Source organism: Enterobacter sp. RHBSTW-01064, assembly GCF_014103035.1.
Classification (GTDB): domain Bacteria; phylum Pseudomonadota; class Gammaproteobacteria; order Enterobacterales; family Enterobacteriaceae; genus Enterobacter; species Enterobacter mori.
Genome location: NZ_JABXOU010000008.1, coordinates 115,344 through 171,665 on the forward strand (window position 1 = coordinate 115,344; position 56,322 = coordinate 171,665).

Genomic DNA, 56,322 nt, shown 5'->3' on the forward strand with positions numbered 1-56,322 from the left:
CTTATCGTGCACGTGGGGAATAACGTGCGGTTGGATGCGTTTGGGCTGAAGGCGAGACTCACGGGCGATCTGAAAGTGGCGCAGGACAGTCAAGGGCTGGGCCTCAACGGGCAAATCAATATTCCTGATGGGCGTTTCCACGCCTACGGTCAGGATCTGATTGTGCGTAAAGGCGAGCTGTTGTTCTCCGGTCCACCGGATCAGCCGGTGCTCAATATCGAAGCCATTCGTAACCCTGAAGCGACTGAAAACGATGTGATTGCTGGCGTGCGTGTCACCGGCTCTGCCGACGAACCCAAAGCGGAGATCTTCTCCGACCCGGCCATGTCGCAGCAAGAAGCACTTTCTTATCTCCTGCGTGGACAGGGACTGGATAGCGCACAAGGCGATGGTGCTGCGATGACATCAATGTTAGTGGGTCTGGGGGTTGCACAAAGTGGTCAGGTTGTGGGTAAAATCGGCGAGACGTTCGGCGTAAGCAATCTGGCGCTGGACACCCAGGGCGTGGGCGACTCCTCGCAGGTGGTGGTCAGCGGCTATGTACTGCCGGGTCTGCAGGTAAAATATGGTGTGGGGATCTTTGACTCACTGGCAACACTCACGCTACGCTATCGCCTGATGCCTAAGCTATATCTGGAAGCAGTGTCCGGCGTAGACCAGGCACTTGATCTGCTCTATCAGTTTGAGTTTTAGCAATGCGAATATTTGTGTACGGCAGTTTACGAACCAAGCAAGGCAACAGTCACTGGATGACCAATGCCCTGCTGCTGGGGAATTACAATATCGAGAACTACCAGTTGTACAGTCTGGGCCACTATCCAGGCGCGGTTCCGGGGGAAGGAACAGTACAGGGTGAAGTTTATCGTATTGACAATGCTACGCTTGCCGAACTTGATGCCTTGCGCACCAGGGGCGGTGAATACGCTCGCCAGTTGATCCAGACGCCATACGGAAGTGCGTGGATGTACGTTTATCAGCGTCCTGTTGATGGGCTAACGCGGATTGAAAGCGGTAACTGGTTAGACAGAGACCAGTACTGAAAAAAAAAGCAACGCCACCGAAAGGTGGCGTTGCTTTTTTTGTTCCTTCAACTCTCTTCTGTATCCCGGCGCCGGGTTAAAAACAGAGGAACGAACAGCATGATGTACGGGGCAATAAGCCATAACAAACACAGGGCGCGTGAACGGCCATAGTAGTTTATGCACCGCGTATTGCTTGAAATCACGGGCAGGAAAAACAGTAAAAACAGCAGAATCGCATAATCGCTTCGATAAGGGATCCATAAGTAAAACAAAAACCAGGCAAGCTGGAATGTCATGATGCAGAGATACTGCCATTTGCTGTCTTTGCCGTAACAGTCAAACGCCTTTATGTAGCCCATCTTTATGCTTTGAAGAAAGAAACTTAGCATGTATAACGCTCACGATCGCGACGGTCAGGAGTGTGCTCGTCAGCAACGCCCCTAAAAAATAGCTGTGGGTGATATCAGTAGCACCCGAGCTTAAAGTATGTAATTTACTATATCCTCTATCTACTGCAACAAAAAGCGTATATAGCCCGATGTTAATACAGAACTGAAGTAGGCAAGAAGTGACAATATTCGCTGGAATTCTTTTTAATAGAGTGAGTAATGCATAAATAATACTTGCTGATAGAGCGAAGTAAAACCCGTTAAATAAACTAGATAGTAAGGAACTGTTTATTTCGCTGAATATTAAATTATCGCTTCCATAGTACCATGACAGATATTCAACATACGTACCTCTGCCAAATATAAAGGAGGCAATGATAAGGACTAATAGGCTCACGGTATGGTTTTTCTTGCTCATAATTTTGCTCCCTTAGATAGCAGTTCCTTCATCGTTTTACTGGCTTCTAGCTGATCTTTGATTATGGCAAGGTCACGAGTATTATGGTTATATTTTGCAATAGCGGTTGGCGTACCTTTACCACCATTGTCCATAAAGAAGACAATATCCTTACGACCATAAAGAAGAACTTGTGGGATGGGATCACGCCCATAACTCACCGCCTGCGGCAGGGCGTGGATAGACTCTGTCGTGAGGAACCGAGGAATATTTTCATGCTCAATATTACCTAAAGGTGTTGTGGCAACAAGAGATCCAATAAAATCGGTCGTATACACTAACGCATCTGTATCTTTGGTCGTTACTTTTGAACCCGTAATATATTTTATCTGTTGCCAAAGGGTAATATCTTTAGGGATAACCTTAACGCCATCCATAAACATATCTTGCTTGCGCTTTAGCTGAATGACAGTACGGTGCACCTGTGTTAAAGAGGGGCTGATTTCCCCAACAGAAGGCATAAGACCATCGCGGGAATACAGCCGTTCAATGATAAAATAAATCCCAGTTGGGCGGGCAACATCAATGTTAATGGATGACATATGAATCCTGTAAGGAATGGGGATTAATGCTCATCGTGACAGTATGTTGTGAAGAGCCAGGCTATTCAACCACTCCCACCATAAATGATAGGGTGTCTTTTCTGTTTTTAATATCCAAATCAAAAAGAATGGGATTTTTCTTAAATAATACGTTTGTGCCGATTTTAACCAAAGAAATAAAAAAGCCCCGACATGCGGGGCTTTATCGACAGGCAGTAAGAATTACTTCTTAGCCGCGCGCTCGAAAGAGGCGATGATTTCTGCTTTCGCCGCTTCAGCGTTGTCCCAGCCGTCAACCTTAACCCACTTGCCTTTTTCGAGGTCTTTGTAGTGCTCGAAGAAGTGAGTGATCTGCGCTTTCAGCAGCTCTGGCAGGTCGTTCACATCTTTGATGTGATCGTACTCTTTGCTCAGCTTGGTGTGCGGTACCGCAACCAGCTTCGCATCTTCACCGGATTCGTCGGTCATTTTCAGCACGCCAACTGGACGGCAGCGAATGACGGAGCCTGGCTCCAGTGGGTATGGCGTTGGGACCAGCACGTCAACCGGGTCACCGTCCAGAGACAGGGTGTGGTTGATGTAACCGTAGTTGCACGGATAGAACATCGCGGTAGACATGAAACGGTCTACGAACAGGGCGCCGCTCTCTTTGTCCACTTCGTATTTGATCGGATCTGCGTTAGCCGGGATTTCGATAACTACGTAGATGTCTTCTGGCAGTTCTTTACCCGCTGGGACGTTGAGTAAGCTCATGTCGGTGTCCTTTAAAATGGATGGTAAACAAGTGGCAGGTATTATAGCCAACTCGCGCTGAATGTCTCCGCCTGTTTTCGCCATCTTCCCTCGTTGACCCCACTTTTCAGACCGTTTCCATGACAGGAAAATCCATAAACTCAGCCGCATTTTTAATGGTGAAATGAAAGCGATTACAAACTTGTGATTAACGTTTTATTCACTTTTCTGAAGTGTGATGTAACGCAATTCGTTACATATTTCATTGGCTATAGTCATTTCGCAGAACATCTTTTAACCAACAATAACTCACCCTACGAGGACGTTCATATGTGGAAGCGCTTACTTCTTGTCACAGCAGTTTCGGCAGCCATGTCGTCTATGGCGATGGCCGCACCTTTAACCGTAGGTTTTTCGCAAGTCGGCTCTGAATCCGGCTGGCGAGCGGCAGAAACCAACGTCGCGAAAAGCGAGGCCCAGAAACGCGGGATCACGCTGAAAATCGCCGATGGTCAGCAAAAACAAGAGAACCAGATCAAAGCCGTACGCTCCTTTATCGCCCAGGGCGTAGATGCCATCTTTATTGCGCCCGTCGTGGCGACCGGCTGGGAGCCCGTGCTGAAGGAAGCGAAAGACGCGGAGATCCCGGTCTTCCTGCTCGATCGTTCCATTGATGTAAAAGACAAATCTCTCTATATGACCACCGTGACGGCCAATAACGTGCTTGAAGGACAGTTAATTGGTGACTGGCTGGTGAAACAGGTCGACGGCAAGCCTTGTAACGTCGTTGAACTGCAGGGCACCGTCGGTGCGAGCGTGGCCATCGACCGTAAGAAAGGCTTTGCTGAAGCCATCGCTAAAGCGCCAAACATTAAAATTATCCGCTCTCAGTCCGGTGACTTTACCCGCAGTAAGGGCAAAGAGGTCATGGAGAGCTTTATCAAGGCTGAAAACAACGGCAAGAACATCTGCATGGTTTACGCCCACAACGATGACATGGTGATCGGTGCGATTCAGGCGATTAAAGAAGCGGGTCTGAAACCGGGCAAAGATATCCTCACCGGCTCTATCGACGGCGTGCCGGACATCTACAAAGCGATGATCGACGGTGAAGCCAACGCCAGCGTGGAGCTGACGCCGAACATGGCGGGCCCGGCCTTCGACGCGCTGGAGAAATTCAAGAAAGACGGCACGATGCCTGAGAAGGTGACGGTCACCAAGTCCACGCTCTACCTGCCGGATACGGCGAAAGAAGAGTTAGAGAAGAAGAAAAATATGGGCTACTGATCCAGTGAAATTGCCGGGTGGCGCTGCGCTTACCCGGCCTACCGGAACGTGCCGGGGACGTAAATATGAATACTGAACAACACCAGGAAATCCTCCGCACAGAGGGCTTGAGTAAATTCTTCCCCGGCGTGAAGGCGCTGGATAACGTCGATTTCAGCCTGCGTCGCGGCGAGATTATGGCGCTGCTGGGCGAGAACGGCGCGGGGAAATCGACGCTGATAAAAGCGCTGACCGGCGTGTATCACGCCGATCGCGGCACCATCTGGCTGGAAGGTAACGCCATTTCGCCAAAAAATACCGCCCATGCCCAACAGTTGGGGATTGGGACTGTGTATCAGGAAGTCAACCTGCTGCCGAACATGTCGGTGGCGGATAACCTGTTTATTGGCCGTGAGCCACGCCGTTTTGGCCTGCTGCGCCGCAAAGAGATGGAAGCGCGGGCGACAAAACTGATGGAATCATACGGCTTTTCCCTCGACGTCCGTGAGCCGCTGAACCGCTTTTCCGTGGCGATGCAGCAGATCGTCGCCATCTGCCGGGCTATCGATCTCTCGGCAAAGGTGCTGATCCTCGATGAACCCACCGCCAGCCTGGATACCCAGGAAGTCGAAATGCTCTTCACCCTGATGCGCCAGCTGCGCGATCAGGGCGTGAGCCTGATCTTCGTTACGCACTTCCTCGATCAGGTGTATGAAGTGAGCGATCGCATCACGGTGCTGCGCAACGGCTGCTTTGTCGGCTGCCGCGAAACCCGCGAGCTACCGCAGATTGAGCTGGTGAAAATGATGCTGGGCCGAGAGCTGGAAACCAACGCCCTTCAGCGTGCAGGGCGCACGCTGCTGAGCGAAAAACCGGTCGCCGCGTTCAGCGATTACGGCAAAAAAGGGGTGATCTCGCCGTTTAACCTTGAGGTTCGCCCCGGTGAGATTGTTGGCCTGGCGGGCCTGCTAGGCTCAGGCCGAACCGAAACCGCCGAGGTGATCTTCGGGATCAAACCTGCCGACAGCGGCAGGGCGCTGATCAAGGGCAAACCGCAAACCCTACGATCGCCGCATCAGGCGTCCTGTCTGGGCGTCGGCTTCTGCCCGGAAGACCGGAAAACGGACGGTATTATTGCCGCCGCCTCGGTGCGGGAAAACATCATTCTGGCGCTACAGGCGCAGCGCGGGTGGCTGCGTCCCATTCCGCGTAAAGAACAAAACGCCATTGCCGAGCGCTTTATCCGTCAGCTCGGGATTCGCACCCCGAGCGCGGAACAGCCCATTGAATTTCTCTCCGGCGGTAACCAGCAGAAGGTTCTCCTCTCGCGCTGGCTGCTGACCAAACCGCAGTTCCTGATCCTCGACGAGCCGACGCGCGGCATTGATGTAGGCGCGCACGCCGAAATTATCCGGCTTATCGAAACGCTGTGCGCGGACGGTCTGGCGCTGCTGGTCATTTCGTCCGAGCTTGAGGAGCTGGTGGGTTATGCCGATCGCGTCATTATCATGCGCGATCGCAAGCAGGTGGCAGAGATCCCGCTGGATAAGCTGTCCGTTCCGGCAATCATGAATGCCATCGCGGCGTAAGGAGCTAATCGTGATGCCCCGTTCACTTTCGCAAACCGGTGAGTCAAAGCGCCGCTTCAGCTGGCCGACCGGCACGCCGCAAATCGCGGCGCTGCTGGTGGTACTGCTGGTGGATAGCCTGGTCGCGCCGCATTTCTTCCAGATTATCGTGCAGGATGGCCGCCTGTTTGGCAGCCCGATAGACATCCTGAACCGTGCCGCGCCCGTGGCGCTGCTGGCGATTGGTATGACGCTGGTGATCGCCACCGGCGGGATTGACCTCTCCGTCGGCGCGGTCATGGCGATTGCTGGCGCCACCGCCGCCTCAATGACCGTGGCCGGGCACAGCCTGCCGGTGGTGCTGCTGGCCGCACTGGGCTCCGGGGTATTAGCCGGGCTCTGGAACGGCATTCTGGTGGCGGTTCTCAAAATTCAGCCCTTTGTTGCCACCCTGATCCTGATGGTGGCCGGGCGCGGCGTGGCGCAGCTGATTACCTCCGGGCAGATCGTTACCTTTAACTCCCCGAGCCTAGCGTGGCTCGGTAGCGGCAACCTTCTGTTCTTCCCGACGCCGGTGATTATTGCCCTCGTGACGCTGGTTATCTTTTGGCTCTTTACCCGCAAAACGGCGCTCGGGATGTTTATTGAAGCGGTGGGGATCAACATCCGCGCCGCGCGCAACGCCGGGGTCAACACCCGCTTGATGGTGATGCTGACCTACGTGCTGAGCGGCGTCTGCGCCGCCATTGCCGGGGTCATCGTCGCGGCGGATATTCGCGGGGCCGATGCCAACAACGCCGGGTTATGGCTGGAGCTGGACGCGATCCTCGCGGTGGTGATCGGCGGCGGGTCGCTGATGGGCGGGCGCTTTAACCTGCTGCTCTCGGTGGTGGGGGCGCTGATCATTCAGGGCATGAACACTGGCATCCTGCTCTCGGGATTCCAGCCGGAACTCAACCAGGTGGTGAAAGCGGTGGTCGTGCTCTGCGTACTGATCGTCCAGTCACCGCGCTTTGTCAGCATCATTAAGGGGATCCGTGGCCATGATAAAACGTAATTTGCCGTTGATGATCACGCTGGGCGTGTTTGTGCTGGGGTATCTCTACTGTCTGACGCAGTTCCCCGGTTTTGCCTCGACGCGCGTGATCTGCAATATCCTGACCGATAACGCCTTTTTAGGCATCATCGCCGTCGGGATGACCTTTGTGATCCTCTCCGGCGGGATCGATCTCTCCGTCGGGTCGGTGATCGCGTTTACGGGCGTGTTCCTCGCGAAAGCCATTGGGTTCTGGGGCATCTCTCCGCTGGTGGCATTCCCGCTGGTGCTGGCGATGGGCTGTGCGTTTGGTGCCTTTATGGGGTTGCTGATCGACGCGCTGAAAATTCCTGCCTTTATCATCACACTCGCCGGGATGTTCTTCCTGCGCGGCGTGAGCTATCTGGTGTCGGAGGAGTCGATCCCGATTAACCACCCCATCTACGACACGCTCTCCAGCCTGGCGTGGAAAATCCCCGGTGGCGGCCGCCTGAGCGCGATGGGGCTGCTGATGCTGGGCGTGGTGGTGATTGGCATCTTCCTCGCCCACCGCACCCGGTTTGGCAATCAGGTCTACGCCATTGGCGGTAACGCCACGTCGGCCAACCTGATGGGGATCTCCACCCGCAGCACCACCATCCGTATCTATATGCTGTCGACCGGGCTGGCGACGCTGGCGGGTATCGTCTTCTCTGTGTATACCCAGGCCGGTTACGCGCTGGCGGGCGTCGGCGTTGAGCTGGATGCGATTGCTTCTGTGGTTATCGGCGGCACGCTGCTTAGCGGCGGGGTGGGCACGGTGCTGGGCACGCTGTTCGGCGTGGCGATACAGGGGCTGATTCAGACCTACATCAACTTCGACGGCACGCTCAGCTCGTGGTGGACCAAGATCGCCATCGGCATTCTGCTGTTTATTTTTATTGCCCTGCAGCGCGGTCTGACGGTGCTCTGGGAGAACCGTCAAAGCTCGCCTGTTACCCGCGTAAACACATCGGTAACAGAGCCATAACACGCTGAAATTGCTTAAAGTCTAAACATTTTCCGGTAGCGGCCGATACTCTTCTTTTACGCCAAGAAATATCTCGCTACCGGAAATAACATCATGCTGAAAACGCTATCGATTCGTACCGGCTTGCTCTCTTTACTGGCCGTTATGACCCTGCTGCTGCTGATTGTCAGCGGCATTGGTATTTATGCCCTCACACAGAGTTCTTCTTCACTCCAGCGCATCAACCACCTTCAGGGTGAGCAAATGGTGCAGCTTAATTCTGGCTATACGCTGATCCTGCGCGCGCGCAATGAGGCGGGCCAGGCCGTCCGAATGATGGAAATTGGTCTGCTGGACGATGCATCCAAATCGGTAAAAAACATCAATCAGGAAATTGCCCAGGCGCAGAAAACGCTGAAAGCCGTGATCGACGGCGGGGTGGCTGACGAGCAGGGGCAAAAGCTGCTGGATAACGTGGCGGCGAGTCTGGCGGCGTATACCCGGCAGGGCATCAACCCGATGCTGAAAGCCCTGAGCGACCAGAGTGCGGACGGTTATTACGACCTGATTGAAAACGCGCTGATTTCGGTGGCAAACAAGTTTGATAATGATATGCAGGCTTTCCAGGCGTGGAGCGAAGCGCGTGGCAAAGCGGAAGTCAGTGCCGTGCAGTCGAGCAAAACCCGCGTACTGATCCTGATCGTTGTCGCCGCGCTGCTGACGGCAGGTATTATCGTCCTCGCCTGGCTGGTGCTGCGCCATATGCTGCTGAAGCCACTCTCGGCATCGATTGCTCAGCTTGAACATGTCGCGGCAGGCGATTTAACCCATACCCTGGGTCCGACGGCCAGCCAGGAATTTAACCGGCTCAACGCGGCCATTGAAGTGATGCGTCAGTCGCTGATGGGATCGGTTCTGCGGGTGCGCGATGCCAGTTCGCAAATAGATACCGGCAGTCGGGAGCTGACGGCGGGGAACATGAACCTTGCCCAGCGCACGGAATCTACCGCCACCTCACTTGAGCAAACGGCGGCCAGCATGGAAGAGATCACCGCCACGGTGAAACTCAACGCCGACAACGCCGAGCAGGCGCACCAGCTGGCGAAGTCCGTTTCCGACACGGCCGATCACGGCAGCGAAATGGTCTGCTACGTGATTGAAAAAATGCGCGATATCTCCTGCAGCTCGGCGCGGATCGCCGACATCCTGAGCGTGATCGACGGCATTGCCTTCCAGACCAATATTCTGGCGCTGAACGCCTCCGTTGAAGCCGCGCGCGCGGGCGAACAGGGACGGGGTTTTGCCGTCGTTGCGGGCGAAGTGCGAAACCTGGCCAGCCGCAGTGCCGACGCGGCGAAAGAGATCCGATCGCTTATCAGCGATTCACAAACTCATGTGAATGAGGGGAGCGAACTGGCACAGCAGGCCGGTGAAACGATGGATGAGATCGCAACAGAAGTGCTGCGAATGACCAAGCTGATGCGTGAAATTGCGACCGCGTCTCAGGAACAGAGTCGCGGCATTGAGCAGGTGAACATCGCGGTGAACCAGATGGACGAAACGGCGCAGCAAAATGCGGCGCTGGTACAGCAGTCATCCGCCGCGACACGCTCGCTGGAAGAGCAGTCGCGCGAACTGATGGAAGCCATGTCCTCGTTTAAGCTGACGGCCCAGACTGCTGCATAATCATATTCATCCCTGGTACGTGCTGTGCCAGGGTTTTATTTGTCGATGAATTTAACGCATTAATATTATCGTGAATATTCCCCATTAATATTTCCAGCGCGCTGGTTAACGCTAACGCTTTTTCTGTGGGTTCAAGATATAAACCTTTACGGTAAAACAGTGGCTCATCAAAAAGTTGATTAAAACGCTTTAGCGCCAGGCTTACCGCCGGGCGGGACATGTCCAGGCGCACAGAGGCTTTCGCCATGCTGCCGCAGCGAACAATTTCAATAAAGACAGGAATAAGATTTAAATCAATGCCGGTATTGGCACGAGAATAGTTTTTCATCACGAATAGGCTCCAGGAAATAATTGTCAAACTGTTATGGAAATAATGCAGGAGCAGGGATGAAGATTAAAGCGTCTTTTTTATAAACACTTATACGGTAAAATATATAAATGACTGGGAAGCCGGGCGGCTTCCCAGGAGAAAGGGGTTACGCGTCCGGATACTCACGGATGAAACGTTCAACGTCTTCAACCATGTGGTTGTTGCCGACGAAGAACGAACGGCGCTGGTGCAGGCTTTCCGGCACGATATCCAGAATACGCTCTTTACCGTCGCTCGCCTTGCCGCCCGCCTGTTCGGCGAGGAATGCCATCGGGTTGCATTCGTACAGCAGACGCAGCTTCCCGTCCGGGTGGCTTGCGGTGCTTGGGTAGAGGTAGATGCCGCCTTTCAGCAGGTTGCGGTGGAAGTCAGCGACCAGAGAACCGATATAGCGGGAGGTGTACGGGCGCTGGGTGGCTTTATCTTCTTCCTGGCAGAATTTGATGTACTTCTTCACGCCGCTCGGGAATCGGATGTAGTTGCCTTCGTTGATGGAGTAAGTGTTGCCCTTCTCCGGGAAGCGCATACGTTCCTGGCTCAGGCAGAACACGCCCAGCGACGGATCGTAAGTAAAGGCGTGAACGCCGCAGCCGGTGGTGTACACCAGCATGGTGGACGAACCATACACCACATAGCCCGCAGCAACCTGATTGCTGCCCGGCTGGAGGAAATCTTCTTCGGTGACCGGCGTGCCAACAGGCGTGACGCGGCGGTAGATGGAGAAAATGGTACCGACAGAAACGTTAACGTCGATGTTGGAGGAGCCGTCGAGCGGATCCATCAGGACAACGTATTTCGCGTGTTCGCATCCTTCGAAAACAACAATTTCATCTTCTTCTTCGGAGGCGATACCCGCAACGATGTCGCGCGCGCGCAGTGCAGCTTTCAGTTTTTCATTTGCGAACAGATCGAGTTTCTGTTGAACCTCGCCCTGAACGTTCTCGGCACCGCTGGCACCCAGGATATCGACCAGACCGGCCTTGTTGATATCGCGGTGGATGATCTTAGCGCCCAGCTTTATTGCCGACAGCAAAGCAGTGAGTTCACCGGTAGCATGAGAGAACTCGTGCTGCTTTTCGACAATAAATTCACCTAACGTTTTCATAACACTTTCCCTGCATCTTATGTGAGTAGAGCGATTGTATGTTCACCAAAACGACTAAAGCCCAACAATCTTAACAAATATTCAAATAGTAGCGCACTGGTGAATCGCGCCAGCAAATACGGATTTACCTGAAATGCGTTTCACACCCGCTAACATGTGAGTAAAATGTGCGCCACATTGAAGAAGGATAGTGACGTATGCGCATTCATATATTGGGGATTTGTGGCACTTTCATGGGCGGACTGGCAATGCTGGCGCGCTCACTGGGCCATGAAGTAACAGGTTCGGACGCCAATGTGTATCCGCCGATGAGCACGCTTCTGGAGAAGCAGGGCATCTCGCTGATTCAGGGCTACGAGGCCAGCCAGCTGGATCCTGAACCGGATCTGGTGATCATTGGCAACGCCATGACCCGTGGTAACCCATGTGTTGAAGCGGTGCTGGAACGCAATATTCCGTTTATGTCTGGCCCACAGTGGCTGCATGATTTTGTGCTGCGCGACCGCTGGGTTGTTGCCGTTGCCGGTACCCACGGCAAAACCACCACCGCCGGAATGGCGACCTGGATCCTCGAAGCCTGCGGCTATAAGCCTGGCTTTGTCATTGGCGGCGTTCCGGGCAACTTCGACGTTTCTGCACGTCTGGGTGACAGCCCGTTCTTTGTGATCGAAGCCGACGAATACGACTGTGCATTCTTCGACAAGCGTTCCAAGTTTGTGCATTACTGCCCGCGCACGCTGATCCTCAACAACCTTGAGTTCGATCACGCGGATATCTTTGACGACCTGAAAGCGATCCAGAAACAGTTCCACCACCTGGTGCGCATTGTTCCGGGTCAGGGCCGCATCATCCTGCCGGAGAACGACATCAACCTGAAGCAAACCCTGGCAATGGGCTGCTGGAGCGAGCAGGAGCTGGTGGGCGAACAGGGTCACTGGCAGGCGAAGAAACTCAACGCCGATGCCTCCGAGTGGGAAGTGCTGCTCGACGGTGAAAAAGTGGGTGAGGTGAAGTGGGGCCTGGTGGGCGAGCACAACATGCACAACGGCCTGATGGCCATTGCTGCGGCGCGTCACGTGGGCGTGCTGCCTGCGGATGCAGCCAATGCGCTGGGCTCGTTCATTAACGCCCGTCGCCGTCTGGAACTGCGCGGCGAAGCGAATGGCGTGACGGTGTATGACGATTTCGCGCATCACCCAACGGCGATTCTGGCGACGCTTGCCGCGTTACGCGGTAAGGTTGGCGGCACCGCGCGCATTCTGGCCGTGCTGGAACCGCGCTCGAACACCATGAAAATGGGCATCTGCAAAGATGACCTCGCGCCGTCGTTAGGGCGTGCCGATGAAGTCTTCCTCTTACAGCCGCAGCATATTCCGTGGCAGGTAGCCGAAGTGGCCGACGCCTGCATTCAGCCTGCGCACTGGAGTGCGGATGTGGATGTCTTAGCGGATATGGTCGTGAAAGCCGCACAGCCTGGCGATCACATTCTGGTGATGAGCAACGGCGGTTTTGGTGGGATCCATCAGAAGCTGCTGGACGGTCTGGCGAAGAAAGCGGAAGCGGTCGTAGAGTAAAAAAAAGCCCGGTGGTGCTTGCGCTTACCGGGCCTACATTCTTTTCTCCCTCGCCCCTCCGGGGAGAGGGCCGGGGTGAGGGGAACAGATTACTCGTCGTTCTCAGACAGCTCGCGCAGATACTGGAAAATCAGGCGCGCAGACTTCGGCGGTTTATTCCCTTCTTTCTCTTTCTTCGCGTTGCGGATCAAAGAACGCAGCTGCTGGCGGTCGGCATCCGGCCACAGGTTCAGCACTTCCGGTACGGCGTCATCACCCTGTTCAATCAGACGATCGCGGATCTGCTCAAGCTTATGGAAAAACGCAACCTGCTGGTTGTGGCGGTTTTTCAGCTTGTCCAGTGCCTGGCGGATCGGATCGACGTCGCGCTGACGCAGCATTTTCCCGATAAGCTGAAGCTGGCGACGACGGCCTTCTTTTTTGATTTTCTGTGCCAGTTCAATGGCATCACGCAGATCCTGGTCGAGCGGGATCTTATCCAGCGCGTTTTTACCCAGTTCTACCAATTCTGCGCCAAGCTGTTTTAACTCTTCGGCGTCACGTTTAATTTCACTTTTACTGACCCAGATGATCTCATCATCTTCGTCTTCGATGTCATCACCGGGAACGTCGTCGAGCCAGTCTTCGGGCTGCTTAGTCATGTCAGGCTCCTTAAAAAAAGAGGCTAATGTTACCAGTTAAGACGCGCACTGAAAAACGGTTCTCTGTTAGACTTCAGATAACTCTCTCTTACAGTATGGCATTTGCGATGAAAGTAACCTCACAAGTTGAAGCGCAGCGTAAGATTCTGGAAGAAGCCGTCTCCACCGCGCTGATGCTTGCTTCAGAAAAATCAGATGGCGCCGAAGTGGCGGTCAGCAAAACCACCGGCATCAGCGTGAGCACCCGCTATGGCGAAGTGGAGAATGTCGAATTCAACAGCGATGGCGCGCTTGGGATCACGGTGTATCACCAGAATCGCAAAGGCAGCGCGTCATCCACCGATCTCAGTCCGGATGCCATTGCCCGAACGGTGCAGGCGGCGCTGGATATCGCCCGTTATACCTCTCCTGATCCTTACGCAAGCGTGGCGGATAAAGAGCTGCTGGCGTTTGATGCGCCGGATCTCGATCTTTTCCACCCGGCGGAAGTGACCCCGGACGAAGCCATCGAACTGGCCGCGCGCGCCGAGCAGGCTTCCCTGCAGGCCGATAAGCGCATCACCAATACCGAAGGCGGCAGCTTCAATAGCCATTACGGCATCAAAGTCTTTGGCAACAGCCACGGCATGCTGCAGGGCTACTGCTCTACCCGCCACTCGCTCTCCAGCTGCGTGATTGCCGAAGAGAACGGCGACATGGAGCGTGACTACGCCTACACCATTGGCCGCGCGCTGGGGGATTTACAGTCTCCGGAGTGGGTGGGTAAAGAGTGTGCCGAACGCACGCTGTCTCGCCTGTCGCCGCGCAAACTCTCCACCATGAAGGCCCCGGTCATCTTTGCTAATGAAGTGGCAACCGGCCTGTTTGGCCATCTGGTGGGCGCGATTGCGGGCGGCTCGGTGTACCGTAAATCGACCTTCCTGCTCGACTCGCTGGGCAAGCAGATCCTGCCGGAATGGCTGACCATTGAAGAGCATCCGCACCTGCTGAAAGGGCTGGCCTCCACGCCGTTCGACAGCGAAGGCGTGCGCACCGAACGTCGCGATATTATCAAAGACGGTATTCTGACCCAGTGGCTGCTGACCAATTACTCCGCGCGCAAGCTGGGGCTGAAAAGCACCGGACACGCTGGCGGCATCCACAACTGGCGTATTGCCGGCCAGGGCCTCAACTTTGAGCAGATGCTGAAAGAGATGGGCACTGGCCTGGTCGTCACGGAACTGATGGGCCAGGGCGTAAGCGGCATCACCGGCGACTACTCGCGCGGCGCGGCGGGCTTCTGGGTCGAAAACGGCGAAATTCAGTATCCGGTGAGCGAAATCACCATCGCGGGTAACCTGAAGGATATGTGGCGCAACATCGTTACGGTCGGTAACGATATTGAAACACGTAGCAATATACAGTGTGGTTCAGTTCTTCTGCCCGAAATGAAAATTGCGGGTCAATAAAGATAGCGTTTTGTTAATAATAAAAAAGGAAGTGAGCAATGCGTAAACATCTGTTAGCGATCGTCGCGGCTTCAACGCTGGTTCTTGGTTCGTCTGCGTTTGCCGCCGATCTTGAAGACAACATGGACATCCTCAGTGAAAACCTGAAGGTAGTGCAGAAAACGGACAATGCGGCGGACATGAAAGACGCCTTGACCAAAATGCGTGAAGCGGCGCTGGATGCGCAAAAAGCAACCCCGCCGAAGCTGGAAAGCAAAGCGGCAGACAGTGCAGAGATGAAAGACTATCGCCACGGCTTTGACGTGCTGGTCGGCCAGATCGACGGTGCGCTGAAGCTGGCTAACGAAGGCAAGGTGAAGGAAGCCCAGGCGGCGGCCGACCAGTTTGTGGCGACGCGCAACACCTATCATAAAAAGTATCGTTAATTGGGTGCCTGAGCTGTACGTCCTTCCTCCGTATGCGGAGGCGCATTACGCGCCCCCGCATCTTTGCTCCCTACTTGCCGGAGCGACACTCCATCCGCGCGGTCACTTCAAGCGAGCCGTTTCGAAAACGGATCTCGCACAGTGTTTTCCTCGTCACCAGCGTTAAGATGATTATCGTCAAAGAAATAATCATCAAAACCCCGATACTTGGGTTTCTGCGTTTCATGGATGCCTCCTTGCTGTAAAGCGGGCGAGGTAGCAAACATCACGTGGCTAGACGTGTCGTTTACAGCCCCGTCCTGATTTAAATTCAGGTAGGGGCTTTCCACTTTCCGTCCCATGCCTGAGACGGTCAGTCTCAAGCACCCGTCGCCACTCTAGCGAATCCCCATAAGAAAACCTTATCCACGTCACATTTCTACGAGCCCGCTCGTAATCTTTTCCACTTCGCTGACCTGTTCATTGCCGCTGAATAGCGTGATATTCATCACGTAAATACAGCGATTTATCCAGATTCACCGCATTTATGTGGCACAGATCACTGCTGCTGCTCGCCTTTCCACTTCGAAGTGGAAAACAACTCGCTACAAACAATTCCCCTGCAACGTTAGTTTTATTCCAGAGCCATTAACGGGGTAAGACCAGTGATTAACGGAGCGGTAATGAACGACGTTGGGGAACAGGCGGAGCAAACAGAACAGCTCGCGAACACCATGCTGCAGCAGGTTTATGCCCTGCTGGCCCGAAACAACATCATCCCCAATGCGGTACAGGAGCAGATGCTCACTTCCCACGTGCGCGCAATGGCACACCGGTCCGTGACCGGCGAGCCGCTGCCGGAGGTAGAAGCGGAGCTGTTCGACGAAATTTCACCAGATTCAATGCAACTTGCCCGTGAAGTGGTAGCGCAGTTTGGCAACCTTCCTGATGAAGAAGCCTGGCTGCTCTCCGTTCACTTCGAAGTCGCGAAAGACAACCTTTAAGGAGCAACTCATGGAACAGATTACAGTCGTGATTGGCGATCGCCTGGGCAAAGGTCAGAAAGTGGCAGCCGGTGTGGAAAAAGCAGGTGGACGTGCGGTTGTCGTACCGGGCATGGCCGCGGACATGAAGCTTGGCGACATGATGAAAGCGGAAAACGCCACCTTCGGTATCTCCTTCTGCGGCAGCGGCGGCGCGGGTGCCATCACGGCGCAAACCAAATATGGCTACAAAGCGAAATACGGCATGCGTTCCGTGGAAGAGGGCGTGACCGCCATCAACGAAGGCTGCAACGTGCTGGGCTTTGGCTTTATGGATAAAGAAGAGCTGGGCGAGCGTCTGGTGCAGGCGTGGCAGAAGAAATACGGCGCATAAGCATGAAAGAACAGTTCACAACCACGGTGAGAGTGAAGGGAAAAGGCGACGCCAAAGCGCGCGCCTTTGCCGACGCGCTCAACCACGTACAGGCCGCGGTGATGAAAGCCTCACCGCATATCTTACTGCGTATTGAGCCACAGGATGTGCAGGTCGTTCAGGCGCAAGAAGCGGTGCGTAAAGAAGCGTTTCTGTTCTTCTTTCTGCGCCGGGAAAGACGCACCTACAGCGTGGAGCTGGATGTGACCGTCAACGTGACCGCTATCAATCTTGACCAGGTGGATTTCGTCACGCAACGCTGATTATTCATAAAAGGGCAGACTGATGTTCTTAATTATATTAATAAAATCGCTCATCATTGGCGGCCTGGTTGGCGTCGGTGTGGGGGCCGGGGCTGCACGCATGTTTCATGCGCCTACCACACAGGGTATGGGCGCGTTTCGTACGTTGGGGGAACTGAACTCCTGTGAAGGGGATCCGGCGTCCCACTTCTCCTTTGGGTTAGGTTTCTTCTTTAACGCCTGGGCCTCTTCCGTGGCCGCAGGTGCCTTCACACAGGACGTTGACCACCGCATCATCCCGAACTGGGGTGCTGCTGCACTGATGATTAAAAACCGTAACGTCGGCGAAACGCTGCACGATCCCCGCAAAATGGCGATTGCCTGCGGTGTGATCGGCATGATCGTCGTGACCTTCCTGAACCTGACCGCCTCCTCCGTGCCGGCAGCGCTTCAGGTCACCGCCGTGAAGGTGCTGGTACCAGCGGCAAACCTGCTGGTGAACACCGTCATGCCAGTGATCTTCTGGCTGGCAGCCATTGACGCGGGTAAAAAATCGGGCTTCTGGGCGACCATTTTCGGCGGCGCGGCGCAGCTGATCATGGGCAACGCCGTACCGGGCCTGGTGCTGGGTATCCTGATCGGTAAAGGCGTGGAAGAGAGCGGCTGGAACCACGTCACCAAAGTGATGATGGCGGCGATCGTCCTGCTCTTCGTGCTGAGCGGCTTCTTCCGCGGCTTCGACATGAAGATGATCGAATCCTTCCATCTGACCGTGCCGAACTGGCTCGACATGATCCACAACTCGCTCAGCGGTAAATAACAGGAGCCTCTACATGGAACAGAATAAAGGTTTTTGGTATGCCGACTGGTCGTTCCCGATCTTCGTTGGCCTGCTCTCCTCCGGCGTGTTTGCCGGGACGCACATGTACTACCTCTACGGCATCGGCGCGTTTAACGAAGTGGCCTTCGTGGCGATGCTGAAAGCGGGGATGGATACCGGCGTCTACGGCGCGGTGGCGGCGTTCGGCGCGAGCTTCCTGTTCGCCCGTATTATCGAAGGCTCGCTGGTCGGTATTCTTGATATCGGCGGGGCGATCCAGACCGGCGTAGGCCTCGGCGTGCCGGCGCTGCTGCTGGGCGCGGGCATCATGTTCCCGGTGACCAACTTCATTGCCGCGCTGATTACCGGCCTGGTGATTGGCCTGGCGATTGGCTACGTCATCATCCTGGCGCGTAAGTTCACCATCAACCAGAGCAACTCCACCTACGGTGCAGACGTGATGATGGGCGCGGGTAACGCCTCCGGCCGCTTCCTCGGGCCGTTGATTATCCTCAGCGCCATGACCGCCTCCATTCCTATCGGCGTCGGTTCCCTGCTGGGTGCGCTGGTGTTCTACATCTGGCAGAAGCCGATCACCGGTGGCGCGATCCTCGGCGCGATGCTGTTGGGCTGGCTGTTCCCGGTCGCCCTTTAATACCCGCGGGCGCTCAGGCGCCCGCCTTATCAGGAGATCCTCATGTTTGATTTACTCCTGCGCCGTGCGCGCCTTGCCGACGATACCCTGACCGATATCGCCATTCAGGACGGGAAGATCGCGGCGCTGGGCGACATTGACGCCCCCGCGCATAAAACGGTTGAGCTGAACGGCGACGTATTCGTCAGCGCAGGCTGGATTGACTCCCACGTTCACTGCTACCCGAACTCCCCGATTTACCACGACGAACCGGACAGCGTCGGCATTGCCACCGGCGTCACCACCGTGGTGGACGCGGGCAGTACCGGTGCCGACGACGTGGACGATTTCTACGACATCACCCGCAAAGCCTCTACCGAGGTCTTTGCCCTGCTGAACATCTCCCGCGTGGGGCTGATTGCCCAGAACGAACTGGCCAATATGGCCAACATCGACGCCGACGCGGTGAAGCAGGCGGTGAAGCGCCACCCTGATTTTATCGTCGGTCTGAAGGCGCGCATGAGCAGCAGCGTGGTCGGTGAAAACGGCATTACGCCGCTGGAGCGCGCCAAGGCCATTCAGAAAGAGAACGGCGACCTGCCGCTGATGGTGCACATCGGCAACAACCCGCCGAACCTCGACGAAATTGCTGAGCTGCTGAGCTCCGGCGATATCATCACCCACTGCTATAACGGCAAACCCAACCGCATTCTGACGCCCTCCGGCGAGCTGCGCGCCTCCATCACCTCCGCCCTGAAGCGCGGCGTGCGTCTGGACGTGGGGCATGGCACGGCGAGCTTCAGCTTTGAGGTGGCGAAACGCGCCATCGCGATGGGCATTCTGCCGCACACCATCAGCTCGGATATCTACTGCCGCAACCGCATCAACGGCCCGGTGGGCTCGCTGGCAAGCGTAATGTCGAAATTCCTCGCCATCGGCATGTCGCTGCCGCAGGTGATTGACTGCGTGACCGCGAACGCCGCCGACGGCCTGCGCCTGGCGCGCAAAGGCCGCATTCAGCCGGGCCTCGACGCCGACCTGACGCTGTTTACGCTTAAGCGCCAGCCGACGGTGCTGACGGATGCTGAAAACGACAGCCTGCAGGCTGAACACATTCTGGTGCCGCTTGCCGCGATCCGCGCGGGCAAGGGCTACATGACCGAACAAGGGAGCACGGAACATGCCTTCGATTTATGAGAAGTACAACTTAAAGCAGGTGATCAACACCTCTGGCCGCATGACGGCGCTGGGCGTCTCCACGCCGCGCCCGGAAGTGGTGCAGGCGGCAATGGACGGCATGAATGAGTACTTCGAGATGAAGGATCTGGTTAATAAAACCGGTGAATACATCGCGAAGCTGCTGGACGTGGAAGGCGCGACGGTGGTCTCCTGCGCGTCGGCGGGCATTGCCCAGTCCGTGGCGGCGGTGCTGGTGAAAGACAGCGACTGGCTGCTGGAAAACCTGCACGTGACCCCGATTGAGAACAACGAAATCGTCCTGCCGAAAGGCCACAACGTGAACTTTGGCGCGCCGGTGGGCACCATGGTGGCGCTGGGCGGCGGCAGGCTGGTGGAGGCGGGCTACGCCAACGAATGCTCCGCCGATCAGCTGGCGGCGGCGATCACCCCGCGCACCGCGGCGATCCTCTACATCAAATCTCACCACTGCGTGCAGAAAAGCATGCTCAGCGTCGAGCAGGCGGCGGTCGTGGCGCGCAAGCACGATCTGCCGCTGATCGTCGATGCAGCGGCAGAAGAAGATCTTCACGCCTACTACCGCTCCGGCGCCGATCTGGTGATCTACAGCGGCGCGAAGGCGATTGAAGGCCCAACCAGCGGGCTGGTGATCGGTAAAACCCAGTATGTTGAGTGGGTAAAACGCCAGACGGCGGGCATTGGCCGCGCGATGAAGGTGGGCAAAGAGGGCATTCTCGGCCTGACCTGCGCCATCGAACACTACCTGACGGCGACCAAAGAGAGCGGCGCTGAGATGGTGGCGAAGATGACGCCGTTTATTGACGCGCTCAACACCCTGAGTGGCGTCACCGCACGCGTGGTCTGGGACAGCGCCGGTCGCGATATCGCCCGCACCGAGATTAAGTTCGATGAAGCCACAACGGGCGTCGGCACGGGCGATCTGGTGGCGAAGCTCAAGCAGGGCGAATACGCCATTTACTTCCGTGGCTACAAGGCCAACGAAGGGATTATCGAAGCGGACGTGCGCAGCGTGAATGCTGACCAGCTGAACATCGTCTACCGCCGCATTAGCGAAGTATTAGGACAGGAGAAAAAAGCATGAAACTGACCCCCAACTTTTACCGTGACCGTGTCTGCCTGAACGTGCTGGCAGGATCGAAAGCCAACGCCAGCGCCATTTACGAGGCGGCGGAAGGTCATGTGCTGGTGGGCGTGCTCTCCAAAAATTACCCGGACGTGGACAGCGCCGTCGCCGATATGCGTGAATACGCCGCGCTGATTGATAACGCGCTCTCCGTCGGCCTGGGCGCGGGGGATCCGAACCAGTCGGCGATGGTGAGTGAAATCTCCCGCCAGGTGCAGCCGCAGCACGTCAACCAGGTATTCACCGGCGTGGCCGCCAGCCGCGCGCTGCTGGGGCAGAATGAGTCCGTGGTCAACGGTCTGGTCTCCCCGACCGGCACCGTCGGGATGGTCAAAATCTCCACCGGACCGCTGAGCAGCGCGGCCCCGGACGGTATCGTACCGGTTGAAACCGCGATTGCCCTGCTGAAAGATTTCGGCGGCAGCTCCATCAAATACTTCCCGATGGGCGGCCTGAAGTGCCGTGACGAGTATAAAGCGGTGGCGGAAGCCTGCGCCCGTCACGACTTCTGGCTGGAGCCGACCGGAGGTATCGATCTGGAAAACTATGAGGAGATCCTGCAGATCGCCCTCGACGCGGGCGTGAGCAAAATCATCCCGCATATCTACAGCTCGATTATCGACAAAGCCAGCGGTGATACGCGTCCGGAGGATGTGCGTACGCTGCTGGAGATGACGAAGAAGCTGGTGAAGTAAAACCTGCCCCTCATCCCGGCCCTCTCCCCTTTGGGGAGAGGGTTAGGGTGAGGGGAAACACACCGCACAAACCCAAAGGAGCCACCATGCACACCCGTAACCTGCTTGTCGCTTCACTCTCAATGCTCGCCACCACCGCTATCGCCCAGACGCAATACGCCTGGGTGGGCACCTACAACCCCAACGGAGAAGGGCTGTACCGCTTTACCGTTGATCCGCAAAGCGGCGCGCTGGCGAATAAAACGCTGGTCAGCACGCTGCCGAACGCTGCGCAGCTTACCGTCTCGCACGACGGCAAAACGCTCTACCTGGCAAGTGAAGTGGAGCAGGGCGTGGTGCAGGCGCTGCGGGTGGGGGATAACGGTGAACTGAGCAAGCTGAATCAGGTGGCATCCGGCGGTGCGGGGCCGGTGTATCTTTCCCTGACGCCGAACGGTCGTCATCTACTGGTGGCGAACTACGTCAGCGGATCGATTGCCGTTTTGCCGGTCAAGGCAGACGGCAGCCTGGGTGACGCCACGGATCAATATCAGGATCAAGGCGAACCGGGCGCGGCGAAGCCGGAAGCGGCTGCGGAGGGCAGCTTTGCCATCAGCGATCACAACGGTCCGCATGCGCACATGATCGCCGCCGATCCGAGCGGCAAGTACGTATTTTCCACCGATCTGGGGCTGGATCGTCTCTACCAGTACCGCTTTGACGATCGAAGCGGCAAGCTGACGCCGAACGATCCGCCGTTTATCAGCGCCTCCTCAAAAGGCGCCGGGCCGCGCCACTTTGTCTTTACGCCAAAAGGGGATGCCCTGTGGCTGATTAACGAAGAGGCGTCTACGCTCACCCATTATACCGTGAGCGCCAACGGCACCTTAAAAGAGGGCAAAACGCTTTCAGCCCTGCCGGAAGGTTACAAAGGCACCAGCTTTGCTGCCGGGCTGGCATTAAGCGCCGACGGCAAACAGCTGTATGTGGCTAACCGTTTGCATAACAGCATCGGGCACTTTACCGTAACAGCGGAGGGCACGCTGACGCATCAGGACGACGTGTGGACGCGGGGCGACTATCCGCGCACCCTGACGCTCGATAAACAGGGACGCTGGCTGTACGTCATGAACCAGCGCAGCGACAACATTACCCGTTTCCGCGTGGCGCAGGACGGCAGACTCAGCTTCGAACCGGACTATACCCCGGTCGGCAGTCCATCCCAGATGGTCATTTCACCTTAAGCCGTAAGAGGACAAACCCGTGCGATTTCCGAACCAACGTTTAGCGCAACTTTTCGATCTGTTGCAAAACGAGACGCTGCCGCAGGACGAGCTGGCGCAGCGGCTGTCGGTTTCCACGCGAACCGTCCGTGCCGATATCACCGCCCTGAACGCGCTGCTGGCAAGCCACGGCGCGCAGTTTGTTCTGAGCCGTGGCAATGGCTATCAGCTCAAAATTGACGACGCTGAACGTTATCTGCAATTGCAGGCATCCCACCCGCGCGCGCTGCGTATTCCGCGGACCGGACCCGAGCGCGTGCACTATCTGGTGGTACGTTTTCTCACCTCAGCGTTTTCCCTCAAGCTGGAAGATCTGGCCGATGAGTGGTTTGTCAGCCGCGCCACGCTGCAAAGCGACATGGTGGAAGTGCGCGAGTGGTTCCACCGCTACAACCTGACCCTGGAAACGCGTCCGCGCCACGGCATGAAGCTGTTTGGCAGCGAGATGTCCACCCGCGCGTGCCTGACCGACCTGCTCTGGGAGCTGGCGCAGCAGGACAGTCTCAACCCGCTGGTGACCGAAGTTGCTCTCAACGCGGGTGTGCCGGAGCAGATGGTGGCCGTACTGCATGATGCGCTGACGCGACATCACATCCGCCTGACCGACGAAGGCGAGCTGTTCCTGCGTCTGTACTGTGCGGTGTCGGTACGTCGCATCAGCGAGGGCTTTCCGCTGCCGGAATTCCACGCTGAAGACGTAGAAGAGAACGTGCGCGAGGCGGCGAAAGATATCGCGGTCTCTATCCAGCAGCTGGCGGGCAAAGCGCTTTCGCCTTCGGAGGAGAGCTGGCTGTGCGTGCACATTGCGGCGCGGCAGATCCAGGAGATTGCCCCGAGCGCGATTAACGCAGACGACGATGAAGCGCTGGTCAACTACATCCTGCGCTACATCAACACTCACTATAACTACAACCTGCTCAGCGACGAACAGCTTCACGCTGACCTGCTCACGCACATCAAAACCATGATCACCCGCGTGCGGTATCAAATTATGATCCCCAACCCGCTGCTGGATAACATCAAGCAGCACTACCCGATGGCGTGGGATATGACCCTCGCAGCGGTATCGAATTGGGGCAAATACACGCCGTATGTGATCAGCGAAAACGAGATTGGCTTCCTGGTGCTACATATCGGCGTCGGGCTGGAGCGTCACTACAACATTGGCTACCAGCGCCAGCCGCGCGTGCTGCTGGTGTGCGACGCTGGTAATGCTATGGTCCGCATGATTGAGGCGGTGCTGCAGCGTAAATACCCGCAAATTGAGGTTACGCGCACGCTCACCCTGCGCGAGTACGAGCTGGCGGAAACGATTGGCGAAGATTTTGTGATCGCCACCGCCCGCGTCAGCGAAAAGTCGAAACCGGTGGTGACGATCGCCCCGTTCCCGACCGACTATCAGTTAGAGCAGATCGGCAAGCTGGTGCTGGTGGACCGTACCCGCCCGTGGATGCTGGATAAATACTTCGATGCGGCCCATTTCCGCATTATCGACACGCCCGTTGACCAGCAAACGCTGTTCCGGGAACTGTGCGCGCAGCTTGAAGGCGAGGGATTTGTCGGCGCGGAGTTCCTGGACTCCGTCGTCGAGCGTGAAGCCATCGTCAGCACCATGCTCGGCGACGGCATTGCGCTGCCGCACTCACTCGGCCTGCTGGCGCAGAAAACGGTAGTCTATACCGTGCTCGCCCCGCACGGCGTCCCGTGGGGCGACGAAACTGCGCACGTCATCTTCCTGCTCGCCATCAGCAAAAGCGAGTACGAAGAGGCGATGGCGATTTACGATATCTTTGTCACTTTCCTGCGTGAACGGGCGATGGCACGGCTCTGTAGCTGCGGAGATTTTGCCGAGTTTAAGGCGGTGGCAATGGAGAGTTTGAGCCGGTTTTGAGAGGCGTTATCCAGAATTCGATGTAATGCGAATGTAATGCTAAACTGCATTACACATTCGATTTTACCGGAGGCATAATGGCCACGCTGAACGTCCGTCTGGATGACAAACTCAAAAACGAGGCTTATGCCGTGCTGGAAAAACTCAATATCACCCCAACGGAAGCGGTGCGATTACTGTTTCAGTACGTAGCTGAAACAGGGCGCATGCCCGTGAAAACGGTCACGATTAGCGACAGCGAAGATGCGCTGATACAGACGGTCCGGGAGCGGCTGGCTAATCCGCAAAAGGGAATTAAGGTTAGTCTGGATGACTTATGAACTGGCGTTTGATCCCAGGGCGTTAAAGGAGTGGAGCAAACTGGGGGAGACTGTAAAAGACCATTTTAAGAAGAAACTTGCCGACGTGCTGGCGAAACCCAGGATTGAATCAGCCCGCTTACAGGGCCTGCCTGATTGCTACAAAATCAAACTTAAAGCGTCAGGCTATCGCCTTGTCTATCAGGTTCAGGACGAAGTGGTGCTGGTTGTTGTCATTGCCATTGGGAAGAGAGAGAAATCAGCCGTTTATCATGATGCAAACAAACGGCTTTAGCGATCAACGCAGATGATGCACAACCTGGTTGCTGCTGCCGCGCCAGATCAGTGCCGGGTCTTTTAAATCCTGCATGAACTTGCCGTCAACCAGGACGTTAATCAGATCCACCACTTCCATTTGCTCTGCGTTTAGTTCTTCCAGCTTATAGCCTGTCCAGACCCAGATATCTTTTCCCGTACACTCTGCCCGAATGCGCTTCACCAGCTTCAGGATATCCGGCACGTTTTGCGGGTGCAGGGGGTCGCCGCCGGAGAGCGAAATCCCCTGGCGTTTGATGCGGGTGTCGTTGAGGTCGTTGATGATGCGGTCTTCCATTTCAGCGGTAAACGGCATGCCGGAATTTAAGCGCCAGGTGCTTTTGTTATAGCAGCCGGGGCATTCGTGGACGCAGCCTGAAACAAACAGGGTGCAGCGGGTGCCGGGGCCGTTGACGATGTCGACGGGGTAGTATTGATGATAATTCATAGCGTTAACCTGATGCCCTCACCCCGGCCCTCTCCCGCAGGGAGAGGGAGAAAACCGGTGGCCGGAATAACAATGTGCTCGATCGGTTCCCTCTCCCTTGAGGGAGAGGGGTAGGGTGAGGGGGAGAACCCTGCGCAAAACTTACCCGATCTGCCCATTCCCCAGATGTTTCACCCTGCGCTTCACCTCTTCCTGCTTGCCGGCGTTAAACGGACGCGCATCCGGGCTGCCGAGATAGCCACACACGCGGCGGGTGACGGAGACGCGAGCCGCATCGTGGTTGCCGCATTTCGGGCAGGTAAAGCCTTTGCTCGTACACTCGAACTCACCGGTAAAGCCGCACTCGTAGCACTCGTCGATGGGCGTGTTGGTGCCGTAATACGGCACGTGCTGGTAGCTGTAATCCCACACGTCTTCCAGCGCCTTCAGGTTGTGCTGAATGTTCGGGTACTCGCCGTAGCAGATGAAGCCGCCGCTGGCGATCGGTGGATAGGCCGCTTCGAAGTCGATCTTGTCGTACGGGTTCACTTTTTTCTCCACGTCGAGGTGGAAGCTGTTGGTGTAGTACCCTTTATCCGTCACCCCTTCCACAATGCCGAACTCGGCAGTGTCCAGACGGCAGAAGCGGTCGCACAGGTTCTCGCTCGGCGTGCTGTAGAGGCTAAACCCGTAACCGGTTTCCTCTTTCCACTGGTCTACCGCGTCGCGCAGGCGCTGAACGATGGCGATGCCTTTTTCGCGCAGGGCGTCGCTGTCGTACATATGCGTGTCGCCAAACAGCGCGTTGATGGTTTCATGAATGCCGATATAGCCCAGAGAAATCGACGCGCGACCGTTTTTGAAGATCTCCGACACGTCATCGTCCGCCTTCAGGCGCACGCCGCAGGCCCCTTCCATATAGAGGATCGGCGCCACGCGGGCCTTGACTCCTTCAAGGCGCGCGATGCGGGTCATCAGCGCCTTACGCGCCAGCTGCAGGCGTTCATCCAGCAGCGTCCAGAATTCAGCTTCATTACCTTTCGCCTCCAGCGCGATGCGCGGCAGGTTCAGGCTGATGACGCCCAGGTTGTTACGTCCGTCGTGGATCTGCTCGCCGTTTTCATCTTCGTACACGCCGAGGAAGCTGCGGCAGCCCATAGGCGTTTTAAACGAACCGGTCACTTTGACGACCTGATCGTAGTTCAGGATGTCCGGGTACATGCGCTTGCTCGCGCACTCCAGCGCCAGCTGTTTGATGTCGTAGTTCGGATCGCCAAACTTGTGGTTCAGGCCGTCGCGGATGGCGAACACCAGTTTCGGGAACACGGCGGTTTTACGGTTTTTGCCGAGGCCGGAAATGCGGTTACGCAGAATGGACTGCTGAATCAGGCGTGATTCCCAGCTGGTGCCCAGGCCAAAACCGAAAGTCACAAACGGCGTCTGGCCGTTGGCGGTGTGCAGCGTGTTCACTTCATATTCCAGCGACTGGAAGGCGTCGTAGCACTCTTTCTCGGTGCGGGAGTGCGCGTAGCCGTCAGCGTCCGGGATCTGCCACTCTTCGGCCGTTTTACGATGCTTGTTGAAGCTTGCCGTCACGAACGGGGCCAGCACTTCATCAATGCGGTTAATGGTGGTGCCGCCATAAATGTGGCTGGCGACCTGAGCGATAATCTGTGCCGTGACCGCGGTGGCCGTGGAGATCGACTTAGGCGGTTCAATCTCGGCGTTACCCATTTTAAAACCGTGGGTCAGCATGCCCTTCAGGTCGATCAGCATGCAGTTGAACATCGGGAAGAACGGCGAGTAGTCGAGATCGTGGTAGTGGATCTCTCCGCGCTCGTGCGCCGACACCACGTCGCGCGGCAGCAGATGCTGACGGGCATAGTGTTTGGCGACGATACCGGCCAGCAGGTCGCGCTGGGTCGGGATCACTTTACTGTCTTTATTGGCGTTTTCGTTGAGCAGGGCGGAGTTGGTCTGCTCGACCAGGCCACGTATCTCCTGGTTCAGGCGGCCGCGCTTCTCGCGCTGCACGTCACGATCGTGACGGTACTCAATGTAGGCGCGCGCCAGCTGCTTGTAAGGCCCCGCCATCAGCTGGTTCTCAACCGCGGTTTGGATCTCGTTGATATCGACCTGGCGGCGTTCATTCATCTGGCTGCTAACGACTTCTGCGACGGTGGCGCAGTAATCTGCGTCATCGACTCCCGCTGCTTTAGCTGCACGCAGAATGGCTTCCTGGATGCGCTCTGATTTAAACGGCACTTTACAGCCATCACGTTTCATCACATGCGGTGTCATGATCACTCCATTTTTGAAAACAGGTTATCCACAGAGGTGGAGAAGTATTCACCGGGCGTATTTCCCGCCGGGCCAAAGACTTCCCGCGTTCCCAGCTCGTGTTATCCACAATTCCGGCCAGCGTAAGCGCCGTCTTGTTGTTGGAATAGTAGACGATAAATACAAGATGTTGGGTCGGCGTGCATTTTAAGTTCTACATATAGTGATTTGCATCAAACATGTTTGCGTTTTATTTGATGCAGAACAAAGTAAAAAGACGAGAGTACAAACGGCGGGCGCTTCAGCGATTGTAAAGGCGTGCGAGAAAAATCTGATTAATTATTCAACAAAAACAGTAAAATAAGCCGGGTGCTGGGCGGCACCCGACAAGGAACGTTACTGCTGCAGCCACCAGACCGCTTCAAACGGACGGAGCGACGTCGTTTGCGGTGTAGGGTAGTTACTCATCAGCACCTGCGGCTGACCGCTGAGAACGTCCTTTTCCCATTTCTGAGGCGTATGACTCAGGTTTGCCACCACCACCAGCGTCTGTCCCTGCCACTGACGGCGGTAACACCAAAGGGAAGGATGTTCCGGCAGGAGATCTTCATAATCCCCCCACGTCAGCACCGGCAGAGTTTTGCGCAGGCAAATCAGCGACTGGTAGGTGTAAAACACCGAATCCGGGTCGTCGAGCGCCGCGCGGGCGTTCACGGTTTCGTAGTTGTCGCAGACGCCAATCCACGGCTCGCCCTCGCTAAAACCCGCATTGTGCGACGCGTCCCACTGCATCGGCGTGCGCCCGTTATCGCGTGACTTACTCGCCAGAATCGCCAGGAGCTCGTCCGGTTCGCGGCCGTTGGCCCGCAGTTCCGCGAACATGTTCAGGCTTTCCACGTCGCGGTAATCGGTGATGCGGCTGAAGTGCGGGTTGGTCATCCCCAGCTCTTCGCCCTGATAGATATACGGCGTACCCTGCATGCCGTGCAGCACCATGCCGAGCATCTTCGCGGCAGCCACGCGGTGTTCCCCTTCATCACCAAAGCGCGACACGATGCGCGGCTGGTCGTGGTTACACCAGAACAGCGCGTTCCAGGCTTTGTTGTGCATCCCCTGCTGCCAGTGGCGGAAGAGGGTTTTCAGCGCCACGAAGTCCGGCTTCGCCTTCGTCCACTTTTCACCGCCGGGATAGTCCACCTTCAGGTGGTGGAAGTTAAAGGTCATCGACAGCTCGCTGCCGTCGAGCGACGCGTACTGCTGGCAGTTCTCCAGCGAGGTCGAGGACATCTCGCCTACCGTCATCAGGTTGCGCGGGGTGAAGACGTCGCGGCTCATCTCCTGCAGATATTCGTGAATGCGCGGCCCGTCGGTATAGAAGCGGCGGCCGTCTCCGATGTTGTCGTCCGGGAAATCCTGATCTTTTGAAATCAGGTTAATCACATCCAGACGCAAGCCGTCCACGCCGCGATCGGCCCAGAACTCGCACACTTTTTTCAGCTCGGCGCGCACCTCCGGGTTCTCCCAGTTGAGGTCCGCCTGCTCCGGCGCAAACAGGTGCAGATAGTACTGCTCGCTCTCGGCGTGCCAGCGCCAGGCGTTGCCGCCAAACTTGGAGCGCCAGTTGTTGGGAAGCTGCTCCGGCGTGCCGTCGCGCCAGATGTAGAACTGGCGGTACGGGCTCGCTTTGTTCAGCGACTCGCGGAACCAGGCGTGCTGCGTGGAGGTGTGGTTAAACACCATATCCAGTACGATGCGAATGCCGCGCGCGTGCGCCTCGGCAACCAGCTCGTCGAAGTCATCCAGGGTGCCGTAGGCCGGGTCAATGGCGATGTAATTCGCCACGTCGTAGCCGTTATCCACCTGCGGGGAGATATAAAACGGCGTCAGCCAGATGGCGTCGATGCCGAGGGTTTTCAGGTAGTCCAGACGCTGCGTTACGCCGCGTAAATCACCAGTGCCGCTGCCGGTGGTGTCCTGGAAGCTCTTGGGATAGATCTGATAGATGACGCCGTTCTGCCACCAGTGAGGAAGAGTATTCATAGTGCGTTCCTGCAAATGCGAAGGGGCGCAACTGCGCCCCGAAAGAAGACGTTAAACAATCTGCAGCGTGCCCTGACGGAACTTACGCTGGTAAACCACGGTGGTGAGCGCCATTGGGACGATAATTGCTACCGCCATCGCCAGCGCAAATACCTGCCAGAACGCGGGCTGGATGGAAAGGATGCCCGGCAGGCCGCCGACGCCAATCCCGTTTGCCATCACCCCATTCAGGCCGCACAGCAAGCCTGCCAGACCGGAACCGATCATCGCGCAGAGCATCGGGAAGCGGTATTTCAGGTTGATACCGTACATTGCCGGTTCGGTGACGCCGAGGTAGGCGGAGATGGCTGCCGGAACGGAGATCTCACGCTCGTTGTGCTTGCGGCTGACGATGATGATGCCGGTCACCGCAGAGGCCTGCGCAATGTTAGACAGGGCGATAATCGGCCAGACTGGCGTGCCGCCAAGGCTTTGGATCATCTGCATATCAATCGCCAGCGTGGTCTGGTGCACGCCGGTGATCACCAGCGGGGCGTACAGGAAGCCAAACAGCGCGGCACCAATCGGCGCGAAGCTGCCGGTCATCAGGTGACGGACCGCGAAGGCCACGCCGTCGCCAATCATGCGGCCAAACGGACCGATAAAGGCGTGCGCCAGGAACACGGCAATAATCAGCGAGCAGACCGGCACCACCACCAGATAGAGGTAATCCGGCACGATGCGCTTCAGGCGCGTTTCAATAAAGCCCAGCGCCAGACCGGCCAGCAGTGCCGGGATCACCTGCGCCTGGTAGCCCACCTTAGCGATGGTAAACAGCCCGAAGTTCCACACCTCCGGCACCTGCTGCCCAAGTAAGTAAGCGTTCATTAACTGTGGAGAGACCAGCGTGACGCCCAGCACGATACCCAGAATCGGTGTGCCGCCCATTTTGCGTACCGCGGACCAGCAGATCCCCACCGGGAGATAGAAGAAGATCGCTTCGCCAATCAGCCACAGGAAGTCATAGATGCTCTGCAGCGCTGGGTACATCTGCGCCAGCGTTTTGCCGTCGCTCATCGGCACATCGCCGATGACGTTACGGAAGCCTAAGATTAAGCCCCCGCTGATCAGCGCCGGCAGCAGCGGGAAGAAGATCTCCGCGAAGTGGGAGATCAGCTGCTCGTGCCACTTCATATTCTGGCGCGCGGCCTTCTTCGCCTGCTCTTTATCAGCAGAAGAGTGCCCGGTTGTCGCCAGCAAAGCCTGATAGTAATCGCCCACTTCGGTACCAATAACGACCTGGAACTGACCGGCGTTGGTGAAGCAGCCTTTGACCATGGAAAGTTCTTCAATGGCCTTCGGGTTGGCTTTGGCCGGATCGTTCAGCACGAAGCGCAGGCGGGTAATACAATGACTGACGGTTGCGATGTTTTCGCGTCCGCCGACCAGGACGATCAGCCGATCGATATCTGCTTGTTTGACTTTACTCATCATGAAACCTCATGACAGATGGTGAGGGGGGGAATGACCTGAGCGCAAGCCTACTCCTTCAGCGTGACGGCGAAAATGGGAACGTTCCCGAAATCAGGCGAAGATCACAATAATCCGTTGAGAGGGGGTTAAGAGAGGTGGGCAGGAATGACGATCTGACGCGGCTCAGCGCGCCCGTTGATCTGCTCTATCAGCTGCGCGGCGGCCTGCCTGCCGGACTCGGCGTAGCCCGGATCGACGGTGATAATTTCCGGGTGCAGGAACTTCATCAGCGGCGTGCTGCCGACGCTCGCCACCTGGAGGTTATCGATGCGCTGCTCCTGCAGATATTTGCTGGCACCCAGCGCCAGGGTATCCGTGGCGCACACCAGCGCGGTGGTCTGCGGCGTCAGGACGCTGGCGACCTGCTCGTAGCCCTGCTTCATGCCCAGCCCTGGCAGGGAGGCCACGGCGGAGAGGTTGTGCTTTTTGCAAAAGGCCAGATACGCTTCGTGGCGGCGCTTGCCGGTGGTGACGTCCGCGTGCGGCACGCCCAGGTAGCTGATGTGGCGATGGCCTTGCTCGTACAGGCGCTGCATCAGGGTAATAATGGCGCCTTCATCGTCATAGCAGACGGACGCGAAACCGTGGGCATCGCGCGCCAGCAGCACCAGTGAGGGCTGCCAGGGTTTGAGCATCTCTTCTTTGATGCCGGTAAAACCAAACAGCACCACGCCATCAATATTGCGCCGCTGAAGCATACCCAAATGCTCTTCAACCAGTTGCACAGAGAACTGGCTCTCCATCATGATCGGGTCATAGCCCTGCTCGTAGAAGGCGGGCAGCATGGTCTGCACGGCGAGGTTTTCTGACAGGGAATCCAGACGCGAAACAATAATGGCGACCACCTTGTCACTCTGCCCGCGCATGGCGCGCGCGGAACGGGAAGGGGAAAAGCCGTGCTGGTTCATGACCGCCTCAACGCGCTCGCGCGTGCGTTCGCTGACGCCGCTTTCGTTGTTCAGCACGCGTGAGACGGTTGATTTCCCCACGCCGCTTAAACGCGCGATGTCTTTAATCGTAAGGCGGTTCTGCATGCTGTATTCCCTGTAACAACGACAAAATGATCAATTGAGCCTAATGCTATAGCGCGATTTCGCTATGGGCAAAGTCTGGTTTACGTTCGGTTTATTTGCGTGGGGTTATAATACCGCCCGATTAGCCACAAACGGTATGGTTAAATCCTTATACTGCGCGGCGACACCCTGATTTTTACTTACCGGAGGCCACATGGATCCCGATCCCACACCTCTCCTGAACGGGAGAAAACGTTCTTTCCGGTAAGCCAGCCTTGTTGCTGTCTCACCGGCGTGAGGCAGTAGCGTCTTAAACGTTCCTGCTTGAAAAATTAAGTGCCTCTCAGGTAAGGCTTTGCCACGCCTGAAGGAAATGCTGCGTCCGCGCTTGCGGATGCGGAGGAATGCCTATGTTTAAAAATATCACCCGGCAGCTGCAGGCCCTGCTGAGCCGCCACCTGCCACACCGTCTTGTTCAGCGCGACCCGCTGCCAGACGCCAAAAATATGGCGGGGGCGGCGATCCCCGCGTCCCTGACCGAACGCTGCCTGCACGCGGCGGCAATGGATGAAAACGAAGTCTGGCGCGCCTTTGGCGGTCACCCGGAAGGGCTGAATGCCGCAGAAGTGGAAAAAATCCGCGCCGTGCACGGCGATAACCAGATCCCGGCGCAAAAGCCCTCCCCATGGTGGGTACACCTGTGGCTCTGCTACCGCAACCCGTTCAACCTGCTGCTGACCGTGCTGGGCATCATCTCCTACGCCACTGAAGACCTGTTTGCCGCAGGCGTCATTGCCCTGATGGTGGGCATCTCCACGCTGCTGAACTTCATTCAGGAAGCCCGCTCCACCAAAGCGGCGGATGCCCTCAAGGCGATGGTCAGCAACACCGCGACCGTCTCGCGCGTGATTAACGATCTCGGCGAAAATGCCTGGGTGGAGCTGCCTATTGACCAGCTGGTGCCGGGCGATCTGGTGAAGCTGGCGGCGGGGGATATGATCCCGGCGGATTTACGCATCATCCAGGCGCGCGATCTGTTTGTGGCGCAGGCCTCGCTGACCGGGGAATCCCTGCCCGTTGAAAAGGTGGCGCGCAGCCGCGACCCGCAGCAGATGAACCCGCTCGAGTGCGACACCCTGTGCTTTATGGGCACCACGGTGGTCAGCGGCACCGCGCAGGCGATTGTCACCGCTACCGGGGGCAACACCTGGTTCGGACAGCTTGCCGGACGCGTCAGCGAGCAGGAGAGCGAGCCAAACGCCTTCCAGAAAGGCATTGGCCGCGTCAGCATGCTGCTGATCCGCTTTATGATGGTGATGACGCCGATCGTCCTGCTGATCAACGGCTACACCAAGGGCGACTGGTGGGAAGCGGCGCTGTTCGCGCTCTCCGTGGCCGTCGGCCTGACGCCGGAAATGCTGCCGATGATTGTCACCTCCACGCTGGCGCGCGGGGCGGTGAAGCTCTCTAAACAGAAGGTGATCGTCAAACACCTCGACGCCATCCAGAACTTTGGCGCGATGGACATCCTCTGTACCGATAAAACCGGCACCCTGACGCAGGACAAAATCGTGCTGGAGAACCATACGGATGTCGCCGGTAAAACCAGCGAGCGCGTGCTGCACAGCGCGTGGCTGAACAGCCACTACCAGACCGGGCTGAAAAACCTGCTCGACGTCGCGGTGCTGGAAGGGGTAGACGAAGAATCCGCCCGCACGCTCTCCCGCCGCTGGCAGAAGGTGGATGAGATCCCGTTCGACTTCGAGCGCCGTCGCATGTCGGTGGTGGTGAGCGAGCAGCAGGACGTCCACCAGCTGATCTGTAAAGGCGCGCTGCAGGAGATCCTCAACGTGTCGACGCAGGTTCGCCATAACGGCGACATCGTGCCGCTGGACGACACCATGCTGCGCCGCATCAAACGCGTCACCGATAACCTGAACCGTCAGGGGCTGCGCGTGGTAGCCGTCGCCAGCAAGTTCCTGCCCGCGCGTGAAGGGGACTATCAGCGTATCGACGAATCCGATCTGATCCTCGAAGGTTACATCGCCTTCCTCGATCCGCCGAAAGAGACCACCGCACCGGCGCTGAAGGCGCTGAAGGCGAGCGGTATTACCGTCAAAATTCTCACCGGAGACAGCGAGCTGGTGGCGGCCAAAGTGTGCCATGAGGTGGGGCTGGACGCGGGCGACGTGGTGGTGGGGAGCGATATTGAACATCTCTCCGACGATGAGCTGGCGAAGCTTGCCCAGCGCACCACGCTGTTTGCCCGCCTGACCCCGATGCACAAAGAGCGCATCGTCACGCTGCTGCGTCGCGAAGGACACGTGGTGGGCTTTATGGGCGACGGCATCAACGACGCGCCCGCGCTGCGTGCGGCGGATATTGGTATCTCCGTCGACGGCGCGGTGGACATCGCCCGCGAGGCGGCGGATATCATCCTGCTGGAAAAGAGCCTGATGGTGCTGGAGGAGGGCGTAATCGAAGGCCGCCGCACCTTCGCCAACATGCTCAAGTACATCAAAATGACCGCCAGCTCCAACTTCGGTAACGTCTTCAGCGTGCTGGTGGCGAGCGCGTTTCTGCCGTTCCTGCCGATGCTGCCGCTGCACCTGCTGATCCAGAACCTGATGTACGATGTCTCTCAGGTGGCGATCCCGTTTGATAACGTGGACGACGAGCAGATCCAGAAGCCGCAGCGCTGGAACCCCGCCGATCTGGGCCGCTTTATGCTGTTCTTTGGGCCGATCAGCTCCATCTTCGACATTCTGACCTTCTGCCTGATGTGGTTTGTGTTCCACGCCAACACGCCGGAACACCAGACGCTGTTCCAGTCCGGCTGGTTCGTGGTGGGACTGCTGTCGCAGACGCTGATTGTGCACATGATCCGCACGCGTCGTATCCCGTTCATTCAGAGCCGCGCGGCGTGGCCGCTGATTGTGATGACGGGCATTGTGATGGCGCTCGGCATCGCGCTGCCGTTCTCACCGCTGGCGAGCTACCTTCAGCTGCAGGCGCTGCCGCTGAGCTACTTCCCGTGGCTGGTGGCGATCCTCGCCGGTTATATGGTGCTGACCCAGATGGTGAAAGGGTTCTATGCGCGTCGGTATGGGTGGCAGTAACGGCAAGCCCGGTGGCGCTGCGCTTACCGGGCCTACGATCCGAACGTAGGCCGGGTAAGGCGAAGCCGCCACCCGGCAACTGGCTTTTCTCTCAAATTCAACAACCTGTGATCTCCGTCAGCGCATTCGCTTGACGACAAATTGAGCGCATGTTAACAGAATGTTTTGCCTTTCTACCCTAAATAATTCGAGTTGCATGAAGGCGGCAAAGGAGTGAATCCCCGGGAGCTTACATAAGTAAGTGACCGGGGTGAACGAGTGCAGCCAACGCACAGGCAACTTGAAGTATGACGGGTATATTTGGCCCGTCAGATAAGGAACATTCATGTTACGGTACAGTCTCTTAACCGCCGGGCTGATGCTCGGCACCTCTGCCTTCGCCTCTCCGGGAGGCGATCTCCCTTTAATGCCCTGGCCTGCTAAGGTCGAACGCCCGACGACACAGGGCGCGCTGGTGCTTAACGATAAAATTTCCGTTAGCGTCAGCGGCGACGATCTCGGTGACGCCGTCAGCCGCCTGCGCCAGCGCATTGCCCTGCAAACCGGCTGGACGCTGCAGCCGCAGGCTGAAAAGCCAGACAAACCGACCATCCGCATTGCCATCGCTAAAAAGGTGAAGCCGCAGCCGCTGCCGGACAGCGATGAAACCTATACGCTCACGGTGGACGCCAACGGCGTAACTATCTCCGCCAATACCCGCTTTGGTGCCATGCGCGCCATGGAAACCCTGCTCCAGCTGATGCAGAACGGAGCGGAAAACACCTCGCTGCCGTGGGTCACCATTGAAGATTCACCGCGCTTCCCGTGGCGCGGGCTGCTGCTGGACTCGGCGCGTCACTTTATTCCGCTGCCGGATATCAAACGCCAGATCGACGGCATGGCCGCCGCCAAGCTTAACGTGCTGCACTGGCACTTAACCGACGATCAGGGCTGGCGCTTCAGCTCGAAGCGTTACCCTAAACTGACGCAGCTTGCCAGCGACGGGCTGTTCTACACGCCAGAGCAGATGCGCGAGGTGGTGCGTTACGCCACCGAACGCGGCATTCGCGTAGTGCCGGAAATCGACATGCCGGGCCACGCCTCGGCGATTGCCGTGGCCTATCCGGAGCTGATGAGCGCCCCGCGGCCTTATGAAATGGAGCGCCACTGGGGCGTCCTGAAGCCGGTGCTGGATCCGACAAAAGACGCAACCTACACCTTCGCCGACGCGATGGTCAGCGAACTGGCGGCGATCTTCCCCGATCCGTACCTGCATATCGGCGGCGATGAGGTGGACGACAGCCAGTGGAAAGATAATGCGGCGATCCAAAAATTCATGCGCGATAACAAGCTCTCGGACAGCCACGCGCTGCAGGCGTATTTCAACCGCAAGCTGGAGACGATCCTCGAGAAACACCACCGGCAGATGGTCGGGTGGGACGAGATCTACCATCCCGACCTGCCGAAAAGCATTCTGATCCAGTCCTGGCAGGGGCAGGATGCGCTGGGGCAGGTGGCGCAAAACGGCTACAAGGGCATTCTGTCGACGGGCTTCTATCTCGACCAACCGCAATCTACCGCTTACCACTACCGGAATGAAATCGTGCCGCAGGGCTTAAACGGCGTGGATGTGATTGCAGACACCGACAGCGTCCAGAGCTGGGCCTTCACCATGCCGCGCCTGAAGGGCAAGCCGGTTGAGGGGAGCTTCACGCTGGTGAAAGGGGATGCCGGCTGGCGTGGATTTATTGATTTTGCCGGGAAATCTCGCCGCGCGGTGCAGGATATTGAATGGCGTGACGACAATCAGGTCACGTTTACCGTCGACACCTGGATGGGCGAAACGCGCCCGGTGGTCTCCGTTGATAACGATAAGCTGAGCGGCTATTTCCTGGTGGGGAACACCCGCTACCCGATTAGCGGCAAGCGTCTGGACGAGGTGCCGAAAGGCATTCCGCCGGTCGTGCCGGATGTAGCGAATCAGACCAACCTGCTTGGCGGCGAAGCGGCGCTGTGGGCGGAAAACGTGGTGGCACCGGTGCTGGATATCCGCCTGTGGCCGCGCGCCTTTGCGGTGGCAGAGCGGCTGTGGTCAGCGAAGGACGTCAACGACGTCGACAACATGTACACCCGCCTGCAGGCGATGGACAGCTGGTCGACGGTGTCGGTCGGTCTGCAGCAGCATACCCAGCAGCAGGTGCAGTTCACGCGGTTGGCAAACAATGCCGATACCCTGCCGCTGCAGATCCTCGCGCAGGCGGTAGAACCCGCGCAGTATTACACCCGTCAGCACCTGAAGTTCCAGGCCGGAAACTACCATCAGTTCGAGCCGCTCAACCGCTTCGCGGATGCGCTTAACGCCGAAAGCGCCACGGTGCGCCAGATGAACAAATGGGCCGATCGTCTGGTGAGCGATGCGGAAGACACGGAAAGCGCCGACGCGCTGCGCCACGTCTTTAACCGCTGGCAGAGCAACACCAGCGACGCGCTGGCGCTAAGCGAAAACAGCTATCAGCTGAAGGCGATGAAGCCGGTGATTCAGGAGGTGGATAAGCTGGCCTCGATTGGCCTGAGGCTGACGGATCTTGTGGCGCGTCAGGGCACGCTGGATGATAAAGAGATCGCGTCGATTCAGAGCGAGCTGGATAACGCGGCGAAGGTGCAGGACGAGGTGGTGATTGCGGCGGTGTATCCGCTGGAGACGTTGCTCAGAGCGACGCGGAATCAGTAGTAAAAACGCCCGGTGGCGCTACGCTTACCGGGCCTACGTGACGTGTAGGCCCGGCAAACGCAGTGCCGCCGGGCATGAAGGCAACTCAGTTCTTAAGAACCCACGCCTCTTTCCAGTGTGAACCTGTGCCCGGCTCATACTGGGTCGCGTATTTGCTCCACTGCACGCAGTAGCCGCTGTACGGGAAAGGCTTACATTCGTAGGTCTTACCGTCTTTCGGCTGCAACACCACGGTGCCAGCTTTGTACGACGCAATATTGTCCGGGAAGATATAGTCATGCTGACCCGTGCTGTCCGCCGCCGCTTCGCCTTCCAGCATCAGGTTCAGGACATCCTGCGCAAACAGCGTGCCGTCTTTGTTGGTGGCGTAGTACTTGAGCATATGATGACCCGCTTCAACGCCGGTCAGCGTCATGGTGACGTCCTGATTCGCGTTGTTCATCTCCTGCTTGAGATACCCTTTTTCCGCACCGTGATGGTTCATGACGTGGGCTTCGAAATCGACGTTACCGTGGGTATTCACATGGAAGGTCACGGTGGCGTTGCCCTGTTCGATTTTGCTGTACTGCAGGCCAGAGACGGTAATCGTCTCGTTAACCTCCGCTTTCTGCTCCTCATAGGAGATCGCAACGGATTTCAGCGTACTGCCGTCTTTCACGTAGACGCTGTTCGCGCCGTGAACCGGGCTAATTTCGCCGCCTTCATCCTTCACGCCGACGCGGACGTCATGGTGCGCGGCGTTAATTTTCTGCGCCAGATCGTAAGACCACTGGTTGGCATCACCCTGGGCAGCGGTGGCGATCGTCATGTCGGTGCGCATGGCCGTGACTTCACCGTTAGCGTCGAAGAAGCGGGCAATGACCTTATCGCCCGCGTTCAGGTTATTACCGGCAATCTGCCCGCTCAGGGTTTTGCTCCATTCGGAAACAACGCCCGGGTTTTCATCCGGCGAAACGTTGCCGCCGTTCCCAAAATCAACGTCAATGGCCTGGTAGAAACTGTTTGAGGTATCCGCAATTTCCCAGACGCCATAAATCACCTGGTAACCCGTACGTGCAGGTACATTACAGGTCATGGCTTTACGCATCTCAGGCGCCTGGCCATTTCCATTCACGGTACAGAACGGGGTTAATTCAAACTGGTCGCGGGTCAGGGGCTTATTCGGATCCCAGTTTTGCCTGGTGATGTAGTAACGCCAGTTGGTAGTTTTGTGCGGCGCGGTGTGATACCAGACGAATTCATGCGCGCCTGCGGTCATCGGCGTTTTCGTCCAGGCATTCATACTCTGTTTATCCAGCTGGGAGTAGTTAGCGATCCCCGCGTTGGCGAGCTGGCCGTCCGGCGGTAGCGCCCCCGTCGGGAAGCCGGAGGTTTTCTCCACGCTCTGCGGTTCATACTGTACGGAACCGCAATCAATATTTTGACCGAGCTTACACATATAGGCGCGGCTGGCAGGTGATTCAATATAACCGTGCGCCAACGCGGAAGACGCAACGGCCATCGTCGCCACCGCCAACGCTATTTTCGAAAGTTTCATTGTTAGTCCATTAATAATAAATATGCAGCGCAATGTTATTAATGGCAGGCGGGGGACGTCATGCTGCGGTGAGAGGAAAAATAGCCAAAAAAAAGGACGGCCGAAGCCGCCCATGAATTATTGAGATCAATTAGCGACGTACGGCAATCGCTTCGATTTCAATTTTCACGTCTTTTGGCAGACGGGCCACTTCCACGCAGGAGCGCGCCGGGAAGGTGGCGTTGTGCTCGGTGAAGAAAGCTTCATACGTGGCGTTAACGGTGGCGAAGTCGTTCAGATCTTTCACGAAAACGGTGGTTTTCACGATATCGCCCACTTTCAGGCCAGCGGATTCCACGATCGCCTGCACGTTTTCCAGCGACTGACGCGCCTGAGCCGCGACGTCGGCCGGTACTTCACCGGTTTTTGGGTTCACCGGGATCTGGCCCGAAGTGATGATCATGCTGCCCAGATCAACGCCCTGAACGTATGGGCCGATAGCCGCTGGTGCATTTTCCGTCGCGAGTACTTTGGTCATGATTTCTCCAGAATAACAGCTGATTTAAGAGTCCCGGCCATTATAGGGAGGCCGGGATCCTTTACCAACCTCAATTAGTTGGCCAGCACCACATAATGAGAAAACTCTTTTTCGCAGTATTTGCATTTGAGCGCGATGTCATCGGCGCGTTTTTTCACTGCAAAGCTGGAGGAAACCGGCTCAGCGTGGCTGATGCAGTTGCTGTTCGGGCAGACCAGCACGCTTTCGATGCGATCCGGCAGGCTCGGGCGGGATTTGCCGACCACTTCATACTCGTCGATGCGGTTAACGGTGGCGTCCGGCGCGTAAAGCGACAGCTGGTTGACCTGCTCGTCGGTCAGGAAGGTGTTCTCGATTTTGATCAGGTCCTTGCGGCCCATCTCGCCTGACGGCAGGTTCAGGCCGATGGTGATGCGCTGGTCGGTTTCGGTCAGTTTGAACAGCGTCAGCAGCTTAAAGCCCACCTGCGCAGGGATGTGGTCAATCACGGTGCCACGCTTGATGGCTTCAACCTGGAGTTTGTTATCGTGTGTCATTGTCGTTTCCCCTTACAGTGCCAATTCGCGATTCAGAACCAGTGCCAGTAACGCCTGGCGGGCGAAGATGCCGTTTCCGGCCTGCTGGAAGTACCAGGCGTGCGGCGTTTTGTCCACGTCTGTGGTGATCTCATCGATGCGCGGCAGCGGGTGCAGCACCTTCATGTTGTCGCGCGCGCCCTCGAGGTCGCTGGCGCGCAGTACGAACTGCGCCTTCACGTTGGCGTATTCGGACGGATCCAGACGCTCTTTCTGCACGCGGGTCATGTAGAGAATATCCACGTTGCCCATCACTTCTTCTATGCTGGCGTGCAGGCTCCACTGAATGCCTTTCTCGTCCAGCATGTCGAGAATGTACTGCGGCATCGCCAGCGCGTCAGGCGCGATGAAGAAGAAGCGGTTGCCATTAAATTTCGCCAGCGCCTGGGTCAGGGAGTGGACGGTGCGGCCATATTTCAGGTCACCGACCATGGCGATGTTCAGGTTCTCGAGCGTGCCCTGGGTTTCCTGAATGGTGAACAGATCCAGCAGGGTCTGCGTCGGGTGCTGGTTGGCACCGTCACCGGCGTTCAGTACCGGAATGCCGCCGGAAAACTCGGTTGCCAGACGCGCCGCGCCCTCCTGCGGGTGGCGCATCACAATCGCGTCGACGTAGGTGCTGATGACTGAAATGGTATCCGCCAGGGTCTCGCCTTTTTTACCCAGCGACGTGTTGCTGCTGTCTGAGAAGCCCACCACGCTCGCGCCCAGGCGGTGCATGGAGGTCTCAAAGGAGAGGCGCGTGCGGGTCGAGGCTTCGAAGAAGCAGCTCGCAATCACCTTATGCTTCAGCAGCTCCGGTTGCGGATTGGCCTTCAGTTTTGCCGCGGTTTCCAGAACCAGTTCCAGCTCTTCGCGGCTGAGGTCGTTTATGGAAATGATGTGTTTTTGATAAAGCGGATTCATGTTTATCTCCTGACGCCGGGCAAAAAAAAGCCCCTCAAATGAGGGGCTCTGGGAATAGGTTTAGCAACGGGAAGAAAAACGGCAGGCCAGCGTCTGATTTCAGACGCGGTAAGACGATATGTCGTACACGCTTGACCATGCTTCCTCCCGGCAAATTGTCGGGCATTATACGCAGCTCGTTTTGCGGATCAAGCGATTTAATGCACGCTTTACTCAATGCAAACGGTTCTTTATGAATATTAATGCGTTCTGAGTAAATAATTAATTTGCTTATGCACCAGCGCGGTGCGCTTCACGATGCGAGGGGTGACCCAGACGATACTGCTTCCGGCCACCACGCCTAAAATTTCCGGTAACTGGTGATAATCCAGAATACGCGCCACCGCGCGGCCATATCCGGCAACGGTATGGATAAGGATAAATTCGCTATTGTGCTCCACGCTCACCACCATTTCGGAGACGGTGCGCGCGGCATCAGGGGCAGGGCGCAGCTGGGGATTCAGCGAATAAATTTTTAGACCTTTGGCATTTCGAATTTTTATGACACCAAGCAACTTGAGCAGACGTGAAACGGTGGACTGGCTGATGGTCTCAAAACCACGCTCCTGCAAATCCCGGCGGATCTCCTCCTGGGAAAGGTAGCTCTTTTCCGCGATCAGACGCTGGCAGACCGTTAGCTGTAGTTGCTCTTTGGGAGAGTACTCTTCGTAATCCATCATAGTTCCCATATCAGTTCCCGAAATAACCGGTGGCACCGCACCGATCCGTAGGCCGGATAAGCGCAGCGCCATCCGGCAAATCACAACATGGCACCCAGGCTTAACGCCACCATAATCACCACCGTTAATATCCCCAGCAGCGGTGCCACCCATTTTAGATAGCGCACGTAGGGCACGCGGGCGATAGCCAGACCGCCCATCACGACGGCTGAGGTGGGAGTGACCAGGTTAACGATGCCGGACGCCGACTGGTAAGCCGTGACCACCAGGTCGCGGTTGACGTTAGCGAAATCGGCAAGGGGTGCCATGATCGGCATCGTCAGAACGGCAAGGCCGGACGAAGAAGGCACAAGAAACGACAGCACCACTTCCAGCCAGTACATCACGTTGATGAACGCCACCGTCGACAACCCGGTAACCATCCCCTCGGCGCTGTGCAAAATGGTGTGGGTAATCATGCCCTTATCCATGATGACTACGATACCGCGCGCGATGCCGATAATCAGCGCGACGCCCAGCAAATCTCGCGCGCCGTTGATAAACGTCGACGTCAGCTCCTCTTCGCTCATGCGGGCAATCAGGCCGACGATAATCGCGCTGGCGAGGAACACCGCCGAAATCTCCGCCATCCACCAGCCCAGCACCGCCACGCCGTATATCATCACCGCGAAGGCGAGGGCAAAAATCACCAGGATGATTTTGCGCACCGGGGTAAATTCCAGCGACTGTTCGCCCTTGTCGCCGAGGAAATGGGCGCGGTTCTCTTCCTGCTTGTCGGCAACGATCGACAGCGACGGATCCTGACGCACCTTACGGGCGTAACGCATCACCCACGCCACGCAGATGATCCAGCCGATGACCAGCAGCGCCACGCGCAGGGCGATACCGTTGGTGAAGGGGATCCCGGCGGCGTTGGCGGCGATCACCGTGGCAAACGGGTTGATGGTGGAGCCGAGGGTGCCGATCCCCGCGCCAAGCAGCACGGTGGAGGCGGCGACAACCGGATCGAAACGCGCGGCCAGCATTACCGGCACCAGCAGGGTGTAGAACGGCAGCGACTCTTCGGCCATGCCGTAAATGGTGCCGCCTGCGGCAAACAGCGCCATCAGGATCGGGATCATCCACTCCTCGCGGCCGCGAAGCCGGGTGGTGACGCGCTCGATCCCGGCGTCAATTGCCCCGGTTTTGGTGACGATCCCGAGAAATCCCCCGATGATCAGGATAAACAGCGCCACGTCGATTGCCCCGGCCTGGCCGGACTCCGGATCGTACAGCCCGGCAATCGGCGCCATCAGGACGGAAACTAGCCCCTGCGGGTGCGCCGCCACGTGCGCGTAGGTTCCGGCAACCGGCACTTCTTTGCCGAGCGCCTCGTTCATTGCCATATGGTACTGCCCGGCCGGTACAACCCACGTCAGCACGGCTACAACGGCAATCAGAAAAAAGAGGATGGTGTAAGCGGAGGGAAACTTGAACTTGCCCATGATGTTCTCCTGAACCCGGCGCACCCCGCGGCGCGCCGGGCGGTGATTAGTCGCCGAGTGTCGCCACCATGACCGCTTTAATGGTGTGCATGCGGTTTTCTGCTTCGTCGAAGACGATGGAGTTCGGTGATTCGAAGACCTCTTCCGTCACCTCCAGCCCCTTCAGGCCGTACGCCATCTCGATCTCGCGGCCCACTTTGGTGTGCTCGTTGTGGAACGCGGGCAGGCAGTGCATAAACTTGACGTTCGGGTTGCCGGTGGCTTTCATCACCTGCGCGTTAATCTGATACGGCTTCATCAGGCTGACGCGCTCGGCCCAGGCGTCTTTCGGCTCGCCCATGGAGACCCACACGTCGGTGTAGAGGAAATCAGTGCCCTGCACGCCTTCTTCCACGTCGTCGGTCAGCGTGATGCGCGCGCCCGTCTCTTTGGCGATGGCGCGGCACTGCTCAACCAGACCCGCTTCCGGCCAGAAGGATTTCGGCGCGACGAGGCGGATGTCCATTCCCATCTTGGCCGCCCCGACCATCAGCGAGTTGCCCATGTTGTTACGCGCATCCCCGAGGTAGGCAAAGCTCAGCTCCGGCAGGGTTTTGCCCGGCGCGTGCTCCAGCATGGTCATCAGGTCGGCGAGGATCTGCGTTGGGTGGAACTCGTCGGTCAGACCGTTCCACACCGGTACGCCCGCATACTCGCCCAGCTCTTCGACGATGGCCTGGCCGTAGCCGCGGTATTCGATGCCGTCATACATGCGGCCTAATACGCGGGCGGTGTCCTTCATTGACTCTTTATGGCCAATCTGCGATCCGCTTGGGCCGAGATAGGTGACCTGTGCGCCCTGGTCGAATGCGCCCACTTCAAAGGCGCAGCGGGTGCGGGTAGAGGTTTTTTCAAAAATCAGGGCGATGTTTTTTCCGACCAGGGTTTTCTTTTCGCGCCCGGCTTTTTTGGCGGCCTTCAGCTCGATGGCGAGGTCGATCAGGTACTGGATCTCCGCCGGGGTGTAGTCCAGCAGTTTCAGGAAGTTGCGGTTTTTCAGGTTGATGGTCATGGGTAAATCCTTTTTAAAATTTGTGCTGTCTGATGCCCTCACCCCGGCCCTCTCCCACGGGGAGAGGGGGGCTTACATTCCCTCTCCCTCCGGGAGAGGGTTAGGGTGAGGGGGGTTAGTTACGAATCAACGTGCCTTTCTCGCCCGCCAGGATCTCCGCGCCGTCGGCCAGCGCGCCGATCCCGGCTATCCCATTGCAGGCCTCAACAAACTCGCGGCAGGCGGCGACCTTCGGCCCCATCGATCCGGCGTCGAACTGCATGCCTCTGAGCAGCTCCGGCGTCACCTGCGCCAGCGGGCGCTGGGTCGGTTTGCCCCAGTCGAGGTACACCGCGTCGGCATCGGTCAAAATCAGCAGGGCGTCGGCCTCAATCTGGCGCGCCAGCAGGGCGGCGGAGAGGTCTTTGTCGATCACCGCCTCAATGCCGCGATAGCCGTTGGCGTTTTCCACCACCGGCACGCCGCCGCCGCCGTTGCAGATCACCAGGTGGTCGCGCTGAATAAGCGCCGTGATGGCGTCGCTCTCAACGATGCGCTTCGGCTGCGGCGACGGCACCACGCGGCGGAAGTAGCTGCCGTCGGCCTTAAACACCCAGCCTTTTTCCGCGGCCAGCGCTTTAGCCTGGGCTTCGCTGTAGACCGGGCCGATGTACTTGGTCGGGTTGCTGAACGCCGGGTCGGCGGCGTCCACTTCCACCTGCGTGAGCAGGACGCTGACCTCGCGCTGGGGCAGATTGTTTTTCAGCGCCTGCTGGAGCATGTAGCCGATCATCCCCTGGCTTTCGGCACCGAGAACGTCCAGCGGGTAGGGCGTCACTTTGTCGTAGGCGCTGTTCTGCAGCGCCAGCAGCCCGACCTGCGGCCCGTTGCCGTGCACCAGCACCACGCGCCACTGTTCCGTCAGCCCGGCGATGGTGCGGGCGGCCTGCTCGATGTTCTGGCGCTGGATCTCCGCTTCCAGCGGCTCGCCGCGCTTGAGCAGCGCGTTGCCGCCAAGCGCCACAACCAGAGTGGGTTTTCGTTCCATGATGGCTCCTTTAAATTCCGTCGCGTTCCAGTGGGCAGCTCATGCAGCGCGCGCCGCCGCGGCCGCGTCCGAGTTCGTCGCCAGGGATGGGCAGCACGGTGATGCCCGCTTTGTCGTACTTCTCGTTGGTCCAGACGTTGCGCTCGTAGCCGATCACTACGCCGGGGCGGATGGTTAGCACGTTGTTGGCGTCGTTCCACTGCTCGCGTTCGGCTTCGAAGGCGTCGCCGCCGGTGGTTATCAGGCGCACCTGGCTAATGCCGAGGGCCTTCTCGATGGCGTGCAGCAGGTCGGTTTCCTGGGTGCGCAGCAGGCCGCCGCGTCCGTCCGGGGTGAGCGTCCAGCACTGGGCGTCTTTGCGCACCACTTCCGGGTAGACGGAGAAGGTGTCCACGTCGATGTGGGTCATAACGGTGTCGAGGTGCATGCAGGAGCGGTGTTTTGGCAATTCAACGGCGATCACGCGCTCTGCCTGGCGGTGTTTGAACAGGCTGTTGGCGAGAAACTCCACGCCCTGCGGCGTCGTGCGCTCGGACATGCCGATCAGGACCGCGCCGCGGCCAATCACTAATACGTCGCCGCCTTCTAAGGTGGCGTGGTCGTAATTAATATTTTCGTCGCCGAAATATTTAATAAAATCGCCGTCGGCAAACGCCGGGTGCCAGCGATATATTGCTCGCAGGTTATTCGTTTCGCGCTGACGGGCCGGTTTCGCCATCGGGTTAATGGACACGCCGTTATAAATCCAGCACGAGGTATCGCGGGTAAATAAATGGTTCGGCAGCGGCTTCATAATAAAATCATTCGCCGTGTGGGTATCGACCACCATATTTTTAATGGCTGCCGGAATTTCACCGTAGGTTAATCCGCCGCTTAATCTGCGCGCCAGTTCGCGGTGCGGCATATCCGCCAGCCAGCCGCGGACGTCGCCTGCAAAGGTGGGGCCGAGGCGGTAGTCGGAGATTTGCGTATCCAGAAGCCAGGCCTTCGCCTCTGCAATATCAAGGGTTTGTGTCAGAAGGTCGGTCAACAGCAGGACTTCCACACCCTGCTCGCGCAGCGTGTTTGCGAAAATGTCATGCTCCTCACCCGCCCGTTCAACCGAGAGCACGTCGTCAAATAGCAGCTCCTGACAGTTTGACGGGGTTAAACGTTTAAGACTTAAATTTGGGCGGTGCAGCATAACGCTACGCAATTGACCAATTTCAGAACCGACGTAATGCTTTTCCATAATTATTCCTTTAACTGTTTTTCAGAATAAAAAGGGCATGCGCCATGTGATGTATTTAATTGCATGGCGGCTAAGCTCAATTGATTTCGTGATTCATACTAGGCAGTTAAATAATCCGTATTGTGATATTGCTCACGCGAAACCGGATATTAAGGGGTTTGTTTTCATTTGCATGATTCGCATCAGATAATGATTAATTTCATATTATTGAGGGGTGAATAGCTAAGCAGGATCCGGTGGCATTATTTGAGGTTGTTATTATTTTGTAGATTTTAATCTTTTGAAATATCTTGTTATGTTGCTGATTTTAAATAATAAATATTATGCATAAGAATGGCTATGCAATTAACGTAATTAACTATTTTTGACTTAAGAAAAATCAATAAATAATTATGGTTTTTTAGAGCAAATTATCAAAACAGTAAAGTGTGAGGCGGCAACGGGTTTTGTTAATTAGAGAGCATGATCAAGAGGTTAGAACAGCCGTGCGATAAACACGGATCGAGGTTATGCATAACCCCTGCATAAATGCCTGGGCAGGGTTAACAGCAAATTAACACCATTCCCGATAAACATGCGCTCGCGAAAACCTCTTCCAAAAAGGGCTGGTATGGCAGCCGGGATTCTCGTATAAAAGATAAAAATGAAACATTGTTTTATATTGAGGGTTGAAACATGATTATTGGCAACATCCACCATCTGCAGTCCTGGCTGCCTGACGATCTGCGTCAGGCCATTGAGCACGTCAAAACTCACGTCACTGACGCCACGCCGCTCGGAAAACACGACATCAACGGCAACAGCCTGTTTTATCTGGTCTCGGAAGACATGACCCAACCGTTCGCCGAGCGCCGCGCCGAGTACCACGCGCGCTATCTGGACATCCAGATAATTATGAAGGGCCAGGAAGGGATGACCTTCAGCACCCTGCCGCACGGCACGCCGGACACCGACTGGCTGGCGGACAAAGACATCGCGTTTCTGCCGGAAGGCGAGCAGGAGAAAACCGTGGTGCTGAGCGAAGGGGATTTTGTGGTGTTCTGGCCGGGCGAAGTGCATAAGCCGCTGTGCGCGGTGGGAGCGCCGGCGCAGGTGCGTAAGGTTGTGGTGAAGATGCTGGTAGAGTAACCCTTACCCCTCACCCTAACCCTCTCCCCAAAGGGGAGAGGGAACTGCACCGAGCCATCTTTTCCCCCTCGCCCCTATGGGGAGAGGGCCGGGGTGAGGGGCAATATGTGATCCAGCTTAAATTTCCCGCACTCCCTTTTCTCTTCCCATTTACCTGCGCTTTTTCTGCGTCATAGTATGATCGTTAATTTAATGAACGCTGTTCTATAATGTAGAACAAAATGATTCAGCAAGGAGATCTCATGCCGCAGTCCGCGTTGTTCACGGGAATCATTCCCCCTGTCTCCACCATTTTTACCGCCGACGGCCAGCTCGATAAGCAGGGCACCGCCGCGCTGATCGACGATCTGATCAAGGCAGGCGTCGACGGCCTGTTCTTCCTGGGCAGCGGCGGCGAGTTCTCCCAGCTCGGCGGCGAAGAGCGTAAAACCATTGCCCGCTTTGCTATCGATCACGTCGATCGTCGCGTGCCGGTGCTGATCGGCACCGGCGGCACCAACGCCCGGGAAACCATTGAACTGAGCCAGCACGCGCAGCAGGCGGGCGCGGACGGCATCGTGGTGATTAACCCCTACTACTGGAAAGTGTCGGAAGCGAATCTGATCCGCTACTTCGAGCAGGTGGCGGACAGCGTCACGCTGCCGGTGATGCTCTATAACTTCCCGGCGCTGACCGGGCAGGATCTGACCCCGGCGCTGGTGAAAACCCTGGCCGACTCGCGCAGCAACATCGTCGGCATCAAAGACACCATCGACTCCGTCGCCCACCTGCGCAGCATGATCCACACCGTCAAAGCCGCCCATCCGCACTTCACCGTGCTGTGCGGCTACGACGATCATCTGTTTAATACCCTGCTGCTCGGCGGCGACGGGGCGATTTCGGCGAGCGGCAACTTTGCCCCGCAGGTGTCGGTGAATCTTCTGAAAGCCTGGCGGGATAAAGACGTGGCGAAAGCGGCTGAGTATCATCAGACCTTACTGCAAATACCGCAGATGTATCAGCTGGATACGCCGTTTGTGAACGTCATTAAAGAGGCGATTGTGCTCTGCGGCTGCCCGATTTCCACGCACGTGCTGCCGCCCGCCTCTGCGCTGGACGAGCCGCGCAAGGCGCAGCTGAAAACCCTGCTGCAACAGCTCAAGCTCTGCTGAGCCGGACGATAACCATGACCATCGAGAACATTTTCACCCCACAGGACGATGCGTTTTATGCGGTGATCACCCACGCGGCGGGGCCGCAGGGCGCGCTGCCGCTGACCCCGCAGATGCTGATGGAATCTCCCAGCGGCAACCTGTTCGGCATGACGCAGAACGCCGGGATGGGATGGGACGCCAACAAGCTCACCGGCAAAGAGGTGCTGATTATCGGTACTCAGGGCGGCATCCGCGCCGGAGACGGACGCCCCGTCGCGCTGGGCTACCACACCGGGCACTGGGAGATCGGCATGCAGATGCAGGCGGCGGCGAAGGAGATCACCCGCAACGGCGGGATCCCGTTCGCGGCCTTCGTCAGCGATCCGTGCGACGGCCGTTCTCAGGGCACGCACGGCATGTTTGATTCCCTGCCGTACCGCAACGACGCGGCGATCGTCTTTCGCCGCCTGATCCGCTCCCTGCCGACGCGGCGGGCGGTGATCGGCGTGGCAACCTGCGATAAAGGGCTGCCCGCCACCATGATTGCCCTGGCTTCCATGCACGACCTGCCGACCATTCTGGTGCCGGGCGGGGCGACGCTGCCACCGACCGTGGGAGAAGATGCGGGCAAGGTCCAGACCATCGGCGCGCGCTTCGCCAACCACGAACTCTCCCTGCAGGAGGCCGCCGAGCTGGGCTGTCGCGCCTGCGCGTCGCCGGGCGGCGGCTGCCAGTTCCTCGGCACGGCGGGCACCTCGCAGGTGGTGGCCGAAGCGCTCGGTCTGGCGCTGCCGCACTCCGCGCTGGCGCCGTCCGGACAGGCGGTGTGGCTGGAGATCGCCCGCCAGTCGGCGCGCGCGGTGAGCGAGCTGGATAACCGCGGCATCACCACGCGCGATATCCTCACCGATAAAGCCATCGAAAACGCCATGGTGATCCACGCGGCGTTCGGCGGCTCCACCAATTTACTGCTGCACATTCCGGCCATCGCCCACGCGGCGGGCTGCACGATCCCGGACGTTGAACACTGGACGCGCGTCAACCGTAAGGTGCCGCGTCTGGTCAGCGTGCTGCCCAACGGCCCGGACTATCACCCGACCGTGCGCGCGTTCCTCGCGGGCGGCGTGCCGGAGGTGATGCTTCATCTGCGCGATCTCGGCCTGCTGCACCTGGACGCCATGACCGTGACCGGCCAGACGGTGGGCGAGAACCTCGACTGGTGGCAGGCGTCCGAGCGCCGGGCGCGCTTCCGCCAGTGCCTGCGCGAGCAGGACGGCGTGGATCCGGATGACGTGATCCTGCCGCCGGAGAAGGCAAAAGCGAAAGGGCTGACCTCGACGGTCTGCTTCCCGACGGGGAACATCGCGCCGGAAGGGTCGGTGATCAAGGCCACGGCGATCGACCCGTCGGTGGTGGGCGAAGATGGCGTTTACCGCCACACTGGCCGGGTGCGGGTGTTTGTCTCGGAAGCGCAGGCGATCAGGGCCATTAAGCGGGAAGAGATTAAGCAGGGCGATATCATGGTGGTGATCGGCGGCGGGCCGTCCGGCACCGGCATGGAAGAGACCTACCAGCTCACCTCCGCGCTCAAACACATCTCGTGGGGCAAAACGGTATCGTTAATCACCGATGCGCGCTTTTCGGGCGTGTCGACGGGCGCCTGCTTCGGCCACGTGTCGCCGGAGGCGCTGGCGGGCGGGCCGATTGGTAAGCTGCGCGATAACGACATCATCGAGATTGCCGTGGACCGCCTGACCCTCACGGGTAGCGTGAACTTCATCGGCACGGCGGACAACCCGCTGACGCCGGAAGAGGGGGCGCGCGAGCTGGCACGGCGGCAGACGCATCCGGACCTGCACGCCCACGACTTTTTGCCGGACGATACCCGGCTGTGGGCGGCGCTGCAGTCGGTGAGCGGCGGCACCTGGAAAGGCTGTATTTATGACACCGATAAAATTATCGAGGTAATTAACGCCGGTAAAAAAGCGCTCGGCATTTAATTATTTTCAGAGGTAAAACCGTCTGCGGGAAATATTCCGCGGACGGCTTTGTCGTTTTTGTTATTTAATAATATAAACAATGGCTTGAGATATATCGGTGGCGTCACAAAAGCAAAATAACGTAATTCAGAAATAAGATATGACCATTGCTGGTTAATTGAACAGCTCATTACACTCCATTAACACGATGTTGTAATTCAGCACACTACATAAGGGTGTAATTCTGATGACGCAATTAACCATGAAAGATAAAATTGGCTACGGGCTGGGTGACACCGCCTGCGGCTTCGTCTGGCAGGCCACCATGTTCCTGCTGGCCTATTTCTACACCGACGTCTTCGGCCTGTCGGCGGGGATTATGGGCACGCTGTTTTTGGTCTCCCGCGTGCTCGACGCCGTCACCGACCCGCTGATGGGGCTGCTGGTAGACCGCACCCGCACGCGGCACGGCCAGTTCCGCCCGTTTCTGCTGTGGGGTGCCATCCCGTTCGGCATCGTCTGCGTGCTGACCTTCTACACGCCGGACTTCTCCGCGCAGGGCAAAATCATCTACGCCTGCGTGACCTACATTCTCCTGACCCTGGTTTATACCTTCGTTAACGTGCCGTACTGCGCCATGCCGGGCGTCATTACCGCCGATCCGAAAGAGCGTCACGCCCTGCAGTCCTGGCGCTTCTTCCTGGCGGCGGCGGGCTCGCTCGCCATCAGCGGCATCGCGCTGCCGCTGGTGAGCATCATCGGCAAAGGGAACGAGCAGGTGGGCTATTTCGGTGCCATGTGCGTACTCGGCCTGAGCGGCGTGGTGCTGCTCTACGTCTGCTTCTTCACCACCAAAGAGCGCTACACCTTTGAGGTACAGCCGGGCTCGTCGGTGGCGAAAGATCTTAAGCTGCTGCTGGGCAACACCCAGTGGCGCATCATGTGCGCGTTCAAGATGATGGCGACCTGCTCTAACGTGGTACGCGGCGGGGCTACGCTCTACTTCGTGAAATACGTGATGGATCACCCGGAGATGGCGACCCAGTTCTTACTCTACGGCAGCCTCGCCACCATGTTCGGCTCGCTCTGCTCCTCCCGCCTGCTGGGCCGCTTCGACCGCGTTACCGCCTTCAAGTGGATCATCGTCGCTTACTCGCTGATTAGCCTGCTGATTTTCGTCACCCCGGCGGAGCACATCGCGCTGATTTTCGCCCTCAACATCCTGTTCCTGTTCGTCTTTAACACCACCACGCCGCTGCAGTGGCTGATGGCCTCTGACGTGGTGGATTACGAGGAGAGCCGCAGCGGTCGCCGCCTCGACGGGCTGGTGTTCTCCACCTACCTGTTCAGCCTGAAGATTGGCCTGGCGATTGGCGGGGCGGTGGTGGGCTGGATCCTGGCGTACGTGAACTACTCCGCCAGCAGCAGCGTGCAGCCTGTCGAGGTGCTGACCACCATAAAAATTCTGTTCTGCGTGGTGCCGGTGGTGCTCTACGCGGGCATGTTCATCATGCTGTCGTTTTATAAGCTCACCGACGCCCGCGTGGAGGCCATCAGCCAGCAGCTGATCAAGCATCGCGCGGCGCAGGGCGAGGCCATTCCCGACGCTGCGACAGCCGCATCCCATTAACCGGAGGCACTATGGAAATCACCAACCCAATACTCACCGGCTTCAACCCGGACCCGTCCCTCTGCCGTCAGGGCGAGGACTACTACATCGCCACCTCGACCTTCGAGTGGTTCCCGGGCGTGCGCATCTACCACTCCCGCGACCTGAAAAACTGGTCGCTGGTCAGCACCCCGCTGGACCGCGTGTCGATGCTGGACATGAAGGGCAACCCGGACTCCGGCGGCATCTGGGCGCCGTGCCTGAGCTACGCCGACGGTAAATTCTGGCTGCTCTATACCGACGTGAAGATTGTCGACTCGCCGTGGAAAAACGGCCGCAACTTCCTGGTCACCGCACCGTCCATCGAGGGCCCGTGGCGCGAGCCGATCCCGATGGGCAACGGCGGGTTTGACCCGTCCCTGTTCCACGACGACGACGGCCGCAAATACTATATCTACCGCCCGTGGGGGCCGCGCCACCACAGCAACCCGCACAACACCATCGTGATGCAGGCGTTTGACCCGCAGACCGGCACGCTCTCGCCGGAGCGCAAAACCCTGTTTACCGGCACGTCGCTCTGCTACACCGAGGGCGCGCACCTGTACCGCCACGCGGGATGGTACTACCTGATGGTCGCCGAGGGCGGCACCAGCTACGAGCACGCCGTCGTGGTGCTGCGTTCCAAAAATATCGACGGGCCGTACGAGCTGCACCCGGACGTGACGATGATGACCAGCTGGCACCTGCCGGAGAACCCGCTGCAGAAGAGCGGCCACGGCTCGCTGCTGCAGACCCACACCGGGGAATGGTACATGGCCTACCTCACCAGCCGCCCGCTGCGCCTGCCCGGCGTGCCGCTGCTGGCCTCCGGCGGGCGCGGCTACTGCCCGCTCGGCCGCGAGACCGGCATCGCCCGCATTGAGTGGCGCGACGGCTGGCCGTACGTGGAAGGCGGCAGGCACGCGCAGCTGACCGTAAAAGGCCCGCAGATTGCCGAGCAGCCCGCTGCCGTTCAGAGCTACTGGCGGGAGGATTTTGACGCCAGTTCGCTTGACACGGAACTGCAGACCCTGCGCATCCCGTTCGACGACACCCTCGGCTCGCTCACCGCGCGCCCGGGCTACTTACGGCTCTACGGCAACGACTCGCTCAACTCGACCTTTACCCAGTCGACCGTGGCGCGCCGCTGGCAGCACTTCGCCTTCCGGGCAGAAACGCGGATGCAGTTCTCGCCGGTCCACTTCCAGCAGAGCGCGGGGTTGACTTGCTACTACAACAGCAAAAACTGGAGCTACTGCTTTGTGGACTACGAGGAGGGACAGGGGAGAACGATTAAGGTTATTCAGCTCGACCACAACGTGCCGTCGTGGCCGCTGCACGAGCAGCCGATTCCGGTGCCGGAGAGTGCGGAGAGCGTCTGGCTGCGGGTAGATGTGGATACGCTGGTCTACCGCTACAGCTACTCGTTCGACGGCGAGACGTGGCACGCCGTGCCGGTAACCTATGAGGCGTGGAAGCTGTCGGACGACTACATCGGCGGGCGCGGCTTCTTCACCGGCGCGTTTGTGGGGCTGCACTGCGAGGACATCAGCGGCGACGGCTGCCACGCGGACTTCGACTACTTCACCTACGAGCCGGCCTAACGGCTCAGGCCGGGTAGCCCAGCGCGCGTGAGAGCTGGAGCCCGGCCTGCTGAAGCTGCTCGCGGAAGTTAGCCAGCTCGGCGTCGCCCACCCGGGAGGTCAGCGTCGACAGGCTCAGGGCGGCGATGACGCGGGATTCATGGTTCCACACCGGCACCGCCACGCAGCGCACGCCCTGCTCGTTCTCTTCGCTGTCCAGGGCGTAGCCTTGTTCGCGGGTCTGCGCCAGGGCGCTTATTAAGGCTTCGCGAGAGGAGAGGGTAGAAGGCGTAAAGGTGGTGTACTGATAGCCCTCCAGCAGGGCGTTCAGCTCGGGTTCGCCCAGCCAGGCAATCAACACCTTGCCGATGGCGGTGGCGTGAACCGGCAGGCGGCGGCCGATGCGCGAATAGGCGATGGCGGCCAGCTTGCCTTCAATCTTCTCGATATAGACCCCTTCACGCCCGTCCAGGATCCCCAGATGGGTAGTCTGCCCGGTCCGCTGGGACAGCTCCGTCAGCCAGCTTTTCGCCTTCTGGCGAATATCCATCGAGCCCACGACGAAATGGCCGCGCTCGACCAGCTTCATGCCGAGGCGATACTTGCCGTTCTCCGGGTTCTGATCGATATAGCCATGAAGCTGCAGGGTTTTCAGCAGCGAGTGGAGGGTACTCTTGCTCAGCCCCATCAGTTTGCTGATGTCGGTGATCTTAAGCTCGGTGGCCTGCTCGTTGAACAGGTCGAGGATCTGCAACGCACGTTCAACAGACTGAATAATCGGCATAATGCTGGCATGTCCACGCTGGAATTAAGGCGAAAACGTACCTTTTTCGGGGTGAAAAATCAATTGAGTAGAGCGGGTTGTGGGAGAAAGGGCATCAGGCCGCATCGTCACCTGATTTGCCCGGCGGCGCTTCGCTTGCACGGGCCTACGGGTTGTGTAGGCCGGGTAAGCGCAGCGCCACCCGGCTACATTATTGTTAGCGGGGGAATCAATTATTATCCCGAGCGGCGACAGACTGAATTTTCCAGATCCCATCTTCTTTAACCATGCAATCAATGACTGTGTGCTGGGTCTTTTTGCCAAACGTGATATTCACGTTTACACAGACCGGGTCTGAATCATACGAATCAATAGCCACATTCTCAGCCCAGTCCTCGCCGATATACTGCGATTTCATAAAAAAATCAGCCTCGTAAAATTCAGCGTCGGCATAACGGGGATCGTCTGCATGACGTAATTTTTTCATGGTGCTGGCCGTAACGAACTTATCGATTTCATTTCCCTGTTGGATGGGATAACGATCGTTTTTCACCTGTTTGACGTACCAGCGATTGAATTCAAGGGCGCGCTGCATCGGTATCTGAAAATCTTCGGCCCCCAATGCGGCTGTGCTGAATAACACAATTAAGATGAGCTTATTCATATTAATAATGCCTGTATAAGGTTATTGCTGGCTGGAGTTGGCGATAGGTTGGCCCCGGGTACAGTGTTCTCTGTTTAAAATCTGAATACCAGGTTCCAGCGCCATCGTAAATACAGACATGCCCGTACTGATT

At 57.7% G+C, this 56,322-nt stretch carries 55 protein-coding genes and 1 pseudogene (2 of these 56 running past the window's edge); 30 read left to right on the forward strand and 26 right to left on the reverse strand.

The annotated features are described in order from the left end of the window. Positions 1 to 693, forward strand: partial view of an autotransporter assembly complex protein TamB gene (gene tamB / locus HV355_RS20765; RefSeq protein ID WP_182403240.1) — the end only. Its footprint begins 3,084 nt before the window's first position; only the last 693 of its 3,777 coding nucleotides appear in the window; the start codon falls outside the window, past its left edge; it ends in the stop codon at positions 691 to 693. A 2-nt stretch (positions 694 to 695) separates the two neighbouring features. Continuing rightward, positions 696 to 1,040 carry a gamma-glutamylcyclotransferase gene (locus HV355_RS20770; protein WP_010427401.1) on the forward strand — a complete coding sequence of 115 codons (345 nt, stop codon included), beginning with the start codon at positions 696 to 698 and terminating at the stop codon, positions 1,038 to 1,040. On the opposite strand, the gene HV355_RS20775 is transcribed toward HV355_RS20770, so the two are convergent. The 4 genes from HV355_RS20775 to ppa all read right to left on the reverse strand — a co-directional run bounded on the left by HV355_RS20775 (position 1,020) and on the right by ppa (position 3,163). Further along, a complete protein-coding gene (locus tag HV355_RS20775) occupies positions 1,020 to 1,337 on the reverse strand; it encodes a hypothetical protein (protein ID WP_182403242.1) in 318 nt (105 codons plus the stop codon). The two genes, HV355_RS20770 and HV355_RS20775, sit on opposite strands and share 21 nt — an antisense overlap. A gap of 21 nt (positions 1,338 to 1,358) precedes the next feature. Continuing rightward, complete coding sequence (locus HV355_RS20780) at positions 1,359 to 1,829, reverse strand: hypothetical protein (RefSeq protein WP_182403244.1); 471 nt, start codon at positions 1,827 to 1,829, stop codon at positions 1,359 to 1,361. Further along, positions 1,826 to 2,410 carry a hypothetical protein gene (locus HV355_RS20785; protein WP_126816378.1) on the reverse strand — a complete coding sequence of 195 codons (585 nt, stop codon included), beginning with the start codon at positions 2,408 to 2,410 and terminating at the stop codon, positions 1,826 to 1,828. The genes HV355_RS20780 and HV355_RS20785 overlap by 4 nt, the downstream gene beginning before the upstream one ends. Positions 2,411 to 2,632: 222 nt before the next feature. Then, entirely contained in the window at positions 2,633 to 3,163 is a 531-nt protein-coding gene (ppa, locus tag HV355_RS20790; protein ID WP_010427397.1) for an inorganic diphosphatase, read from the reverse strand. A gap of 309 nt (positions 3,164 to 3,472) precedes the next feature. Between ppa and ytfQ the strand changes: the two genes are divergently transcribed. The 5 genes from ytfQ to HV355_RS20815 all read left to right on the forward strand — a co-directional run bounded on the left by ytfQ (position 3,473) and on the right by HV355_RS20815 (position 9,686). Further along, positions 3,473 to 4,429 carry a galactofuranose ABC transporter substrate-binding protein YtfQ gene (gene ytfQ / locus HV355_RS20795; RefSeq protein ID WP_014882271.1) on the forward strand — a complete coding sequence of 319 codons (957 nt, stop codon included), beginning with the start codon at positions 3,473 to 3,475 and terminating at the stop codon, positions 4,427 to 4,429. 65 nt (positions 4,430 to 4,494) lie between these two features. Next, positions 4,495 to 5,997, forward strand: coding sequence for a galactofuranose ABC transporter, ATP-binding protein YtfR (ytfR, locus tag HV355_RS20800; RefSeq protein ID WP_182403246.1), 1,503 nt, complete (start codon positions 4,495 to 4,497; stop codon positions 5,995 to 5,997). 10 nt (positions 5,998 to 6,007) lie between these two features. Then, positions 6,008 to 7,033: a galactofuranose ABC transporter, ATP-binding protein YtfT gene (ytfT, locus tag HV355_RS20805; protein WP_172411126.1), complete on the forward strand. Its 1,026-nt coding sequence runs from the start codon at positions 6,008 to 6,010 to the stop codon at positions 7,031 to 7,033. Continuing rightward, the gene (yjfF, locus tag HV355_RS20810) at positions 7,020 to 8,021 is read left to right on the forward strand and encodes a galactofuranose ABC transporter, permease protein YjfF (RefSeq protein WP_042714276.1); all 1,002 of its coding nucleotides are present in this window, start codon (positions 7,020 to 7,022) and stop codon (positions 8,019 to 8,021) included. The genes ytfT and yjfF overlap by 14 nt, the downstream gene beginning before the upstream one ends. Before the next feature lie 93 nt (positions 8,022 to 8,114). Continuing rightward, entirely contained in the window at positions 8,115 to 9,686 is a 1,572-nt protein-coding gene (locus tag HV355_RS20815; RefSeq protein WP_182403248.1) for a methyl-accepting chemotaxis protein, read from the forward strand. Here HV355_RS20815 and HV355_RS20820 read toward each other — a convergent pair. Together HV355_RS20820 and fbp are read right to left on the reverse strand one after the other, a co-directional pair. Then, positions 9,658 to 10,014, reverse strand: coding sequence for a LysR family transcriptional regulator (locus tag HV355_RS20820; protein WP_010427388.1), 357 nt, complete (start codon positions 10,012 to 10,014; stop codon positions 9,658 to 9,660). The two genes, HV355_RS20815 and HV355_RS20820, sit on opposite strands and share 29 nt — an antisense overlap. 148 nt (positions 10,015 to 10,162) lie before the next feature. Next, on the reverse strand, positions 10,163 to 11,161 hold the full coding sequence (gene fbp / locus HV355_RS20825) for a class 1 fructose-bisphosphatase (protein ID WP_010427386.1): 999 nt from the start codon (positions 11,159 to 11,161) through the stop codon (positions 10,163 to 10,165). Positions 11,162 to 11,358: 197 nt separating this feature from the next. On the opposite strand from fbp, the gene mpl reads away from it, so the two are divergent. After that, positions 11,359 to 12,735 carry a UDP-N-acetylmuramate:L-alanyl-gamma-D-glutamyl-meso-diaminopimelate ligase gene (mpl, locus tag HV355_RS20830; protein ID WP_182403250.1) on the forward strand — a complete coding sequence of 459 codons (1,377 nt, stop codon included), beginning with the start codon at positions 11,359 to 11,361 and terminating at the stop codon, positions 12,733 to 12,735. 89 nt (positions 12,736 to 12,824) lie between these two features. Here mpl and yjgA read toward each other — a convergent pair whose 3' ends face one another. Continuing rightward, the gene (gene yjgA, locus HV355_RS20835) at positions 12,825 to 13,376 is read right to left on the reverse strand and encodes a ribosome biogenesis factor YjgA (RefSeq protein ID WP_010427381.1); all 552 of its coding nucleotides are present in this window, start codon (positions 13,374 to 13,376) and stop codon (positions 12,825 to 12,827) included. Positions 13,377 to 13,471: 95 nt separating this feature from the next. Here yjgA and pmbA point away from each other — a divergent pair, with 95 nt between their 5' ends. Next, positions 13,472 to 14,824, forward strand: coding sequence for a metalloprotease PmbA (gene pmbA, locus HV355_RS20840; RefSeq protein ID WP_182403252.1), 1,353 nt, complete (start codon positions 13,472 to 13,474; stop codon positions 14,822 to 14,824). A gap of 38 nt (positions 14,825 to 14,862) precedes the next feature. Further along, a complete protein-coding gene (cybC, locus tag HV355_RS20845) occupies positions 14,863 to 15,249 on the forward strand; it encodes a cytochrome b562 (RefSeq protein WP_010427378.1) in 387 nt (128 codons plus the stop codon). A gap of 70 nt (positions 15,250 to 15,319) precedes the next feature. On the opposite strand, the gene HV355_RS20850 is transcribed toward cybC, so the two are convergent. Next, a complete protein-coding gene (locus HV355_RS20850; protein ID WP_010427375.1) occupies positions 15,320 to 15,475 on the reverse strand; it encodes a Hok/Gef family protein in 156 nt (51 codons plus the stop codon). Positions 15,476 to 15,893: 418 nt separating this feature from the next. Here HV355_RS20850 and HV355_RS20855 point away from each other — a divergent pair, with 418 nt between their 5' ends. From HV355_RS20855 to HV355_RS20910, 12 genes are all read left to right on the forward strand, one after another. Continuing rightward, a complete protein-coding gene (locus tag HV355_RS20855; RefSeq protein ID WP_121424885.1) occupies positions 15,894 to 16,232 on the forward strand; it encodes a glycine dehydrogenase in 339 nt (112 codons plus the stop codon). A gap of 10 nt (positions 16,233 to 16,242) precedes the next feature. Next, a complete protein-coding gene (locus HV355_RS20860) occupies positions 16,243 to 16,605 on the forward strand; it encodes an SFCGS family glycine-rich protein (RefSeq protein WP_010427372.1) in 363 nt (120 codons plus the stop codon). Between the two features lie 2 nt (positions 16,606 to 16,607). Further along, on the forward strand, positions 16,608 to 16,907 hold the full coding sequence (locus tag HV355_RS20865; protein WP_006810338.1) for a DUF4312 family protein: 300 nt from the start codon (positions 16,608 to 16,610) through the stop codon (positions 16,905 to 16,907). 22 nt (positions 16,908 to 16,929) lie between these two features. Beyond that, positions 16,930 to 17,706 (forward strand): DUF4311 domain-containing protein, encoded by a 777-nt coding sequence (locus HV355_RS20870; RefSeq protein WP_008501408.1) that lies wholly within the window; start codon positions 16,930 to 16,932, stop codon positions 17,704 to 17,706. Between the two features lie 13 nt (positions 17,707 to 17,719). Further along, the gene (locus HV355_RS20875) at positions 17,720 to 18,361 is read left to right on the forward strand and encodes a DUF4310 family protein (protein WP_010427370.1); all 642 of its coding nucleotides are present in this window, start codon (positions 17,720 to 17,722) and stop codon (positions 18,359 to 18,361) included. 42 nt (positions 18,362 to 18,403) lie between these two features. Beyond that, positions 18,404 to 19,537 (forward strand): amidohydrolase/deacetylase family metallohydrolase, encoded by a 1,134-nt coding sequence (locus HV355_RS20880; protein ID WP_182403254.1) that lies wholly within the window; start codon positions 18,404 to 18,406, stop codon positions 19,535 to 19,537. Next, positions 19,521 to 20,639 (forward strand): DgaE family pyridoxal phosphate-dependent ammonia lyase, encoded by a 1,119-nt coding sequence (locus HV355_RS20885; RefSeq protein WP_182403256.1) that lies wholly within the window; start codon positions 19,521 to 19,523, stop codon positions 20,637 to 20,639. Before HV355_RS20880 ends, HV355_RS20885 begins: the two co-directional genes overlap by 17 nt. Next, a complete protein-coding gene (locus HV355_RS20890; RefSeq protein WP_182403259.1) occupies positions 20,636 to 21,376 on the forward strand; it encodes a KDGP aldolase family protein in 741 nt (246 codons plus the stop codon). Before HV355_RS20885 ends, HV355_RS20890 begins: the two co-directional genes overlap by 4 nt. An 86-nt stretch (positions 21,377 to 21,462) precedes the next feature. After that, on the forward strand, positions 21,463 to 22,599 hold the full coding sequence (locus HV355_RS20895) for a lactonase family protein (RefSeq protein ID WP_182403261.1): 1,137 nt from the start codon (positions 21,463 to 21,465) through the stop codon (positions 22,597 to 22,599). A 19-nt stretch (positions 22,600 to 22,618) separates the two neighbouring features. Continuing rightward, the gene (locus HV355_RS20900; protein ID WP_182403263.1) at positions 22,619 to 24,529 is read left to right on the forward strand and encodes a BglG family transcription antiterminator; all 1,911 of its coding nucleotides are present in this window, start codon (positions 22,619 to 22,621) and stop codon (positions 24,527 to 24,529) included. Positions 24,530 to 24,606: 77 nt separating this feature from the next. Beyond that, positions 24,607 to 24,849 (forward strand): type II toxin-antitoxin system RelB/DinJ family antitoxin, encoded by a 243-nt coding sequence (locus HV355_RS20905; RefSeq protein WP_008501400.1) that lies wholly within the window; start codon positions 24,607 to 24,609, stop codon positions 24,847 to 24,849. Further along, positions 24,839 to 25,123: a type II toxin-antitoxin system RelE/ParE family toxin gene (locus HV355_RS20910; RefSeq protein WP_126816370.1), complete on the forward strand. Its 285-nt coding sequence runs from the start codon at positions 24,839 to 24,841 to the stop codon at positions 25,121 to 25,123. Before HV355_RS20905 ends, HV355_RS20910 begins: the two co-directional genes overlap by 11 nt. Positions 25,124 to 25,126: 3 nt before the next feature. On the opposite strand, the gene nrdG is transcribed toward HV355_RS20910, so the two are convergent. The 5 genes from nrdG to treR all read right to left on the reverse strand — a co-directional run bounded on the left by nrdG (position 25,127) and on the right by treR (position 32,436). Then, entirely contained in the window at positions 25,127 to 25,591 is a 465-nt protein-coding gene (gene nrdG / locus HV355_RS20915) for an anaerobic ribonucleoside-triphosphate reductase-activating protein (RefSeq protein ID WP_182403265.1), read from the reverse strand. A 141-nt stretch (positions 25,592 to 25,732) separates the two neighbouring features. Beyond that, positions 25,733 to 27,871 carry an anaerobic ribonucleoside-triphosphate reductase gene (gene nrdD, locus HV355_RS20920; protein ID WP_182403267.1) on the reverse strand — a complete coding sequence of 713 codons (2,139 nt, stop codon included), beginning with the start codon at positions 27,869 to 27,871 and terminating at the stop codon, positions 25,733 to 25,735. Between the two features lie 375 nt (positions 27,872 to 28,246). Beyond that, entirely contained in the window at positions 28,247 to 29,890 is a 1,644-nt protein-coding gene (treC, locus tag HV355_RS20925) for an alpha,alpha-phosphotrehalase (protein WP_182403269.1), read from the reverse strand. A 51-nt stretch (positions 29,891 to 29,941) separates the two neighbouring features. Next, the gene (gene treB / locus HV355_RS20930; protein ID WP_010427357.1) at positions 29,942 to 31,360 is read right to left on the reverse strand and encodes a PTS trehalose transporter subunit IIBC; all 1,419 of its coding nucleotides are present in this window, start codon (positions 31,358 to 31,360) and stop codon (positions 29,942 to 29,944) included. A gap of 128 nt (positions 31,361 to 31,488) precedes the next feature. Next, positions 31,489 to 32,436 carry a trehalose operon repressor TreR gene (gene treR, locus HV355_RS20935; protein ID WP_126816366.1) on the reverse strand — a complete coding sequence of 316 codons (948 nt, stop codon included), beginning with the start codon at positions 32,434 to 32,436 and terminating at the stop codon, positions 31,489 to 31,491. Positions 32,437 to 32,825: 389 nt separating this feature from the next. Here treR and mgtA point away from each other — a divergent pair, with 389 nt between their 5' ends. Continuing rightward, the gene (gene mgtA / locus HV355_RS20940; protein WP_174341188.1) at positions 32,826 to 35,534 is read left to right on the forward strand and encodes a magnesium-translocating P-type ATPase; all 2,709 of its coding nucleotides are present in this window, start codon (positions 32,826 to 32,828) and stop codon (positions 35,532 to 35,534) included. A 325-nt stretch (positions 35,535 to 35,859) separates the two neighbouring features. Next, a complete protein-coding gene (locus HV355_RS20945; protein WP_182403271.1) occupies positions 35,860 to 38,244 on the forward strand; it encodes a family 20 glycosylhydrolase in 2,385 nt (794 codons plus the stop codon). A gap of 85 nt (positions 38,245 to 38,329) precedes the next feature. Here HV355_RS20945 and gbpA read toward each other — a convergent pair whose 3' ends face one another. The 5 genes from gbpA to HV355_RS20970 all read right to left on the reverse strand — a co-directional run bounded on the left by gbpA (position 38,330) and on the right by HV355_RS20970 (position 41,918). After that, the gene (gene gbpA, locus HV355_RS20950) at positions 38,330 to 39,781 is read right to left on the reverse strand and encodes an N-acetylglucosamine-binding protein GbpA (protein ID WP_182403273.1); all 1,452 of its coding nucleotides are present in this window, start codon (positions 39,779 to 39,781) and stop codon (positions 38,330 to 38,332) included. Positions 39,782 to 39,911: 130 nt separating this feature from the next. Further along, the gene (gene ridA / locus HV355_RS20955) at positions 39,912 to 40,298 is read right to left on the reverse strand and encodes a 2-iminobutanoate/2-iminopropanoate deaminase (protein ID WP_014882305.1); all 387 of its coding nucleotides are present in this window, start codon (positions 40,296 to 40,298) and stop codon (positions 39,912 to 39,914) included. 74 nt (positions 40,299 to 40,372) lie between these two features. Next, complete coding sequence (gene pyrI / locus HV355_RS20960; RefSeq protein ID WP_023310197.1) at positions 40,373 to 40,834, reverse strand: aspartate carbamoyltransferase regulatory subunit; 462 nt, start codon at positions 40,832 to 40,834, stop codon at positions 40,373 to 40,375. 12 nt (positions 40,835 to 40,846) lie between these two features. Continuing rightward, positions 40,847 to 41,779: an aspartate carbamoyltransferase gene (pyrB, locus tag HV355_RS20965; protein ID WP_089599762.1), complete on the reverse strand. Its 933-nt coding sequence runs from the start codon at positions 41,777 to 41,779 to the stop codon at positions 40,847 to 40,849. A 34-nt stretch (positions 41,780 to 41,813) separates the two neighbouring features. Next, positions 41,814 to 41,918, reverse strand: coding sequence for a pyrBI operon leader peptide (locus HV355_RS20970; RefSeq protein WP_071524139.1), 105 nt, complete (start codon positions 41,916 to 41,918; stop codon positions 41,814 to 41,816). On the opposite strand from HV355_RS20970, the pseudogene HV355_RS20975 reads away from it, so the two are divergent. Continuing rightward, a pseudogene (locus HV355_RS20975) lies at positions 41,898 to 42,022 on the forward strand (hypothetical protein). The gene HV355_RS20970 and the pseudogene HV355_RS20975 sit on opposite strands and share 21 nt — an antisense overlap. On the opposite strand, the gene HV355_RS20980 reads toward HV355_RS20975, so the two are convergent. The 5 genes from HV355_RS20980 to arcA all read right to left on the reverse strand — a co-directional run bounded on the left by HV355_RS20980 (position 42,019) and on the right by arcA (position 47,291). Next, positions 42,019 to 42,498 carry an ArgR family transcriptional regulator gene (locus tag HV355_RS20980; protein ID WP_182403342.1) on the reverse strand — a complete coding sequence of 160 codons (480 nt, stop codon included), beginning with the start codon at positions 42,496 to 42,498 and terminating at the stop codon, positions 42,019 to 42,021. The pseudogene HV355_RS20975 and the gene HV355_RS20980 overlap by 4 nt on opposite strands. 80 nt (positions 42,499 to 42,578) lie before the next feature. Beyond that, positions 42,579 to 43,982, reverse strand: coding sequence for a YfcC family protein (locus HV355_RS20985; protein WP_148400905.1), 1,404 nt, complete (start codon positions 43,980 to 43,982; stop codon positions 42,579 to 42,581). A gap of 46 nt (positions 43,983 to 44,028) precedes the next feature. Then, the gene (argF, locus tag HV355_RS20990; RefSeq protein ID WP_108417850.1) at positions 44,029 to 45,033 is read right to left on the reverse strand and encodes an ornithine carbamoyltransferase; all 1,005 of its coding nucleotides are present in this window, start codon (positions 45,031 to 45,033) and stop codon (positions 44,029 to 44,031) included. A gap of 115 nt (positions 45,034 to 45,148) precedes the next feature. After that, the gene (gene arcC, locus HV355_RS20995; protein ID WP_039271906.1) at positions 45,149 to 46,060 is read right to left on the reverse strand and encodes a carbamate kinase; all 912 of its coding nucleotides are present in this window, start codon (positions 46,058 to 46,060) and stop codon (positions 45,149 to 45,151) included. A gap of 10 nt (positions 46,061 to 46,070) precedes the next feature. Further along, positions 46,071 to 47,291: an arginine deiminase gene (arcA, locus tag HV355_RS21000; protein ID WP_042717403.1), complete on the reverse strand. Its 1,221-nt coding sequence runs from the start codon at positions 47,289 to 47,291 to the stop codon at positions 46,071 to 46,073. 675 nt (positions 47,292 to 47,966) lie between these two features. Between arcA and HV355_RS21005 the strand changes: the two genes are divergently transcribed. From HV355_RS21005 to HV355_RS21025, 5 genes are all read left to right on the forward strand, one after another. Beyond that, positions 47,967 to 48,419 carry a YhcH/YjgK/YiaL family protein gene (locus tag HV355_RS21005; protein ID WP_182403274.1) on the forward strand — a complete coding sequence of 151 codons (453 nt, stop codon included), beginning with the start codon at positions 47,967 to 47,969 and terminating at the stop codon, positions 48,417 to 48,419. Between the two features lie 242 nt (positions 48,420 to 48,661). Continuing rightward, on the forward strand, positions 48,662 to 49,570 hold the full coding sequence (gene yagE / locus HV355_RS21010; RefSeq protein ID WP_182403276.1) for a 2-keto-3-deoxygluconate aldolase: 909 nt from the start codon (positions 48,662 to 48,664) through the stop codon (positions 49,568 to 49,570). A 14-nt stretch (positions 49,571 to 49,584) separates the two neighbouring features. Then, entirely contained in the window at positions 49,585 to 51,552 is a 1,968-nt protein-coding gene (yagF, locus tag HV355_RS21015) for a xylonate dehydratase YagF (RefSeq protein ID WP_182403278.1), read from the forward strand. A 226-nt stretch (positions 51,553 to 51,778) separates the two neighbouring features. Further along, positions 51,779 to 53,161 carry an MFS transporter gene (locus HV355_RS21020; protein ID WP_148400899.1) on the forward strand — a complete coding sequence of 461 codons (1,383 nt, stop codon included), beginning with the start codon at positions 51,779 to 51,781 and terminating at the stop codon, positions 53,159 to 53,161. Between the two features lie 11 nt (positions 53,162 to 53,172). Next, on the forward strand, positions 53,173 to 54,783 hold the full coding sequence (locus tag HV355_RS21025; RefSeq protein WP_182403280.1) for a glycoside hydrolase family 43 protein: 1,611 nt from the start codon (positions 53,173 to 53,175) through the stop codon (positions 54,781 to 54,783). A 4-nt stretch (positions 54,784 to 54,787) separates the two neighbouring features. Here HV355_RS21025 and xynR read toward each other — a convergent pair whose 3' ends face one another. The 3 genes from xynR to HV355_RS21040 form a co-directional block, all read right to left on the reverse strand. After that, the gene (gene xynR, locus HV355_RS21030) at positions 54,788 to 55,546 is read right to left on the reverse strand and encodes a DNA-binding transcriptional repressor XynR (RefSeq protein ID WP_182403282.1); all 759 of its coding nucleotides are present in this window, start codon (positions 55,544 to 55,546) and stop codon (positions 54,788 to 54,790) included. Positions 55,547 to 55,754: 208 nt separating this feature from the next. After that, a complete protein-coding gene (locus tag HV355_RS21035; RefSeq protein WP_182403284.1) occupies positions 55,755 to 56,189 on the reverse strand; it encodes a DUF3828 domain-containing protein in 435 nt (144 codons plus the stop codon). A gap of 1 nt (position 56,190) precedes the next feature. Further along, positions 56,191 to 56,322: the end of a hypothetical protein gene (locus HV355_RS21040; RefSeq protein ID WP_017383896.1), read on the reverse strand. The gene runs 231 nt beyond the window's last position; only the last 132 of its 363 coding nucleotides appear in the window; its start codon lies beyond the right edge, outside the window; it ends in the stop codon at positions 56,191 to 56,193.

Excerpts from the sequence above, each read along its gene's own strand:
- gbpA (WP_182403273.1), bottom strand. The coding sequence starts at position 39,781 with ATGAAACTTTCGAAAATAGCGTTGGCGGTGGCGACGATGGCCGTTGCG.
- HV355_RS20985 (WP_148400905.1), bottom strand. The coding sequence starts at position 43,982 with ATGGGCAAGTTCAAGTTTCCCTCCGCTTACACCATCCTCTTTTTTCTG.
- treB (WP_010427357.1), bottom strand. The coding sequence starts at position 31,360 with ATGAGTAAAGTCAAACAAGCAGATATCGATCGGCTGATCGTCCTGGTC.
- HV355_RS21025 (WP_182403280.1), top strand. The coding sequence starts at position 53,173 with ATGGAAATCACCAACCCAATACTCACCGGCTTCAACCCGGACCCGTCC.
- HV355_RS20850 (WP_010427375.1), bottom strand. The coding sequence starts at position 15,475 with ATGAAACGCAGAAACCCAAGTATCGGGGTTTTGATGATTATTTCTTTG.
- HV355_RS20865 (WP_006810338.1), top strand. The coding sequence starts at position 16,608 with ATGAAAGAACAGTTCACAACCACGGTGAGAGTGAAGGGAAAAGGCGAC.
- pyrB (WP_089599762.1), bottom strand. The coding sequence starts at position 41,779 with ATGAATCCGCTTTATCAAAAACACATCATTTCCATAAACGACCTCAGC.
- HV355_RS21005 (WP_182403274.1), top strand. The coding sequence starts at position 47,967 with ATGATTATTGGCAACATCCACCATCTGCAGTCCTGGCTGCCTGACGAT.
- ytfR (WP_182403246.1), top strand. The coding sequence starts at position 4,495 with ATGAATACTGAACAACACCAGGAAATCCTCCGCACAGAGGGCTTGAGT.
- HV355_RS20910 (WP_126816370.1), top strand. The coding sequence starts at position 24,839 with ATGACTTATGAACTGGCGTTTGATCCCAGGGCGTTAAAGGAGTGGAGC.
- yagE (WP_182403276.1), top strand. The coding sequence starts at position 48,662 with ATGCCGCAGTCCGCGTTGTTCACGGGAATCATTCCCCCTGTCTCCACC.
- arcC (WP_039271906.1), bottom strand. The coding sequence starts at position 46,060 with ATGGAACGAAAACCCACTCTGGTTGTGGCGCTTGGCGGCAACGCGCTG.
- HV355_RS20780 (WP_182403244.1), bottom strand. The coding sequence starts at position 1,829 with ATGAGCAAGAAAAACCATACCGTGAGCCTATTAGTCCTTATCATTGCC.
- treC (WP_182403269.1), bottom strand. The coding sequence starts at position 29,890 with ATGAATACTCTTCCTCACTGGTGGCAGAACGGCGTCATCTATCAGATC.
- HV355_RS20895 (WP_182403261.1), top strand. The coding sequence starts at position 21,463 with ATGCACACCCGTAACCTGCTTGTCGCTTCACTCTCAATGCTCGCCACC.
- ytfQ (WP_014882271.1), top strand. The coding sequence starts at position 3,473 with ATGTGGAAGCGCTTACTTCTTGTCACAGCAGTTTCGGCAGCCATGTCG.
- HV355_RS20785 (WP_126816378.1), bottom strand. The coding sequence starts at position 2,410 with ATGTCATCCATTAACATTGATGTTGCCCGCCCAACTGGGATTTATTTT.
- HV355_RS20815 (WP_182403248.1), top strand. The coding sequence starts at position 8,115 with ATGCTGAAAACGCTATCGATTCGTACCGGCTTGCTCTCTTTACTGGCC.
- yjfF (WP_042714276.1), top strand. The coding sequence starts at position 7,020 with ATGATAAAACGTAATTTGCCGTTGATGATCACGCTGGGCGTGTTTGTG.
- cybC (WP_010427378.1), top strand. The coding sequence starts at position 14,863 with ATGCGTAAACATCTGTTAGCGATCGTCGCGGCTTCAACGCTGGTTCTT.
- treR (WP_126816366.1), bottom strand. The coding sequence starts at position 32,436 with ATGCAGAACCGCCTTACGATTAAAGACATCGCGCGTTTAAGCGGCGTG.
- HV355_RS20980 (WP_182403342.1), bottom strand. The coding sequence starts at position 42,498 with ATGATGGATTACGAAGAGTACTCTCCCAAAGAGCAACTACAGCTAACG.
- nrdD (WP_182403267.1), bottom strand. The coding sequence starts at position 27,871 with ATGACACCGCATGTGATGAAACGTGATGGCTGTAAAGTGCCGTTTAAA.
- HV355_RS20970 (WP_071524139.1), bottom strand. The coding sequence starts at position 41,918 with ATGGTCAAGCGTGTACGACATATCGTCTTACCGCGTCTGAAATCAGAC.
- HV355_RS20905 (WP_008501400.1), top strand. The coding sequence starts at position 24,607 with ATGGCCACGCTGAACGTCCGTCTGGATGACAAACTCAAAAACGAGGCT.
- pyrI (WP_023310197.1), bottom strand. The coding sequence starts at position 40,834 with ATGACACACGATAACAAACTCCAGGTTGAAGCCATCAAGCGTGGCACC.
- mgtA (WP_174341188.1), top strand. The coding sequence starts at position 32,826 with ATGTTTAAAAATATCACCCGGCAGCTGCAGGCCCTGCTGAGCCGCCAC.
- HV355_RS20875 (WP_010427370.1), top strand. The coding sequence starts at position 17,720 with ATGGAACAGAATAAAGGTTTTTGGTATGCCGACTGGTCGTTCCCGATC.
- HV355_RS21020 (WP_148400899.1), top strand. The coding sequence starts at position 51,779 with ATGACGCAATTAACCATGAAAGATAAAATTGGCTACGGGCTGGGTGAC.
- arcA (WP_042717403.1), bottom strand. The coding sequence starts at position 47,291 with ATGGAAAAGCATTACGTCGGTTCTGAAATTGGTCAATTGCGTAGCGTT.
- yjgA (WP_010427381.1), bottom strand. The coding sequence starts at position 13,376 with ATGACTAAGCAGCCCGAAGACTGGCTCGACGACGTTCCCGGTGATGAC.
- mpl (WP_182403250.1), top strand. The coding sequence starts at position 11,359 with ATGCGCATTCATATATTGGGGATTTGTGGCACTTTCATGGGCGGACTG.
- HV355_RS20860 (WP_010427372.1), top strand. The coding sequence starts at position 16,243 with ATGGAACAGATTACAGTCGTGATTGGCGATCGCCTGGGCAAAGGTCAG.
- HV355_RS20890 (WP_182403259.1), top strand. The coding sequence starts at position 20,636 with ATGAAACTGACCCCCAACTTTTACCGTGACCGTGTCTGCCTGAACGTG.
- HV355_RS20820 (WP_010427388.1), bottom strand. The coding sequence starts at position 10,014 with ATGAAAAACTATTCTCGTGCCAATACCGGCATTGATTTAAATCTTATT.
- HV355_RS20770 (WP_010427401.1), top strand. The coding sequence starts at position 696 with ATGCGAATATTTGTGTACGGCAGTTTACGAACCAAGCAAGGCAACAGT.
- HV355_RS20775 (WP_182403242.1), bottom strand. The coding sequence starts at position 1,337 with ATGGCAGTATCTCTGCATCATGACATTCCAGCTTGCCTGGTTTTTGTT.
- HV355_RS20885 (WP_182403256.1), top strand. The coding sequence starts at position 19,521 with ATGCCTTCGATTTATGAGAAGTACAACTTAAAGCAGGTGATCAACACC.
- argF (WP_108417850.1), bottom strand. The coding sequence starts at position 45,033 with ATGACCATCAACCTGAAAAACCGCAACTTCCTGAAACTGCTGGACTAC.
- fbp (WP_010427386.1), bottom strand. The coding sequence starts at position 11,161 with ATGAAAACGTTAGGTGAATTTATTGTCGAAAAGCAGCACGAGTTCTCT.
- nrdG (WP_182403265.1), bottom strand. The coding sequence starts at position 25,591 with ATGAATTATCATCAATACTACCCCGTCGACATCGTCAACGGCCCCGGC.
- HV355_RS21035 (WP_182403284.1), bottom strand. The coding sequence starts at position 56,189 with ATGAATAAGCTCATCTTAATTGTGTTATTCAGCACAGCCGCATTGGGG.
- HV355_RS20945 (WP_182403271.1), top strand. The coding sequence starts at position 35,860 with ATGTTACGGTACAGTCTCTTAACCGCCGGGCTGATGCTCGGCACCTCT.
- yagF (WP_182403278.1), top strand. The coding sequence starts at position 49,585 with ATGACCATCGAGAACATTTTCACCCCACAGGACGATGCGTTTTATGCG.
- pmbA (WP_182403252.1), top strand. The coding sequence starts at position 13,472 with ATGGCATTTGCGATGAAAGTAACCTCACAAGTTGAAGCGCAGCGTAAG.
- HV355_RS20870 (WP_008501408.1), top strand. The coding sequence starts at position 16,930 with ATGTTCTTAATTATATTAATAAAATCGCTCATCATTGGCGGCCTGGTT.
- HV355_RS20880 (WP_182403254.1), top strand. The coding sequence starts at position 18,404 with ATGTTTGATTTACTCCTGCGCCGTGCGCGCCTTGCCGACGATACCCTG.
- xynR (WP_182403282.1), bottom strand. The coding sequence starts at position 55,546 with ATGCCGATTATTCAGTCTGTTGAACGTGCGTTGCAGATCCTCGACCTG.
- ridA (WP_014882305.1), bottom strand. The coding sequence starts at position 40,298 with ATGACCAAAGTACTCGCGACGGAAAATGCACCAGCGGCTATCGGCCCA.
- ppa (WP_010427397.1), bottom strand. The coding sequence starts at position 3,163 with ATGAGCTTACTCAACGTCCCAGCGGGTAAAGAACTGCCAGAAGACATC.